This window comes from Paenibacillus algorifonticola, assembly GCF_000971975.1.
Taxonomy (GTDB): Bacteria; Bacillota; Bacilli; order Paenibacillales; family Paenibacillaceae; genus Pristimantibacillus; species Pristimantibacillus algorifonticola.
Window position 1 is genome coordinate 115,343 of record NZ_LAQO01000018.1, and the last position, 57,671, is coordinate 173,013.

Annotated in this window: 43 protein-coding genes and 3 pseudogenes (2 of these 46 running past the window's edge); 12 read left to right on the forward strand and 34 right to left on the reverse strand. The window is 50.3% G+C overall.

Going from position 1 to position 57,671, the window contains the following annotated elements; all coding sequences use genetic code 11:
- On the forward strand, nucleotides 1-29 hold the end of the coding sequence (locus WH37_RS22480; protein ID WP_074904904.1) for an RNA polymerase sigma factor. Its footprint begins 478 nt before the window's first position; 29 of the gene's 507 nt are visible here — the last part of the coding sequence; its start codon lies off the left edge, out of view; its stop codon occupies nucleotides 27-29.
- The gene (locus tag WH37_RS22485; RefSeq protein WP_046232885.1) at nucleotides 29-700 is read left to right on the forward strand and encodes a zf-HC2 domain-containing protein; all 672 of its coding nucleotides are present in this window, start codon (nucleotides 29-31) and stop codon (nucleotides 698-700) included. The genes WH37_RS22480 and WH37_RS22485 overlap by 1 nt, the downstream gene beginning before the upstream one ends.
- A 67-nt stretch (nucleotides 701-767) precedes the next feature.
- Here WH37_RS22485 and WH37_RS22490 read toward each other — a convergent pair whose 3' ends face one another.
- The 16 genes from WH37_RS22490 to WH37_RS22565 all read right to left on the reverse strand — a co-directional run bounded on the left by WH37_RS22490 (nucleotide 768) and on the right by WH37_RS22565 (nucleotide 21,800).
- A complete protein-coding gene (locus tag WH37_RS22490; protein WP_046232886.1) occupies nucleotides 768-1,748 on the reverse strand; it encodes a cell wall hydrolase in 981 nt (326 codons plus the stop codon).
- Between the two features lie 193 nt (nucleotides 1,749-1,941).
- Entirely contained in the window at nucleotides 1,942-5,295 is a 3,354-nt protein-coding gene (locus WH37_RS22495; protein ID WP_046232887.1) for an ATP-binding protein, read from the reverse strand.
- A 188-nt stretch (nucleotides 5,296-5,483) separates the two neighbouring features.
- Nucleotides 5,484-6,476: an ABC transporter substrate-binding protein gene (locus WH37_RS22500; RefSeq protein ID WP_052737151.1), complete on the reverse strand. Its 993-nt coding sequence runs from the start codon at nucleotides 6,474-6,476 to the stop codon at nucleotides 5,484-5,486.
- Nucleotides 6,473-6,694, reverse strand: coding sequence for a hypothetical protein (locus WH37_RS22505; protein ID WP_046232888.1), 222 nt, complete (start codon nucleotides 6,692-6,694; stop codon nucleotides 6,473-6,475). Before WH37_RS22505 ends, WH37_RS22500 begins: the two co-directional genes overlap by 4 nt.
- Before the next feature lie 48 nt (nucleotides 6,695-6,742).
- Nucleotides 6,743-7,477, reverse strand: coding sequence for an SDR family oxidoreductase (locus tag WH37_RS22510; protein ID WP_046232889.1), 735 nt, complete (start codon nucleotides 7,475-7,477; stop codon nucleotides 6,743-6,745).
- 26 nt (nucleotides 7,478-7,503) lie between these two features.
- Nucleotides 7,504-8,247 (reverse strand): SDR family oxidoreductase, encoded by a 744-nt coding sequence (locus WH37_RS22515; RefSeq protein ID WP_046232890.1) that lies wholly within the window; start codon nucleotides 8,245-8,247, stop codon nucleotides 7,504-7,506.
- Entirely contained in the window at nucleotides 8,244-8,549 is a 306-nt protein-coding gene (locus WH37_RS22520; protein ID WP_052737152.1) for a phosphopantetheine-binding protein, read from the reverse strand. Before WH37_RS22520 ends, WH37_RS22515 begins: the two co-directional genes overlap by 4 nt.
- Before the next feature lie 67 nt (nucleotides 8,550-8,616).
- Nucleotides 8,617-11,079, reverse strand: a complete 2,463-nt coding sequence (locus WH37_RS22525; RefSeq protein ID WP_046232891.1) for a beta-ketoacyl-[acyl-carrier-protein] synthase family protein — start codon at nucleotides 11,077-11,079, stop codon at nucleotides 8,617-8,619.
- Between the two features lie 18 nt (nucleotides 11,080-11,097).
- Nucleotides 11,098-11,988: a GNAT family N-acetyltransferase gene (locus WH37_RS22530; protein WP_046232892.1), complete on the reverse strand. Its 891-nt coding sequence runs from the start codon at nucleotides 11,986-11,988 to the stop codon at nucleotides 11,098-11,100.
- Nucleotides 11,975-13,243 carry a dicarboxylate/amino acid:cation symporter gene (locus tag WH37_RS22535; protein WP_046232893.1) on the reverse strand — a complete coding sequence of 423 codons (1,269 nt, stop codon included), beginning with the start codon at nucleotides 13,241-13,243 and terminating at the stop codon, nucleotides 11,975-11,977. Before WH37_RS22535 ends, WH37_RS22530 begins: the two co-directional genes overlap by 14 nt.
- A gap of 158 nt (nucleotides 13,244-13,401) precedes the next feature.
- A complete protein-coding gene (locus WH37_RS22540; RefSeq protein ID WP_046232894.1) occupies nucleotides 13,402-13,785 on the reverse strand; it encodes a hypothetical protein in 384 nt (127 codons plus the stop codon).
- 110 nt (nucleotides 13,786-13,895) lie between these two features.
- Nucleotides 13,896-14,273 (reverse strand): hypothetical protein, encoded by a 378-nt coding sequence (locus WH37_RS22545; RefSeq protein ID WP_046232895.1) that lies wholly within the window; start codon nucleotides 14,271-14,273, stop codon nucleotides 13,896-13,898.
- 100 nt (nucleotides 14,274-14,373) lie between these two features.
- Nucleotides 14,374-17,292, reverse strand: a complete 2,919-nt coding sequence (locus WH37_RS22550; RefSeq protein ID WP_052737153.1) for an NHLP bacteriocin export ABC transporter permease/ATPase subunit — start codon at nucleotides 17,290-17,292, stop codon at nucleotides 14,374-14,376.
- A 26-nt stretch (nucleotides 17,293-17,318) separates the two neighbouring features.
- Nucleotides 17,319-19,475, reverse strand: coding sequence for an NHLP family bacteriocin export ABC transporter peptidase/permease/ATPase subunit (locus tag WH37_RS22555; protein WP_074904902.1), 2,157 nt, complete (start codon nucleotides 19,473-19,475; stop codon nucleotides 17,319-17,321).
- Between the two features lie 141 nt (nucleotides 19,476-19,616).
- Nucleotides 19,617-20,576 (reverse strand): NHLP bacteriocin system secretion protein, encoded by a 960-nt coding sequence (locus tag WH37_RS22560; protein ID WP_046232896.1) that lies wholly within the window; start codon nucleotides 20,574-20,576, stop codon nucleotides 19,617-19,619.
- Nucleotides 20,577-20,609: 33 nt separating this feature from the next.
- Nucleotides 20,610-21,800, reverse strand: a complete 1,191-nt coding sequence (locus WH37_RS22565; RefSeq protein ID WP_052737154.1) for an ABC transporter substrate-binding protein — start codon at nucleotides 21,798-21,800, stop codon at nucleotides 20,610-20,612.
- Nucleotides 21,801-22,083: 283 nt separating this feature from the next.
- Here WH37_RS22565 and WH37_RS22570 point away from each other — a divergent pair, with 283 nt between their 5' ends.
- Nucleotides 22,084-22,803, forward strand: coding sequence for a response regulator transcription factor (locus tag WH37_RS22570; protein WP_046232897.1), 720 nt, complete (start codon nucleotides 22,084-22,086; stop codon nucleotides 22,801-22,803).
- A 293-nt stretch (nucleotides 22,804-23,096) separates the two neighbouring features.
- Here the strand turns inward: WH37_RS22570 and WH37_RS22575 are convergent, their stop codons facing one another.
- Nucleotides 23,097-27,899 (reverse strand): invasin domain 3-containing protein, encoded by a 4,803-nt coding sequence (locus WH37_RS22575; protein ID WP_082110962.1) that lies wholly within the window; start codon nucleotides 27,897-27,899, stop codon nucleotides 23,097-23,099.
- Nucleotides 27,900-28,021: 122 nt separating this feature from the next.
- A complete protein-coding gene (locus WH37_RS36070) occupies nucleotides 28,022-28,192 on the reverse strand; it encodes a hypothetical protein (RefSeq protein WP_177218029.1) in 171 nt (56 codons plus the stop codon).
- Between the two features lie 174 nt (nucleotides 28,193-28,366).
- Here WH37_RS36070 and WH37_RS22580 point away from each other — a divergent pair, with 174 nt between their 5' ends.
- Together WH37_RS22580 and WH37_RS22585 are read left to right on the forward strand one after the other, a co-directional pair.
- Nucleotides 28,367-32,845, forward strand: a complete 4,479-nt coding sequence (locus WH37_RS22580) for an AAA family ATPase (protein ID WP_046232899.1) — start codon at nucleotides 28,367-28,369, stop codon at nucleotides 32,843-32,845.
- A gap of 52 nt (nucleotides 32,846-32,897) precedes the next feature.
- On the forward strand, nucleotides 32,898-33,266 hold the full coding sequence (locus WH37_RS22585) for an alpha/beta fold hydrolase (RefSeq protein WP_052737155.1): 369 nt from the start codon (nucleotides 32,898-32,900) through the stop codon (nucleotides 33,264-33,266).
- Between the two features lie 128 nt (nucleotides 33,267-33,394).
- On the opposite strand, the pseudogene WH37_RS36635 reads toward WH37_RS22585, so the two are convergent.
- The 6 genes and pseudogenes from WH37_RS36635 to WH37_RS22615 all read right to left on the reverse strand — a co-directional run.
- Nucleotides 33,395-33,499: pseudogene (locus WH37_RS36635) on the reverse strand (ABC transporter substrate-binding protein); the annotation flags it as partial.
- 107 nt (nucleotides 33,500-33,606) lie between these two features.
- The gene (locus WH37_RS22595) at nucleotides 33,607-33,795 is read right to left on the reverse strand and encodes a hypothetical protein (RefSeq protein ID WP_046232901.1); all 189 of its coding nucleotides are present in this window, start codon (nucleotides 33,793-33,795) and stop codon (nucleotides 33,607-33,609) included.
- 298 nt (nucleotides 33,796-34,093) lie between these two features.
- Nucleotides 34,094-37,528, reverse strand: coding sequence for an S-layer homology domain-containing protein (locus WH37_RS22600; RefSeq protein WP_046232902.1), 3,435 nt, complete (start codon nucleotides 37,526-37,528; stop codon nucleotides 34,094-34,096).
- Between the two features lie 205 nt (nucleotides 37,529-37,733).
- A complete protein-coding gene (locus tag WH37_RS22605) occupies nucleotides 37,734-38,906 on the reverse strand; it encodes a Ger(x)C family spore germination protein (RefSeq protein WP_046232903.1) in 1,173 nt (390 codons plus the stop codon).
- The gene (locus tag WH37_RS22610; protein ID WP_046232904.1) at nucleotides 38,884-39,999 is read right to left on the reverse strand and encodes a GerAB/ArcD/ProY family transporter; all 1,116 of its coding nucleotides are present in this window, start codon (nucleotides 39,997-39,999) and stop codon (nucleotides 38,884-38,886) included. The genes WH37_RS22605 and WH37_RS22610 overlap by 23 nt, the downstream gene beginning before the upstream one ends.
- 18 nt (nucleotides 40,000-40,017) lie before the next feature.
- Complete coding sequence (locus WH37_RS22615; RefSeq protein ID WP_231594325.1) at nucleotides 40,018-41,487, reverse strand: spore germination protein; 1,470 nt, start codon at nucleotides 41,485-41,487, stop codon at nucleotides 40,018-40,020.
- 173 nt (nucleotides 41,488-41,660) lie between these two features.
- On the opposite strand from WH37_RS22615, the gene WH37_RS22620 reads away from it, so the two are divergent.
- Nucleotides 41,661-42,005, forward strand: coding sequence for a ribosomal protein L7/L12 (locus WH37_RS22620; protein ID WP_046232905.1), 345 nt, complete (start codon nucleotides 41,661-41,663; stop codon nucleotides 42,003-42,005).
- Between the two features lie 128 nt (nucleotides 42,006-42,133).
- On the forward strand, nucleotides 42,134-43,594 hold the full coding sequence (locus WH37_RS22625) for an MFS transporter (protein ID WP_046232906.1): 1,461 nt from the start codon (nucleotides 42,134-42,136) through the stop codon (nucleotides 43,592-43,594).
- A gap of 95 nt (nucleotides 43,595-43,689) precedes the next feature.
- Here WH37_RS22625 and WH37_RS22630 read toward each other — a convergent pair whose 3' ends face one another.
- The 8 genes and pseudogenes from WH37_RS22630 to WH37_RS36650 all read right to left on the reverse strand — a co-directional run bounded on the left by WH37_RS22630 (nucleotide 43,690) and on the right by WH37_RS36650 (nucleotide 50,132).
- Entirely contained in the window at nucleotides 43,690-44,742 is a 1,053-nt protein-coding gene (locus tag WH37_RS22630; RefSeq protein WP_046232907.1) for an NAD(P)/FAD-dependent oxidoreductase, read from the reverse strand.
- The gene (locus tag WH37_RS22635) at nucleotides 44,739-45,728 is read right to left on the reverse strand and encodes an ABC transporter substrate-binding protein (protein WP_046232908.1); all 990 of its coding nucleotides are present in this window, start codon (nucleotides 45,726-45,728) and stop codon (nucleotides 44,739-44,741) included. The genes WH37_RS22630 and WH37_RS22635 overlap by 4 nt, the downstream gene beginning before the upstream one ends.
- Before the next feature lie 123 nt (nucleotides 45,729-45,851).
- Nucleotides 45,852-47,468, reverse strand: a complete 1,617-nt coding sequence (locus tag WH37_RS22640) for a helix-turn-helix domain-containing protein (protein ID WP_046232909.1) — start codon at nucleotides 47,466-47,468, stop codon at nucleotides 45,852-45,854.
- A gap of 84 nt (nucleotides 47,469-47,552) precedes the next feature.
- A complete protein-coding gene (locus WH37_RS22645) occupies nucleotides 47,553-48,464 on the reverse strand; it encodes an NAD(P)-dependent alcohol dehydrogenase (RefSeq protein ID WP_046232952.1) in 912 nt (303 codons plus the stop codon).
- A gap of 205 nt (nucleotides 48,465-48,669) precedes the next feature.
- Nucleotides 48,670-48,918 (reverse strand): aldo/keto reductase, encoded by a 249-nt coding sequence (locus WH37_RS37495; protein ID WP_052737156.1) that lies wholly within the window; start codon nucleotides 48,916-48,918, stop codon nucleotides 48,670-48,672.
- Nucleotides 48,909-49,196 (reverse strand): aldo/keto reductase, encoded by a 288-nt coding sequence (locus WH37_RS37500; protein ID WP_046232910.1) that lies wholly within the window; start codon nucleotides 49,194-49,196, stop codon nucleotides 48,909-48,911. Before WH37_RS37500 ends, WH37_RS37495 begins: the two co-directional genes overlap by 10 nt.
- Nucleotides 49,197-49,315: 119 nt before the next feature.
- Nucleotides 49,316-49,863 (reverse strand): annotated as a pseudogene (locus tag WH37_RS37505) (MmyB family transcriptional regulator).
- Nucleotides 49,863-50,132 (reverse strand): helix-turn-helix domain-containing protein, encoded by a 270-nt coding sequence (locus WH37_RS36650; protein ID WP_231594328.1) that lies wholly within the window; start codon nucleotides 50,130-50,132, stop codon nucleotides 49,863-49,865. The pseudogene WH37_RS37505 and the gene WH37_RS36650 overlap by 1 nt, the downstream one beginning before the upstream one ends.
- Before the next feature lie 303 nt (nucleotides 50,133-50,435).
- Between WH37_RS36650 and WH37_RS22665 the strand changes: the two genes are divergently transcribed.
- The 4 genes from WH37_RS22665 to WH37_RS22680 all read left to right on the forward strand — a co-directional run bounded on the left by WH37_RS22665 (nucleotide 50,436) and on the right by WH37_RS22680 (nucleotide 53,176).
- A complete protein-coding gene (locus WH37_RS22665; RefSeq protein WP_231594329.1) occupies nucleotides 50,436-50,819 on the forward strand; it encodes a MarR family winged helix-turn-helix transcriptional regulator in 384 nt (127 codons plus the stop codon).
- Nucleotides 50,820-50,876: 57 nt separating this feature from the next.
- Complete coding sequence (locus WH37_RS22670; protein ID WP_046232912.1) at nucleotides 50,877-51,689, forward strand: NmrA family NAD(P)-binding protein; 813 nt, start codon at nucleotides 50,877-50,879, stop codon at nucleotides 51,687-51,689.
- 113 nt (nucleotides 51,690-51,802) lie between these two features.
- Nucleotides 51,803-52,384 (forward strand): Crp/Fnr family transcriptional regulator, encoded by a 582-nt coding sequence (locus WH37_RS22675; RefSeq protein ID WP_046232913.1) that lies wholly within the window; start codon nucleotides 51,803-51,805, stop codon nucleotides 52,382-52,384.
- Nucleotides 52,385-52,441: 57 nt separating this feature from the next.
- A complete protein-coding gene (locus WH37_RS22680) occupies nucleotides 52,442-53,176 on the forward strand; it encodes an SDR family oxidoreductase (RefSeq protein WP_046232914.1) in 735 nt (244 codons plus the stop codon).
- Nucleotides 53,177-53,215: 39 nt separating this feature from the next.
- On the opposite strand, the gene WH37_RS22685 is transcribed toward WH37_RS22680, so the two are convergent.
- Nucleotides 53,216-55,906, reverse strand: a complete 2,691-nt coding sequence (locus WH37_RS22685; RefSeq protein WP_331458069.1) for a winged helix-turn-helix domain-containing protein — start codon at nucleotides 55,904-55,906, stop codon at nucleotides 53,216-53,218.
- A 258-nt stretch (nucleotides 55,907-56,164) separates the two neighbouring features.
- Here WH37_RS22685 and WH37_RS22690 point away from each other — a divergent pair.
- Nucleotides 56,165-57,154: pseudogene (locus tag WH37_RS22690) on the forward strand (aldo/keto reductase family protein).
- Nucleotides 57,155-57,170: 16 nt separating this feature from the next.
- Here WH37_RS22690 and WH37_RS22695 read toward each other — a convergent pair.
- On the reverse strand, nucleotides 57,171-57,671 hold the 3' portion of the coding sequence (locus WH37_RS22695) for a helix-turn-helix transcriptional regulator (RefSeq protein ID WP_046232916.1). The gene runs 441 nt beyond the window's last position; only the last 501 of its 942 coding nucleotides appear in the window; the start codon falls outside the window, past its right edge; it ends in the stop codon at nucleotides 57,171-57,173.

Here is a 57,671-nt window from a genome sequence, read left to right on the forward strand (position 1 = left end):
AGCAAAAAATGATGAAAGGAAGCGTATAATGGGACAACAACTAAATTGCCATATTGTGCAGGATTTGCTGCCCAACTATATCGAAGGGCTGACAAGCGAAGGTACCAATGAAGCAATCCAAGAGCATCTAGCTTCTTGCAGCGATTGTAGGCAGGTACTGGACAGCATGATGACTGAGACAGAGGGCTTTCAGGCAGCCCCACAGAAACAGATCAATTTTCTAAAAAAAATCAAACGAAGACAATGGATCGTAGCTGGTATCAGCGTTTGTATCGCCGTCAGCATTTTGCTGGCAGCCTTCTATTTTTTCGGCACGAGGAAATTTCCTATAGCCAGCAGTGATGTCACCATCAGCGATGTCTATCAAATGAAGGATGGCTCCATTCATTTCCGAATTACGGCCCATGTGAATGGCTATTTAAGCAACGTCGGCTCGCTAGTCGATACAAATAGAGAAGTACACAGAATCTATGAGCGCAGGCGTTTTTTCTCTGAACAGGACAAGAAACCTGAGAAATTGCCAGAATATTGGTCTACACTGGACAGCCCCGACCCCACTCAAGAAAAAACAATCATTTACTACCAAGGCAAGGACGACAGCGACCGTCTCGTCATTTGGGAAAAAGGCATGAATATTCCTAAAGCAACCGCCGAGCAAGAAGCTGCCTATGAACGTACGAATCCAAAGCCTGATTTCTAGGTTCTTACAGCAAAAAAGTCCGTTACGGCTCAATACGCCATAACGGACTTCTCTATATGTGTCTTTCCTATTTTGCGAAGCTATGATTGCCGATCGTCGTAATGACTTCCAGACTGTCCCAGAACGCGCCTTGGGACACATTGGGGTTAAAGAAGTAGACTGCATTTTGCACATTGTTTTTGCCGTTCAGCGCTTCCTTAGCTGCGCGCAGGGAGCCTGCATTTGGCTTGCTTTTGTCAAGGAGGCCATTGTGGGCTGGCGGGAATTGTCTCCCGGAATAAATCACTTCACGAATCGTGTTCGGAAAACGGGAATCCTTCACTCTGTTCAATATGACGTTCGCCAAGGCAAGCTGCCCTTGATACGACTCATACCCTGATTCAACCATTGTAATCTTGGCAAGCAGCGTCAAGTCCGCTTCTGTGAATGGGTCAGCAGCGTGATCGAAAATCGAAGGAATAATCACTTTAAGCTTCGTACCCGCTTTAAGCTTCGCCTTGCTATCCAGCCCGTTGCGCTTAAGCAGCTCCGACTTGCTGCTGCTCGTTTCCTTGCTAATCTCGTCTAGTCCGTATTTGTCCGTTACTACAGCAGGCTTCACTGTAGCGAGCTCAATATCGCCTGACCCCGCATTCACTTGCAAATCGGCATGCAGCATTTCCGCTAGCTGGCGCAGGGATGCATACAGTCTGCCTTCAGTCAAAACAGGTGCCGCATCCATCACGTAGCGCTCATCGTTGAAATAGACAACGGGCACTCCGTCTCCGAGTACGATTTTATCATTTAAAGCCGTAATTATCGTTACTTCCTCATTGTCACTATCCCAGCTCGAATTTGCACTGAACAGTTCAGCGATGCGGGCTACTGGCACATACAATCTTCCATCAAGTATAAACGTAGAATCATTCAGCAATACTTGCTTGCTGTCGAGTTTAATCTTCGCTTCATCAGCTGCCGAAACGCTTGCCAAGGGCCCGATGCATAGCAGAAGCATTCCCAAAACCATAGCGAATATTAGCCGTTTAACCGGCCTGCTCTCTCTAATCATACGTACCTCCCAGAATATTGTGGTCGTATTTCACTTGAAGCGATGTCAGCAAACCGTCGCAGCGCCTCATCTAAAATACGCCCTAGCTGGAGCAATCTCCCAGCAATCTTTCTCTGGGCAAAATTATAACACAGCTAATTAGGGCTGTAGGATTAACATTTTCACAGAATTAATAAAAGGCTTGTTCCACCCTCTACTCAAAAACATACAGCGGAAGCGTGAAATAGAAGGTGCTTCCTACTCCCAGCGCACTCTCCACATGAATTTTCCCCTCATGATATTGGACGATTTCTTTGGCAATCGCAAGGCCGATTCCGCTCCCCTGAACCGCCTGCCGATCGTGCTTCTCCCGAAAGAAGCGGTCAAATACAAACGGGAGCGACTCCTCCTGAATGCCTGCTCCATTATCCTGAACACGTATGGTGAGCTGGCCGATGGAACCGTCATCGCCTTCCCATTCTTCAATCGCACAATGAATGCGTATTTGGCCTTCCGCCCCTGTATGCTGAATGGCATTGAACACCAGGTTGGTCAGCACTTGCGTAATTCGGTCCATATCAACAACCACATGGTATTCGGACAGTTTAGCTGAATCAAATGCCAGCTGAAAATCATAATGCAGCCCGGCGCGTACGACATCAAGCATAAATTTATCCTCGATTTTGGCAATCAGCTCCTGGAGCGTCATCATTAGGAAGATCATTTCGGATTTGCCCGACTCCAGCCGCGACAGCTCGAATAAATCGTGTATTAAACGGTTTAAGCCAAGCGCTTTGACCAAAACCATCTGCAAATATCTTTTTTTATCCGCTTCCTGCTCCACTAGTCCAGAAACTATCGCTTCCACATAGCCTTGAATCGCCGTCATCGGCGTGCGAAGCTCATGGGAAATATCGCTGAGCAGCCGCCTGCGGGAAAGCTCCAGTCGGCTTAAATCTTTATTTTTCCGCTCCAATTCCACCGTTCGCTCATGAATGCGATATTCCAGATTGGTGTTCAGCTCGGAAAGCTGCTCGTTTAACTCTGCAAGCTGCTGCGCATTCAGGCTCACTTCCTGAACGGACCTTTTTAACAGCAGCAGCGTACGGACTCGGCTCACGAGCTCATTGCGTCCAATCGGCTTCGAAATATAATCATTTGCTCCAGCACTGAAGCAGGCCTTAATCGTATGATCCCTGCTGCTTGCTGTCATAATCAATATGGGCAGCTCAATTAAATTGTACTTTTCTCTAATCAGACCGCATAGCTCATAACCGGACATGCCTGCCATCATCAAATCGGCAATAACCAAATCCACCTCATGCAGCTCATCCATGCGCGCTAACACCTCAGCGCCGCTAGTGGCTGTCTCGAATACGCATGGCAGCGGTGCCAGCTGTTGAATGACCACTTGCAAATTCACCGGTTCATCGTCCACAATGAGCACGCGATAGGGGCGCTGCACAGACAGCTCTGCACCGCTTCTATCCCCTATTGGAGCGTAGGAGGCTGCTGCCATCGATTCAGCAGCTTGTGGCTTCTTATCAGCCATGAGCGCCTGTCTGCCCACCTTCGTCTGCTCCGGCAGCGATCCAGCCGAACCATTCACCGATTGATGACGAATCGTAAAGCTGAACAAGGAGCCCTGCCCCACCTTCGACCATACCGTAATTTCCCCGCCATGCAATTCGACGAGCTGCTTCGTGATTTTAAGGCCAAGTCCTGTTCCCGTATCGTCAATCGATTCAAGCTTCTCAAACGGGTTGAAAATCATTTCAAACTTGTCTTCCGCTATGCCGATGCCAGTATCCTCTACGTGAATTTCCACATGGTCGCGGAAATGCTGCGCACTTACCGTCACATGCCCGGAAGGCGTATACTTGATCGCATTGCCTATCAAATTAAACAAAATTTGCTGCATTCGGTTTTCATCGGCAAAGATCGGCGGAAAATCCGTACCGATTTGATTGATCAGCACTAAATTTCTGCCGGTCACCAGCGGCTTGACGACGGTCAGCACAACCTGCGCAAGCTGATGCAAATCGATTTTCGCAATATGGAGGCGCATATCATTATTATTTAATAGAGCATAATCCAATATATCATTAATTAAATAGGACATGCGCTGCCCGCTCGATACAATCATGTTCAAATGCACACGCTGGCTGTCTTCCATCCGGTCATGCATGCTGTACAGCAGCGACTGCGCCAGCCCAATAATACCGTTCAGCGGCGTGCGGAGCTCATGAGAGGTGTTCGCCAAAAACTCATCCTTCACCTTATCCAGATCGAGCAGGCGGGCGGATAAGCGCTCATTCGTTTTAATGGCATTGGAAAATTTGATCGACACAATAATGGATAAACAAATAATTAAAAACAGCAGCCCATATGGAAAATAGATGCCGGTTCTAATCGTGTCATTGCTCATCAAAATATCGTTGACGACCGTTATGAAGAAGACGACGGTGCCCGTCAGCATCAAATTTGCACCTGACAGCCTGCTAATGGCAGCTTTAAATACATACTGAATGAGTACAAATCCAATCACAATCGCATATACCTGCATGACAATCGCCAGCTTCGTAAACACTTGAACCGGCGTCACAATAATAAACAAGGTAAGCAGCCCGCCCGGAATCCACAACATATTGCGCATCCGTTTTGTCACTTGGCCCGGAAAGCTGTAATAGAAAAACAGCACAAATAGCGGGGCGCTCCCGAGAAAGCCCAAATATTCAATTTTAACTAAAACATTATCGTTTAGGCTTTGAAATAAGACGGATAACGTGTATTGGGATTGGGAGCTGTTTTTCATAGCCAGCAAAACACAAATAAGGCCAAAAAATAAAGATTCCCAATTTTTACGCAAGAGGATAAATAAAACGATGTGGTAGAGCCCCATAATGAGCATGCAGCCAATTAACATACTCTCGAACACGAGCTTCTTTTTCATATACTGATCCAGGCTGTCGTATTCCCCCAAAGTTAGAGAAGCAAATAAACCTGCTTTTCGCTGGGTGTAGTTAGACACTTGAATGACAATGTCTGCCTGCGTTTGCCCTACTTCCAATCGAAGCAGTGACGGCACCATATAAGGTATCGCCTCCGTCTCGCTTCGGCCTACGATTCCACTTTCGGAAACGAGCTTCCCATTGATCCAAATGCGGTGGGCAGACGTTATTCCTTTAGCAACAAGGCCCAGCTCGGTGTCCGTCTGCGGCAATTGTACGACAAGATGATAGGTGGCGTAGCCCTTGCTTGTGTACTTTTGTCCGTCAGCTCCATGCTTGCTCCATGAGCTGGGCACTTTTATGTAGCCGGACTTGCCAGCGCTCCCCGCTGTAAAATCATCAGGCTCCAGCAGCTGATTCCAGTAAAATTCCCATTCGCCGTCCAGCGAGCTGCCATTGCCAGCAATCTGATCCCGTGCGGTGATCGACAGCTTCCCCCTGCTGGCTTCGGGCTTATCCTTATCCAGAGCAGAATTAAAAGTCATCAGTATAATGAATATAAATGAAGCTAGCGCTATCGGAACGAAATAATAGAGGAAAGGCACACGTTTCTTCATGGAAGCTTCACCGATGATTACCCCTTTTTTACAAAATAAAATTGCCGGAGCAATAGCATCCGCCTATGCATCATAACATATCATTTTTTTAAAATATAAGAATTTATAAGTTTCATACTTATAATGGGCTTATATTTCAACGCGAAACGATAGCTTTGCCGTCAGAGGACGGCGACAGTCGTTTACGCTTAATTATCAAAGTTTTCAAGCCGTTTTTGAATTTCCTTCTGCTCCATATGGAGATAAGTATTCATCCACTGGTGGAGATGATAGCGCTGCGGAGCGACGGCAATGGCGATATCATCATCGTGATCGTCCAATTGCACGAATTGCAGCTGGAGCGAATACGACGGATATTTTTTCAAATAACGGGAAATTTCAAAAGCATCATAAACGGCAGCTAGCACATCCCCTTGCCGCACACCATCAAACAGCTGAGCCGAGTTTGGATAGCCCACCTGATTTTGATTCGGAAAAAGCTCACGCGCAAAGCCCGCATAAGAGGTGCCCGCCACAATGCCAATCCGTTCTCCTCGTCCTTGAATGAGGGTAAGGGGATCAGCACCATCGCCTTTTTCAGTAATCGCTGCAAGCTGTAAACGGTTAATCAGCAGCGCTTGTTTCAAATTCAAATAGGCATCGGAAAATAACACCCGCTTCGCCCGTTCCAATGTGATGCTCAGCTTGGAAACCCCGATATCCACCTCTCCGGTAGATACTTGATTAATGACTTCATTAAAGGATGCCGCTGTACGGATAAATTCGGCTTGTACGCCAAGCTTAAGAGCGATATCGTTTGCAAGCTCAACATCGCTTCCGCGCAGCACCCCCTGATCATCCACATAAAAAAACGGATAGCGGTCCTCCTGATAAAGCGCTACCCGCAGCTTGCCTCTGCTCAAAATGTCCCGGATATCCTCCGGGTAAGCCTTTAATTGCTCCTCTGTATAAACTGGGAGCTCCGTTTTACTTGCACCATTCTCCTCCACTTCCGCTTTAGCAGCCGGAGCGGCAGAACTTACGGGAAGTGTGCCGGAAGCGGCTGGGCTTGCTGCATGAGCTTGCTTTTCTGACGCCAATTGATAGGCCTGTTGTGACATGCTTGCACATGATGCCGTAATAATGCCTATTACCAACACCAAAAACAAGCAGAAGGCCAAGCGATCGTATTTGCCGATCATTGCTGGCCATCCTCCCCTCCATGCGAAACTTGAGTTTTGCGAAAGCATACTGCGCATACGGTCATGTCATACACAGCGATACGAACATGGCAAAGCTTGCAGCGCGGAATAGAGACGGTCGCCAAGCCGCCAACAACCTCTTCCAGCTCCTCTTCCAACAGCTCATCTGCCTGCCCATTTTCCTTTTTCTGATCGTTCTCAGCCTGCTGGTACCCCATTGCCCCGCCTCTTTCAAAGGTTACCTTAAGCCGCGTCCTCACGCCCTGCTAGAGAACAGACTGAATACCGTAACCCCATGTCGTATTTTGACCGCTCATGCCATGACCGTAATCAAGAAGCAGGCCGAGCCCGTGGGCGAGCTCCTCCAATTCCGGCACCGGCGGTTTTAATGCATAAATATCAAACGGCTTGCGGTTATTTCGTCCAGAGGCCGCTTTTTTCTCCATTCGAAAATACCCAAATGTCAGCGCATTTACACTGACGCGGAACGGTGACAGCTCCTTGGCGAAGCTTTTGACAAAAGCGAGCGCTCCCTGGTTATATACCGGGGATGAAGGAAAGCCGTCGTAATGCAGCGAATCTGCCAGCATCGGCACGATGATCTGACCCCGCTGCTTGCGCGCCATCACGCTCCCTGCCGCCCGGCTGTACAAAAACAGCTCACTTAGAAGGCTATAGCTCTTCAGGGCGAACTCGGCAGGATCATGCTTCAACGCCTCCAGCTCGTCCACCCAATCCTGACCATGAATATACAGGTCAAGCCCTTGCATCTGCTCGGCACTGCCCGTTATCAGCGACTCGACTGCTTTCATTTGCACGTCTGGCGCAACGATCGTTTGAATTTGTTCCTGCCATTGCGGCGGCAAATCTGCCCTGAACTGCTCCGCCTGCTCAGGCACCATGAAGCTCGCCGTAACCCGAATGCCCCGCTGCAGCAAATACAACGCTGTCGCTGTGCCCGAAGCCGTTTCGGCATGATGCAAAAATGCGGTTTTCATCATTGTTTCCCCTCCTATTCCAATCAAGCTTAACGCAAAAAGCCGCCATCTATTTTCAACGTTTGACCTGCGTGATAACTAGCCAGAGGCCCCGCCAAATACATAACCGCATCGGCTACCTCCTCAGCTGAACCGAGCCTCCCGGCTGCCGTGTGCTTTAAAAAATCGGCCATTTTCTCTGCTGGCACGCTTTGGGCCATTTCGGTTTCAATCATGCCTGGCGCAATGGCGCTAACTTGAATGCTTTGCGAGGCATAAAGCCGGGCATACAGCTTCGTTAGGCCCATAATCGCGCCTTTGGAAGCCGCGTAGTTCGTCTGGGCTTCGCGGCCGTAAATGCCGCTGACGGACACCATATTAATAATGGCTCCCCTCCCTTGACGCAGCATATAACTGACCGCCTCCTGCGAGCAGCAGCAGGTACCGATAAAATTCGTGTCCAGCACCTCATTCCACTGCTGCTCTTCCATAAATAGCGCCATTTGATCATTCGTACGTCCTGCATTGTTGACCAACACATCCAGACGGCCATACGTTTCGAATAGGTCTTTCATCACATTAGCTACAAAACCATGATCGCTGACAGAGCCTTTGTATAAAATAATCCGTCCGCCAGCTTCCTCAGCGGTGCCCCGCAGCTGCTCCGCCGCCTCGTCATCCCGCACATAAATGCCGGCAACGACAGCTCCTTCTGCAATGAATCGCAGGGCGATGGCCCGGCCAATGCCTCGTGTTACGCCAGTAATCAAAATGACGTGATCACGAAAGGTCATAGCCCCTCGGTTCCCTTCTGCTGGCTTGCCATAATCAGCTCGGCAATGGACTGGACATTTTTCAAATGAATTTTTAATTCATCTGCCGGAATTTGCTCCACCATCACCCCGTACAATTCCTCCATGCCCACCATCACCTCGAACGCTTCTACCGAATCCAGGCCCAGCCCTTCACCGAATAAAATCAGATCGTCCGTAATTTCCTCCGCTGTTATATCCTCAAGCTTTAGCCTGTCAATTAGCAGCTTTTGTTTGATTGTCTGCTTAATGGTATCCATATCTAAAATCTGCTCTACGCCCATACGTATGCGCCTCCTAGGGTATCAACCTGTTTTTGTTTTGAAAATGGCTGCCGCGTGCAAGCGCCTGTCAATCGTTCCATGCGCTTACAACTGCCGCCGAATAGCTGCCGTTGACCGTCGAGCTTACCGCCAAAACATGCTGAAGCTGAGCCGTTTGCTGCGGCACACCCAGCTGGGCATATGCGCCGCTTGCCATTTCACTTGCGGCTACACCGCTCACAAGCTCCGCAGCCGCAGCAAGATGCAGCATTGAGCTGTAGGATTCGCCGAAGCCGGCGTATTCATTGAAGCTAAGGATTGGCGGCATCTGATCGACTGCGGCCATAGAGGATAGAGCTCGGCGCTCGCCCTCTGTTTCACCAGGCCTGCCGACCGTATTCAGCAAAATCAAGTCAAGCTGCGCCATGCCAATTCCCGCTTCATTTAATGCATCCGCTACCGCTCGGCAAAGCGTCGCTTCCTGCTGGGGACTATTTGCTGCTGTTCCAAATGCGGTGCCAAAGCCGCTTAATTCCGCATAAATGCTGGACTGCCTTTGCACGGCTTGCTCCCGATCACAAAGCACCATACAAACGCTGCCCTCCACCATGCGAAAGCGGCTTGCCTGCAGCCCTTTGGCACGGTCAATGTCTCTCGACAGCGCCGAGCATTCATCTCCCGCTCCAATGAGGCAGGAGGATAATGTACGCTCGCGGATTTTGCCTGCTGCATACAGCGCAGCGGTTAGACCCTCATTGCCTCCTGTGCTGAATGAGCTGTTGAAGCCCAGAAGCTTCAGCTTTTCCGCTGTCTGCCCGGCAATTGAATTAATAACGGTATGGGGAAAATAAATGCTGCTCGCATATTCCGGCCCTTTCACAAACACCGACTCCAAGTATTGAGAAATGCTGTCCGTACTGCCTCGGGCTGTGCCAAAAATAAAGCCGAGCTCTTCCTTCTCCACCTCGGTTATTTGTGCATCCTCCAGTGCAGCAAGTGCTGCTCCAATCGTATTTTGCGACAGCTGATTCATTCTGCGCTCATATTTGCTTTTGTCATATTCCTTCAAGGAAAAGGAGGAAACGCCGGAGGCTTTCGAGGAGGCCTGCTCTGCAAGCCAATTCACGATGCCGCCCTTATGAATTTGACCGCCGCCAACAGCACCAAGCCCAGTAATGACAACGCGCCGCTTGGCGTGCTCTGCCAGACTTTCCCTATGCGGCGTCGCTGCTTCGCTCAAGTCCGTCCGCAGCACTAATGAAACGTTGTGTCCGCCAAAGGCGGCATTATTGCTGACGATATATTTCGGACGCATCGGGCGCATGCTGTGCTGAATAATATCCGCCTCTTCGCAGCCTTCGCGCGGAGTGTCAAAATGCAGCGTCGCCGGCACATAACCCTGCTTGATCGCATAAAGCGAGGTCACAAGCTCCAGCGCAGCAGCGGTTCCCAGGCTGTGCCCAAAATACGCTTTGCTTGAGCTGACCGGAATGGTCAGCTGCTCGCCAAAGCTGCGTTTCAAACCGCTAATTTCAGCGCGGTCATTCGCCTGCGTTCCGGTGCCGTGCGCGTTCACGTATTCAATATCCTGTTTGGCAACCTGCGCAAGGCTCAGGGCCATATCCACCGCCCGCTGCATCCCTGCGCCTTCCGGATGCGGCGCCGTCATATGATGGGCATCATTGCTCAGCCCATATGCACATAGCTCCGCATAGATGGTCGCCCCGCGCTGAACGGCGGCATCGAGCCGTTCCAGCACGACAAATGCCGCGCCTTCGCCCAGATTAAGGCCAAAGCGGCTGCCGAACGGCGAGGATAGCAGCGGATTAAGCGCCCGGAGTACATTAAATCCGGCATATACACTATGCGACAGCGGATCAGAACCGCCTGCGAGCATGACATCGGCATATCCCCAGCGAATCATGTCGCTGGCATAGCCGATTGCATTACCACTAGCGGCACATGCCGTATTTAACGTCGCCACCGGTCCCTGCACGCCTAGCAGCCGCGCAGTATCATCCCCCTGCTGATAAAACGGATAATTAGCTGTATTCTCCTCATCCAGTGCCGACAAATCCCATTGCTGCTCCAGCGATAATATGCCGCCGTTGCACGTTCCAAGCGACAGCCCAATCCTTGAGGCCGGGATCTGGAGCACAGCAGCAGTAGCAGCGACATTCACTGCATTCACTGCATTCACTGCATTCACTGCATTCACTGCATTCACTACATCTGCCTGCGCAGCGGCATCTCCTTGTACTATAGCAAGGCCGCTGCTATGCAGCGCCTGCTTGGCAGCCGCAATCGCATACCGCGCACACCAATCCATTGACTGTTCTGCGGTATTTGCGAGTGCTGCGTCCCGCCACGCTTCGTCCAATTGTCCTGCAAGCGAGCTTAACAACGCATCCGTCTTAAAGCGGGTAACTGTCCCAATCCCTGTCTCTGACGCGAACATTCGCTCAAAGACGATCTGCGGCTCATTGCCGAGCGCGCACAAAACTCCTATACCCGTTACTGCTATACGATGGGCACGTTCACTGTCCTTCATGTTCATTCCCCCAAATCCCTACTTCAATGACAAATAACAAATCCGTTTCTCGCTCGTCTTCCATGAATAAGGTGCAAGCCATTGCTGCGCGAGCTTCATCATGACCGGGGTTCCTCGGTTCACCGTAAAAATGCCGTAGGGAATGCCCGCTTCCAATTGAAGGCGGATCGACCTGGCCAGCATATAGAAAGCTAAGCCTATCTGCTGATATTCCGGTGAAATGTATACCGCATCGTACAATATCGTATCCTCGGTCAGCCGGTACGTCATCGTCCAGCCCTGAATCCCCTGCTCCGACAATAGTCCAAGGCTGTTGCTAGGCTCCAAAGGCGCAAAGGTTTTGAACGGCGACAGGAAATCTGGAAAAACAGCTGCTGCCGCTTCAATAGATTGTTTAAGCTCCTGTTCCTTCTTATCCGCCCATAAAAACAGCTCTAGGCCGCTTGGCAAAGGCCGTTCCCGCAGCCAGCTTGCGCGGGAGATATCGCTATTGATATGGAAAACAACCGCTTCACATAATGGCTGTGTCCAGCCTTCTTTTTGCAGCCACGCTTCTATCGCTTCTGTGGAGGACTTTCCGGAATAATAATAAACTTCAAGGCTATGGATTTGCTTCTCAAGGCATAGGCTTCGCACTTCGCTCAGCATGGAGGAGGCGATTCCCTTCCTGCGCCATGGTTTTGCGACGAACAGGCATTGCAGCATCGCATGCCGCGCTCCTGCCCCCTCACGCAGCTCCAGCACAGCCAAACCAACCGGAGTATCTGCCACTTCCGCCCCAATCAACATAAAGCGGCTTTGCCCCTGGCCGCTCCTGATACTCTGCTCCAATTGCAAATAAAGCCACTGAAACATGAGCGGCTTGTATTTCAATCTGTCAGCAGGCGTTAATCTCTTAATCTTGTACATGAGGTTCCTTTCTGGCTGACAGAAGTGAAGCCGTTGCGCAATTAATCGAAACATTGGCTGCCGTAATAATGGGATCGATAATCGGGTTGATCGCCAGCAATAAAATGATCGTCACTTCGGCCGGAAGCTTCAGCATCCCTGCTATAATGGCAATCATGCCAATCGATACGACGCCCGGAGAACCAGCCCCTGCGATAGAAGTCAATACAGCCCCGACCAGCACCAGCAACCACTGCATAATCGTAAAATCGTATTCATACAATTGAGCGGTAAACGCAATGCCTAGCGTATAGACAAGCACCATGCTGTAACGGCACATAATCATGCCAATCGGTACAACCAGTTGAATCGCATGCGACTGCAGCTGCAGCTCTTTGCTTAAAGCATGCATACAGGATGGAACGGTAGCAATGCTGTTTCGCGTACCAAACGCTAAAATTAGCGACTCCTTTAAAGCGCCGATGACCACCCTTAAAGGCTGGCGCAATTGCAACGATAATACGACGACGGAAACGATAATTAAAACGAAACTAACGAGATAAAACATCATAATCAGCTTCAGCATCGCAGGCAAAATGTCCAAGTTCAAAGTGGCAAATTGTCCAGCCATCATGCAAAATAAAGCAAACGGCAGCGCGTACATGGACCAGGAAATCGCCTTTTGAAAAGCACGGAACAAAACGTCCGCCAGCTGCAGCACATCTTCCCCTTGTCTCGTTCGCATCATGCCGACGGCCACTCCGACGATTACGGAGAAAAATAAAATTTGCAGCGTATTGTTTTCCATCAGTGCTGTAAAAATATTGGACGGTATCATGTCGAGCAAAAACAGCAAAATGCCTTGCGATTTCTCCTCTTCCACTGGCACTCCATTTGTACTGGAGTCATTGACAATCGCACCCAGCACCTGCTTCGATTGATCGGGCAAGCCTGACCCCGGATGTCCAATTTCCCCAAATACCAGCCCGAATACGCCGGAAATGACGAGGGCAGCGGCATAGACCAAGCACATGCGTCCGATCGTTTTCATTGCGCCGCTTTTGATGAATAAGCTGCCAATGCTGGAAATAATCGCGGTCATCATAATCGGAATGACACACATTTTCAGAAAGGATAAATAAAGATCGCCGAAATCCGCTACAGAATGAGCGATGCCCGGCGCATACAGGCCAGTAGCTATACCTGACACCATGCACAGCATAATCATCCAGAAAGATTTGATCCATTTAAATGAAGAAACGGATACAACTGACACACAAGCACCCTCTTGTTAGGCATTGCGACAAAGCAGCTTCCACTGGCAATCACTCGCCAAACGCTGTCCCTCTCATCGCTTCTCTATAAATTTGGAGCGACATCACGCCTGAACGGCGGATATCACTCCAATGCAACGCTTATTTAAGTAGAATAAAATTAAGTATTTCTGATTTGGTCAGCTGTTGCATTACCGATATTTTCGCCAACACGAATGGCTGTATTCGCTGCGTTTTCGGCAATCGAGCCTACGCCATTAAAGAAATCATTAGCTCCCGATTTGCTGCCGCCAGCAACGGATTCGAGTTCTGTTTCTGTCAGCTCGTCAGCCGCACCGCGTACTTCTGGCAATACGATTGTGCTGTGGTAGCCTGTTGCATCGACGATATTGATTTTAAATTCTTGCGGAACCTCATGTCCTGTTGCTGCTTTAATGGCTGCATAAATATCGCTTACTGCAAGCGCGCGAAACTCTGCATCCGAATTCGCTTTCGTGATTACTGCATTTACCGTATCCTTAACTTGCTGTTCATTCCAACTCATGTTCTAATTCCTCCAATAATGTAGTTTTGTTTCTTACAGGTATTAGAATAACAGCCCCGCTTCAATCTGCTCTCAACTCTAATTCAATTTTAGTTCAAATGTTGCGCCCATTATTTCGTGATGATGCCGCCATTCACAGGAAATGAAGTGATTGGTCCAACCGGCATTGTTTCATTATGAAAGGATGGATCGATGATCGGAGTTATCCCCTCTGAGACTGCTGCTTTGCTGCCGCCAGCAACGGATTCAAGTTCCGTTTCTGTCAGCTCGTCTGCTGCATCGCGCACTTCTGGCAATACGATTGTGCTGTGATAGCCTGTTGCGTCTACGATATTGATTTTAAATTGTTGCGGCACCTCATGCCCGGTTGCCGCTTTGATGGCTGCATAAATATCGCTTACTGCAAGCGCGCGAAATGCCGCATCCGAATTCGCTTTCGCAATGACGGCGTGTACCGTTTCATTAAACTGCTCATGCGTCCAACTCATGATTAAATTCCTCCCATACTATCCATTTGTTATTACATCTATTAGAATAAAAGCCCAGCTTCAATCTGCCTTCAACTTTCATTCAATTTTAGTTCAATTGTTACGCCAATTGGCGGCTGGCAAGCTCGGCGAACAGGCCGCGCTGCTGCAGCAGCTCCTCATATGTGCCGGACTGAATAATCCGCCCTTTATCAAACACATAAATGTGATCAGCCTGCGTAATCGTACTTAAACGATGGGCAATGACGATTCTCGTCACCTGCAATTTGGTCAAGCTTTGGCTGACGATGCTTTGCGTCCGGTTATCCAGCGCGCTCGTAGCTTCGTCAAAAAAGAGAATTTTCGGCCGTTTGGCAATCGCTCTCGCAATCATTAAGCGCTGGCGCTGCCCACCGGAAAGCGTGCCGCCGCCTTCGGATATAACCGTATGCATCGCCATCGGCATGCTGCGGATATCCTCATCAAAGCCCGCCATCTCCGCTGCTTCCCAGGCGTCCTGAAGCGTCAAATCGGAGGTGCCAATAATATTGGTGAAAATATCGCCAGACATCAGCTTGCTGTTTTGCAAAACGACGCCAAACTGGCTCCTCAGCAGCCCCACATCAAGCGAGCGCAAATCCTGCCCATCAAAATAAACCGAGCCGCTCTGAGGCTGCTCAAAACCAAGCAATAGCCGCATAAGCGTGGACTTGCCGCAGCCAGATGCGCCGACGAAAGCGACATACTGCCCCGCTTTAATATTCATCGACAGATCATTCAGCACGAGCGGCTGATCCTCAGCGTAACGAAACTGGATATGCCGAATTTCAATCGCCCCGCTTACTTCGCCCGGATCTTCGAGCTGATCATGCATTTCGGGCAGCGTCTTTAAAATCGGTTTAGCCCGCTCATACAGCGGCACGATATGCACGACCGACAGCAGCGCGGAAGCCATCGCCAGCATCGCCATTAGAAAGCTGGAGAAGGCGGAGAAGAAAGCGATAAATTGTCCCGCCGACAACGCGGAATTGCTGGAAACGACCAAATAAAACAGCACCATGGAAGTGACCAAGGGAAAAAAGGATTGAAACACGCTGGAGTAGTTATCCAGCATTCTGACCTTGAAGGACAGTTTCTTTTGCTCCGCAAACGCCCTTGCCCATAAAAAGAAAGCGCGGTTTTCCGCCGCTGCCATGCGGAATTTGCTAATGCCGTTCAGCAGCTGGAGCACCGTACCGGAAATGCGTCCTTGAATATCCAGCAGCCTGCGCTGGTAACGAATTTGCAGCAAGCCAATGCCGACCGTAAACGACATGGAAATGAGTACAAGACCTCCGGCCACTAAAGCAAGACTAGGGCTGTAGCGGAACAACAAGGCATATTGAAAAATGGAAAATACACCCGTCAGCAGCGAGCCTAGAACCGCCCCTGATAAAAGCTGCCTGATCGTATTAATACTGCTCGCTCTCGAAGCCAAATCGCCAGCCGTATAGTTGCGGAAAAAGGACACCGGCAAATTCAGCAGCCGATCCCAAATTGCCGCCTGAACGGAGCTTTCTACCCGGCCCTCCATTCGCATGGAGGCGAGCGATCCCGCTAGGCGGAACAAGGCAATCGACAGGACGGCGGAGACGAGAATCAGCGCCATCTGGACGAGCGGCCCACGATACGATTCAGGAATAATCGTATCTACCAAAATGCCGGTAGCAACCGGCAGCATAATGCCGAGCAAGCCCGCTAACGCACCCATGAGCAGAACCATGATGAGATCCCGCCGGATCGAATGATGCGTGCCAAACTGCAAAATATCTTTTACACCGAGTGCTCGAGCTGGAAAGGTCCGATAAAACATATAAGCCATCGGCTCGATGCCTGCCGCCATTTCGGCATGAACGAGGCCTTTTTCGCCACTAAGCGGATTTTCCCACGTGTAGGAGCCCGCAGAAGCCGGAATCAGGGCAACGGGCTCGCGGGATAGTTCCATGAAAGCGACCAGCGGCCCATTATCCTCCTTCCACCATTCCCCTTTGAGCACGACCTTGCGGGAGCGGACGCCAGAAGCTTCGGCCATTTCCTGAATAGGCGAACGCTGCGACTGCTTCTTAAGCTTTCTGCCTACAGGTTTAATGACGATGCTGGCATATTCGCCGACGACGCGGCAGGCCATAAATAGCGGATCGGTTGAATGGAAAGTAACAGCTCGCTGATCCTCCGGCCCTGTAACGGCAAGCAATCGCTTGAGCGCATGATCCATTAGCGAATCGTCGTGTTCGGTTCGCCTAAGCAAGCGTTCATGCTCCTGCAGCCGTTCCTTGGTCAATAGAACAGCCAAACGGCTTGCGATTAATTGATGAAACGCATAAATACCTTGCAGCTGCTGATCATTTTGCAGCCAATAGAGCGTGCTCCGCAATTCGAGCTCGGCAGCCTGCTTCGTTTCCAGCCAGCTGGAGGAGGTCACAGGTATGTAATAGGGCTCCTCCGCCGTAATCGGATGCTCAGACACCCAGTAGACGACACCGCCACGTATTTTAACCCATACCGTTTGCAAAGATCGCCAGGTTTGATCTGGTGCCAGCTCAAGATGCTCGCTTTGCTCCAGCAGCTCAAACTCAGGAGGGGCATTACGTACACTCAGCGCCGCAGACCAGCAGCCTACCCATTGATCAATCAAAGGGGCAAGCTTCTCGTCGCTCAGCCTGTATTCCGCCCTGCGGCTCATAAACACATCCCGGTTCATTTGGAATACCTTCGTGCCCACAGATGCTGTCAGCAGCAAGCCCGCTTTCTCTACCCCTGCATAATCCTCAAAACCGAATAAGAGAGCCCCTTCCTCCAGACTGAATAAATAGCGCCGTTTGTTTCTCGTCCCTCCCTTTTCAAGCTCAAGGGTGACAGCGAAAATATCCACATAACCGGAATCGACATACCATACATCATTTTGATCGGTCATTAGAATCGGTCTATTGCCTTCCACCTCATGGCAAGTACCGTAACTTTCAAAAAATGAATGCAGGTTGAATTGTACGGCTTCAGTCACTTTTCCACCTCCTTCTACACGATTGTCTATTGATTTTGAATGAGACGGGTATAATAGCCATTTCGTTCCATGAGAGAAGTATGTGTGCCCCGTTCAATGATTTTCCCGCGCTCCAGCACAACAATTTCATCCGCATCCCGAATGGTGCTGAGTCGATGGGCCACCGTAATACAGGTCAAGCCTCTACGTCTCAGACTATCGTCTACCTTTTTCTCCGTTGCCGGATCTAGTGCGCTTGTCGCCTCATCCAAAATAAGAATTGATGGATTGCCAGCCAGCGCCCTCGCAATTTCCAGACGTTGGCGCTGCCCCCCGCTGAAATTGCCGCCATTTTCCGAAATCATATGCTCATAGCCGCCGCTGCGCTCCGCAATATGATCATGGATTACCGCATCCTTCGCGGCCCTGACAACATCGGTTTCTGGTATCGTAGAATCCCAAAATGTAATATTTTCTTTGATCGTTCCTTCCAGCAGCACAATGTCCTGATCGACAACGGCAAGTGAATTGCCCATCCGATTGCGGGAAATTTCATCGCGCTTCAAGCCGTCGAAGCGGATATCACCGTCCCATGGCTCGTAAATGCCGGCAATCAGCTTCGCAATCGTCGATTTTCCACTGCCGGAGCCTCCGACGAGAGCGACCTTCATGCCCGGCTGAATCGATAAATTAAACCGCTCAATCAGCGGGCCTTCCAGCTTGCTGTAGCCATACGTCAAATTGCTAATTTCAATTTGCCCCGATAGCTTCGCCGTATCGGCCGATTCAGAAGCCTGCTCCGGATTTTGCTGCATTTGTCTATCAATCGGATATTGCAGCACATCATCCAGCCGCTTCATGCTTCCTCCCGCTTCCTGAATAGAGCCGGCCAGTGCAACCATTTCGTTGACAGGCTGGCTGAAGCTTGCGGCAAGACTTTGGAAGGCGACCAGCGAGCCGATGGTCAGCGCCCCGTCCATGACCTGAAAGCCGCCGAGAAACAAAATCGCAACAGCGCTCAGACTCGTCAGCAAAGCAGGAACGGCCATTAGAAACTGGTTTGATACCCCGAATTGCTGGGTGGAATTGAGCAGCTTCGCCTGGTAGCCCGACCATTTGACGAAAAAATCCGCCTCAGAGCTGTTCGATTTCAGCGTCTCAATCACTTGAAGTCCATTCATGGACACGCCTTGCATCTTGCCGGCCTCCTGCAGCAGACGCAAATTTTGATCGTTGCGCTTGCGCGTAATAAACCGCATGAATACAAGATTAAGCAGCGAAGCCCCGACCGCGATGCCCGTCAATGCTACGCTGTACTGCAGCATCAGCAGCAAATAAAACACGATCATGACGCAGTTGAGCGCCGCTACAGCAAGCTGTCCGGAAAGCAGCTGGGCGACACGGTCGTTAATGGCGACCCTTGCCGCAATATCTCCACTAAACCGCTGGGAGAAAAACTCAATCGGCAGCCGCAGCACATGCCAGAAAAAACGGCTGGATGAGCTTAGAGCAAGCTTCATTTCCAGCCTGAGCAAGTAATAGCGCTGCAGCCACGTCAGAAACGCCCGAAGCAAAGCGGTCAGCCCCATTCCGATAAGCAGCGGGAACAGCCAATTTTTCAAATTGCCCAGCAGCACCTGGTCGATAAATACTTTACTGAACACCGGAATAACCAATCCCGGCAGAACGAGAAATAATCCAGCCAAAATGGCGAAGATGAGCGCTTTTTCCGACCCTTTGATTCGGCTGGACAGCGAGCTGAGCACACTCGGCGCTTTCCCTTGACGGACATACGTGGGGGATGGCTTAATCGCAATGGCAACGCCAGTAAAGGACTGGTCAAACTCCTCGAATGTGATTTCACGGGGACCTGTGACCGGATCATTCAAAAACACACGATCTTTATGGATGCCCTCCAGCACGAGGAAATGATTGAAATTCCAGTGGATGATCAGCGGCCATTCCATCGCTTTTAAATCTTCCGGATTTTTGCGATAACCTTTCGCTTCCATGCCGTATTGGCGAGCTGCCTTGAGCACATTGCTGGCCTTGCTTCCATCCCGGGAGACACCGCAGGCAATCCGCAGCTCCTCAAGCGGAATGAAGCTCTTGTAATAAGCGAGCACGATAGCCAGTGAAGCCGCTCCGCACTCTACGGCCTCCATTTGCAATACGGTTGGCGTCTTTACTCTTTTTGAGGCCACGAATCCGCTCTCCTCCGCTCAGCTTGGTGAAAAAGAGGCTGCGCTGCATGAAAAGATTGGGCTTCCGATCTAAAAGCGAACACCTCGCGTTTCTCCAGCCCAACCTTTTCATTGCACTTCGCCTTTTTCACCACGCTTTTTTTATTTAAAATATGGAATAACGGTCGCAATCGGGCGCTGTGAGCTGACGGTGATGGAACCATCGACCATCATGCCGCTGTTTAGCCGAACGGGCGGGCCTTGCTCCGTCGTCCAGCTGTAGCCGCTTGCCATCTCGGAGTTAGGGGAGAGATTGACGCGAATTTCAAGCGATACGCCCTGCGACGCCATTTGCTGTACAAGACCTTCATTGCCCAGCGTAGACATCATTCCCTGCACCGTTACTGGAAACTCGGATACCGAAACGACCTGCCCAACCAGCGAGCCAAACTCTTCGCGGTTAATGGAGCCTGGCGAAACACGTACCTCCATGCCCGGAAGCAGCTGCCTGCCCTGACTGACCGGCACATACAGCACGGCAATCAATTCATCCGTCTGCACGCCGTACGTTTCCAGCCGGATAATATCGGAGCCATCACCAATGTAATTGCCCGTCTTCACCAAAACCTCTTTCACTTTGCCCGTGTACGGACTTATCACCCTTGTGCTGTATTCATAGCCGAGCAACTGCTGATCCAACTGCTGCTTCAGGTTTTTAAGCTCCGCTACGCGGCCCGCCCTATCTTTAGGCGCTGCCCCTTCAAGGTTCGTTATGGCGAGCTTAGTCTGCTTAATCTGCTCCAGCAGCTCCGGCTGCTCCATCCGGCCGATGACCTCACCCTGCTTCACCGTGTCATTTTCAACGACGCGAATATCGGACATCGCTCCTGCGGCAGAGGCATGAACCGTTTTTAGTCCGCCTGGGCGAATGAGTACACCCGGCCCATCCGCTTTGACGGTCATCGTACCGAAAATCCCCCAATACAAGGCGGCGACAATGAGCAAGCCTACACCCGTCAGCATAAGCCAGCCACGAGGCGAGGTGACCCGAACCAAATTGTCGAGCTGCTCCGGGGAAGACAGCCGCTCAACCGCTACCTTACGAAAAACATGATTATTCATCGCTACCTCCCTATGTTGAAGCCTAACATTGCCTTACAACGAATTCGGAATGAGCACCTCATCCAGACGCTTGAAGGTTCCTGATTCCAGCTTTTTCATAACGATGCTCATTCCCTGAACGTCGCCCTGGGCATCGAAGGAATGCTGGCCCGTGACCCCTTCCCAGCTCTTCAGCTCGGATAAAGCGGCAGCTATCGCTTGCGGGCTGCGGGAGCCCGCTTTCTCGATACCGTCAGCGAGCAGCTTGAGCGAATCGTAAGCCTGTGCAGCCCATTTGCCCGGCTCTTTCCCATATTTGTCGATGTACTGCTGCCGGAAGCTTTGATTGATTTCAGATGCTCCAAGCTCATGGTAAACCGAAGCAACAATCGTTCCTTCTACCGCTTCGCCCGCTTTGGCAAATTCCGCAGAATCCAGCGCATCCCCGCCAATAACGGGAATAGCCATGCCAGCTGCGCGAATGGCTTTTACGAAGGCGATTCCTTCGCTTGCCCTCGTGGCTACCATGATGAGATCGCTATCAAGCGTCTTCCACTTATCGACAATACGCAAAATATCAGCCGTATCCTTATAGCCTGATAGACGGTCAACGACTCGAAGTTCCGACTGGGATGCCTGATCTTCAAAAGCATTCGCCAGCCCTCTTCCATACTCGTCATCCGTATAATAAATCGCTATATTCCGGTGCTTCGTTCCTCCTGCGTACATGGCAAGCGCCTGTCCAAGCTGATTATCATTAGGAATATTGCGGAAAATATAAGAGCTGTTCACATCAGTCAGCTTCGGTGATGTCGATGCCGGCGTCAGCAGCACGATGCCTGCATGCGCATAAATGCGTGACGCCGGTACCGTTACGGAAGAACCACGATGGCCGATGACCGCACTGACAGCAGGATTATCCGCAAATTGCTGCGCAATCGCCATACCTTTTGTCGTAGAGGCTTCATCATCCATTTCCATCAGCTTGATTTTCTTCCCGCCCAGAACGCCCTTCTGATTGATTTGCTCAAGCGCCAATTGAAGCCCTTCATGGAATTGATCGTTCTGCTGCTCAAATGGCCATACCGCTCCAATGACCACCTCGCCGGTCGAGCTGCTAAGCGCCCGCTCACGAGCCTGATCGGGTCCCGAGGCCGAAGCGCATCCGCTTATCGTTAGCGCGATTCCGAGCAGTGCGATTTTCCATAACAGCCCCTTCCGGCGTATTCCCCCAATAACATTCACTAGGCTATCTCCCTTCAGAACTAAACCTTACTAAACCTTTATACCTATCAAGTCCTACTGCCCCTACATTATAAAATAGCCTAAAATGTTAAACCATCAATTCAAAGTCAAGATAACCTCAATTTCATTTAAAATCTGATTTATCCAATCGACTTATTTTGGCGAACATGCGATACTTGAGGCAGGATGTTTTTGAGACTTTCGGCAGGGTATGCCGCTGCTAGAGAAGAGAAGTCTACTCGCTCGCTGCCAGCAAGCTATTCATAAGGAGAATGGATATCATATGTCTTCTAAAAATACGATTTTGATTGTGGATGATGACCAAGAAATCAATGAATTGCTGACCATGTCTCTGAAAAGGGAAGGGTTTCATACGCTGTCGGCCTACAATGGCGTCGATGCACTTAAAGCGGCGCAGGAGCATGCTCCTGATCTGGTGCTGCTGGATGTACTGCTGCCGGGCATGGACGGTTTTCAAATTTGCAGCGAAATTCGAAAAACGAGCAATGTGCCGATTTTGTTCGTCAGCTGCAAGGACGAGGATATTGATAAAGTGCTGGGGCTTGGCCTTGGAGGGGATGACTTCATTTCGAAGCCGTTTAGTCCGATTGAGCTGATCGCCAGAGTGAAGGCGCATATTCGAAGAAGCAATTTGCTGCATAAACACGAAGAGGAAACCGATAAAACGTTAAAATTTGATCAATTGCTCATTGATCCCGCCACCCACCTTGTGCTTGTGGACAACAAACCCGTTTCCCTATCGGCCAAGGAGTTCAAGCTGCTGTTTCATCTCGCTAAAAATCCAAACCGGGTATACAAAAACGAGCAGCTATTTTCGCTGCTCTGGGATGATGTCCATATGGGAGATACCCATACGGTCATGGTACATATTTATAATTTGCGAAAAAAATTGGAGAAGAATCCGGCAAAGCCGCATTATATCCGCACGATCCGCGGCGTCGGCTATAAATTTAATGACAAGCCTGCCGAATTCATAGACTAAACGGGGCTGCCGCAGCATTTACTTTTATGCCGCGAACAGAATTGATGTAGCAATAATTGGAGAGGTCTTTGGGAAAGCGGTCTTTCCACGAGGCAAGCATAGGGAGCGTGCATCAAACCTATCCCATGTATAGGATTTAATGTTGCGGCGCTCCTCCTCGTATATCGTCTAGTCGAAATCACTCCCTTCTCCGGTTATTTTTAAACGAGCGGATGCAAACCGCTGTTCGATGACGAACCCTTGACCACGCATGCATGAGATGCCCCTAATACCTACTCACGACTCCATTGCCTCTACTGAATGAGCCCTGCTTGCAGCAGCATCCGGTAAATCAGCACGGTCGTCTCAGCACGGGTCAGTAATTTTTGCGGCTGCAATTCATTTCCGTAGCCCTTCACCAAGCCCTTCAATATCGCTGTCCGCATCGCCTCCTGCGCCCAGCTGCCAATTTGCGTATGATCAACGTATAGGGATAAATCGACTTCTGCAGCACCTGCCTCCAAATCGGCTCCTGTGCCCGCAAGCTTCAGCGCTCGAACGACCATCACGATAGCTTCCTGTCTGGATACTTCCTCATTTGGCCGAAATGTTCCGTCTTTATATCCGTCCATAATGCCATAGTCTTTTACCGCAGCCACAGCACTGCTGTACCAGCTCGAATCGACAACGTCATGGAAGTCCGTGCGACTGCCAACGTTCGGCAATCCTAGCGCCCTTGCCAGCAAAGCTGCTATTTCAGCACGAGTAATGGCGGCGTCCGGCTTAAATTGCTTCCCTTCCAGACCGTTTACAATCATTCTGCTATTCATATTAGCTATTTCTGCAGCTGCCCAATGCCCCTTAATATCCGTTAATTCAGAAGCTTTGGATACGAGTACATAAGTGCTGCTCGTCAAGCTGTGGATGACGGCCGACTTTCGCCCAACCTGCTCTATAAGCATCGTCGGAACGGGGCGCAGCCCTAACGTCTCATCCCATGCGACAGCCGTTGACACTGCAAGAGATGCATTTGCAGGCATATGAATAACCCTTTCCGCAAAATGGCTGAAGCTGGCGATTTCGTTTATGCCACCAGCATCAATCGTCTCCACTTTAAAATAAATGGGGCTGCCAATCAGCTGAAAACCGCCTTTTTCTGCTGCTTTTTGCATAGTTGCTGCTAGTGGCCCCTTCTCAAGTCCAATCGTAATGCGCGCTTTCGTCGCAGCATTCCATTCGGACTGCCCATTCGCCAGATCTGCCATAGGCAGACGGTATTCGCCATATGCCGTCTTAAGCGTCACTACCGCATCTGCTTCGGCAAGAACCTTCGCTGCTTCAGCCGAAAGCTGCACTTCGACGACGTCTGCCTCAGCAGCAATGGAGATGGCGATATTCCGCTTTGCCACCGCGCCTAGTGAACCTGTCACTTTGCTCAGAGTAGCGGCATCTAGGCTGGCATGAATCGTTTTTGCTCCATCAGCGCCAAGCTTAAGTGATGCTGCTCCAGCTATATTTTGTTCATTAATTTGGATAACAACCGCTGTATCCACAGAAGCTGAAGGCGTGCTCGAAGTGCCGCCCGTATTGGGAACAGTAGAAGCAGCTGCGCGAATAATGTTCAGCCTATATTTTTTAATCGTGCCATCCTGCGCCTCAACCTGAACCTCAAACGGATTGCTTCCTGTTGCCAATGAATAATCATCAGTTGACGTGCCGCTCGTCACCTGCGTGCCGTTTACGTAAACTTTGGAATATGCATCCAACGCGGTCAGTGTCATTTTCAGACCAGCAGTCGCCTGACCTACATTGACAGTATGATCTGTAATAGCGGGGTTAAAATCGAAGCTCACCACTCCGCCAGCTCCCGTTAGCTCCCATTTCGTCAAATCCGCATTGCTGCTTAAAGGAACAATATTTTGAATATCAATCGTAGCAACGGCGTCATTGCCTGCGGCGTCCAGCGCATAGACGGAATACACTCCGTTTGCCTGCACAGCAAATTGATCCGTTATATCCATGCCATCTGTCTCAAAAAAAGAGGTAGTACGGCTTCCTTCCGCCCATTTTATCGAAGCTATGCTGTTGAATTCCCCTATAGCCGCTGCCGTCGCATGAACGGTTACCGTTCCAAACGTTGCTGTGGATGGATCAGCTTGCAGTGCAATAGTTGGAGGCTGATTATAGACGAACGATACCTCCACGGTTTGAACCAGCGCAACTCCGCTTGCCTCCTCCTTGGCAAAATAAGTGACTTCCTCCGCGGTCGTATTACTCACCGCGAATACGGCGATTCCATCTGCATCGGTCACTGCAGCAGGCTGAGCAATTATGGAGTGCCCGCCACTCGCTTGAAGCCGCACGTTTTGTCCCTCAAGCGGATGGTTATAGTCATCCATCAGCTTCACAGAAATCAAGGCACTGCTGCTCCCATCTGCCCGGACAAACGTTGCGCTCGCGGTTACGGTTGAGCTGGACGGACTTGCTTCGCCAACGACAAAGGTGATTTCTTCGGTCATCTGTATCGCCTGACCGCCAACGGTTGCGCTCACAATCGCAGCGCCTAACGTAGTAGAGGCAGTCAGCGCTGCTGTATACGTGCCGTCACCGTTATCGGTTACCGCACTAACAGTTCCTAGCGTTGAAGCAATCGTCACCGCCGCGCCGCCAGTTGTCAAAATATTCTCCTGTGCGTCGCTCAGACTTACACGTATCGTTGTCTGGCTTGCACCGTCAGCAATTAAGGAGTCGTTTGACGCCTGAACTCTACTCATTCTTACAGATGGAGCTCCCGGTACAAACGATACGCTTGCCGCAGCCGCTATCGCCTGAGCGCCAACTTTGGCGCTCACCATAGCGGTGCTCACGGTAGTAGACGCAGTCAGCAGCGCCGTATACGTGCCGTCACCATTATCCGTTACGGCGCTGACACTCCCCTTCGTCGCAGCAATCGTTACCGCTGCTCCTCCGCTCGTCAAGGCATTTCCCTGCGCATCCTTCAGCTTTACGCTTATCGTTGTCTGGCTCGCGCCATCGGCGGTCAAGGATGCATCCGCCGCCTCCACGGTGCTCGTCGCCGTCGATACGGCTCCCGGTACAAACTGCACGCTCGCTGTTGACGCGATCATCTGACCGCCAACGGCTGCGCTGACGGTCGCGCTTCCTACTGCTATCGGCGCAATAAGTGTCGCTGTATACGTGCCGTCACCGTTATCCGTTACGACGCTGACATTCCCTTTCGTCGCAGCAATCGTTACTACTGCTCCTCCGCTCGTCAAGGCGTTGCCCTGCGCATCCTTCAGCTTTACGCTTATCGTTGACTGGCTCGCGCCATCGGCGATCAAGGATGCATCCGCCGCCTCCACGGTGCTCGTCGCCGTCGATACGGCTCCCGGTACAAACTGCACGCTCGCTGTTGACGCGATCATCTGACCGCCAACGGCTGCGCTGACGGTCGCGCTTCCTACTGTAGAAGGAGCCGTTAAACTTGCCGTATAGATCCCGTTTCCGTTATCCGTTACGGCGCCTGCCGTCCCCTTCGTCGCCGCAATCGTTACCGCCGATCCACCGCTCGTCAAGGCATTTCCATACATGTCCTTCAACTGTACGCTAACCGTCGTCTGACTCGCGCCATCGGCGGTCACGGACACGGGTGACGCTCCGACTGTACTTGCAGCCGCAGAAGCCGCCCCCGGCACAAACTGTACGCTTGCTGTCGAAGCTATTGCCTGACCGCCAACGGTTGCGCTGACGGCCGCGCTGCCTGCTGTTATCGAGGCTGTCAGTACCGCCGTGTACGTTCCATTGCCATTATCCGTTACGGCGCTAATATTCCCATTAGTAGCAGCAAGCGCTACCGCCGCGCCACCGCTCGTCAAAGCATTCCCTTGAGCGTCCTTCAGCTTCACGGTTATTGTCGTCTGGCTCGTGCCATCAGCGGTCAAGGACGCAGCCACCGCCTCCACGGTGCTCGCCGCCGCTGAAGCGGCACCGACTACAAACTGCACGCTCGCTGTTGACGCTATCGACTGACCGCCAACGGTTGCACTGACAACCGCGCTTCCTACTGTAGAAGGAGCAGTTAAACTTGCCGTATAGGTCCCGTTTCCGTTATCCGTTACAGCGCTTACCGTTCCCTTCGTCGCCACGATCGTTACTGCCGCGCCACCGTTCGTTAAGGCATTTCCATACATGTCCTTCAGCTTCACGCTGACCGTTGTTTGGCTCACGCCATCGGCAGTCAAGGATGCAGCACTCGATTCAACCGTGCTTTGCGCCGCAGACGGCGCACCTGCCACAAACTGCACACTCGCTGTTGATGCTATTGCCTGGCCGCCAACGCTCGCGCTCACTGTCGCACTGCCCACCGTCGTAGGCGCAGTCAGCGTCGCCGTATACGTTCCGTTCCCATTATCCGTAACGGCGCTTATCGCCCCCTTCGTCGCCGTAATCGCAACCGTTTCCCCTCCCACTGTCATTGCCGTTCCTTGCGCATCTTTCAGCTGCACGCTCACGGTTGTCTGGCTTGTGCCATCGGCAGCAAGGCTCGACTGACCGCTAGAAACGCTGCTTAAGGCTGGCGATAGCGAATAGTCCGGGACCATGTATGTTTTAAAAGAAAAATCACGGTCGCTAGCAGTAGAATAACCCCTTGTATAAGTATCAGTAGAGCTGCCACGCCATGAAATACCCGAGCCGCCTGCATATTCCGTAGTAACAATCATTCGATACATCGTTTCCTTTGTTAAATAAATCGATGTCCCGGAAAAATCAACTGCGTTCCAGTCTGACCCCATTGCTGCTAATTGTGCAGATCCAAGCGGGGTTGACAGGTTGCCATCCTTATAGATGCTAATTATAAGAGCCCCAGGAGAACCAAAGGAACCAGAAAGATTTAAATGAATGGCATCAAGGTATCCCGTTACCGCTGGGGTAAAGGTTTGATAGCGCGGGTTTTCAGCATTCGCCCCTATATTCCCATAGACAACTAAACTCTCCTGATCCAATACAGCAGTTCCCGCTGCTTCCGCTATACGGACGGATGGCAGCTCCAGTAAAAGTACAACTGCAAGAAATACAGCCATCCATCGTTTATTCCATTTCCATACTTTCATCATAATCCCCCAATAAATAAATTCAGTCTAGCTATCAAGGTGAAACGGCTGTCGCCATCCTTTGGCGGCGCGGCGCGTTTCATTCCGAGAAATATAGAGAAAGGATAGCGTTAGGATATCCTTTCCTATATTTTAAAAAAAGTAATTCCCCCAACCACTAAAGCCACCGCCAAACAAATACCGCTAAACCACTTCGTAAACCTCCAACTGGTGCCATCACCATCCCACCATATTTTCACTAAAATGATGATTCCCAAAAGCATGGTGCTGGCAAAAGCAATGAGGGCATCTGTCATCGTATGTTCACCCTAGCCTTTCTACATATGCTGTGTAAGTACCAAATTAATGTAAAAAACGATATAACCCTATACCTCTTAAGGAGTATTTTCACTGAAATCGCACGTAAAAGGTGCACGATTTAATATAATAGAAGGAATGAACGAGCAATTTGACGCCAGAGGTGTTAGGTAATGACAGGAATGAAGCCTTTCGAAAATAAAACCGGCCAATTGGAGCCTAGCCTATCTGCCTCCGCCATGTCCCTTAGACAATATATGGGCGAATCGGAGGGGATGCCGCCTGAGATTTTTCTGCCTTTGGCGAAAGCCCTTGTGGCAAGCATGGGGCAGCTCCATCAACAGCACATGATTCATCTCGATTTGCGGCCTGAGCGAATCACTATTTTTCCAGATAAAAATAATGCTGCCGTGAATGATTACGGATTTGCCGTACAGCGTACCGATGGCCACTATATTCGTCCGGCCGGACATCTGATCTCCGAACCGTCTCTGCCCTACTGCTCACCAGAAAATACCGGACGCATGCTGCGGGCGGTCGACGAGCGAAGCGATCTTTATTCTCTGGGCGTCATTTTTTACGAAATGCTGGCGAAGCGCCTGCCCTTCGTCGCGGACAATCCGCTTGAATGGGTGTACATGCATCTGGTGCAGAGCCCTCCGCCGATAATGGATCAGCATAAGGCTTGGCCTGATGGACTGGAAGCGATCATTATGAAGCTGCTTGAAAAAAATCCGGACAAACGCTATCCCAATGCTGCCCTCCTGCTGGCGGATTTGGACAAAGTTGGCCACTCCCAGCCTGCTTTTATACTGGAGCCTGGCTTTCATGGCAGGGAGTATGAGCTTTCGATGCTCACTCAGGCCTTCTATTCCGCCTGCTTCGGCTCTACGGAATTAGTCTATATTTCGGGTGAAGCCGGTATTGGCAAAACCAGCCTTATCGATGAAGTGTTTCGCAAGCAGCTGCAAGCACGGGATTTTTTCTACATTACGGGGAAGTTTGAGCAGCTTGCGAATGAAAGCCCTTATCATCCGATTATTCAGGCGTTTCGTGGACTTATTCGCCATTTGCTTGGTGAGCACAAGAACAAGTCGGAGCAATGGAAGCTTAGGCTGCGTGAGGCTCTCGGCGCAGGCGCAGGCGTCATAACCGCCATTATCCCTGAGGCCGCCCTGCTGCTGGGCGATGTGCCTATGACGGAGGAGCTGCCTACCCATGAATCGCATAAACGGTTCATTTACGTTTTCCGCAAATTTGTGCAGGCTTTAGCTTCAAAAGAGCAGCCCATCGTGCTGTTTATTGATGATTTGCAATGGGCAAACTTATCGTCGCTGCAGCTTATCCATGCTCTAGTCTGCGATCCAGAATGCCAGTACCTGCTTTTTGTATGCGCGTATCGCCATCTGGAAACCGACCGCAGCAAGCTGCCTGGGTATGAGCCGGATGGGAGCGTCGCCGAGCAAGCGGTCGTCCGCCATCTTCATCTGGAGCCGCTCGATATCGAGCCGATTCAGCGGTTTGTCATGGAGGCACTGAACAGCCCGGCTGAGACAACATCATCTTTGACGGAGCTGCTTTATCATAAATCTGGCGGCAATCCGTTTCACTTCAAGCAAATTTTGCTTCGCATGCAGGATGACGGCAGTTTAAGGTACAACCACGACAAACGCAGCTGGCAATGGGATTGGGAGCAGATGATCGAGCGGGAACCAAGCTTTGCCATTCATGATTTGATGACGTATAGATTGAGCCGACTGTCATCCACAGCGCAGAAGCTGCTCCAGCTCGCTTCCTGTGTAGGCAGTACCTTTTCGCCGCATGTCATTGCCCGGGTCGCCCATCAGGAGATCGAGGCGGTGTCCACAGAATGGTCCGCTATTGAGGCTGAAGGAATCATCATTCCCATCCAAAAGCATCAATATCGTTTTGCCCACGACAGCATACAGAAGCTGATTTACAGCCAATTGGACGATTCCGCGAAGCAGACCCGGCATGTCCAAATCGGCCGCTTTTTGAACGGGCAGCACGAAGCTGAATCGGAAGCAGGAGCCGGAGAGCATGCGTTTGATGCGGTCAATCATTTGAATAGGGGCGCAAAGCTGGTCGCAGATCCAGCAGAACGGCTTCAGCTCGTGAAGCTTAATCTGGAGGCAGGAACAAGGGCCAAAGCCTCCTCCGCCTATGATGTCGCCTTAGGCTATTTCCACAAGGGAGTCTTGCTGCTGAATACAGACGATTGGGAGACGTCCTTTGAGCTTTGTTTTGACCTCTATGCCCAAAAAGCGGAATGTGAATATATGTGCGGCAATTACGAGATATCCGGCAGAGACATTGAGCTGCTGCTTAGCTATGCGCGCAGCCCAGCTGAACGAAGCAGCGTGTTTATGATCCGAATTATGCAATATGTCAATCAGGGCAAATATTTGGAAGGCACTGCTCTCGGCCTGCAAAGCTTGAGAGAGCATCACATTATAATTGATCCTAACCCTGGAAGCCTAATGCTTATGATTGAAGGCTTGCGAATTGAAATGCTGCTGCGTAATCGCTATGACAAGCTTGCTCAGTTGAAGGAAATGACCGATGCGGACCGCATCGCAGCGATGAATTTAATTTTTGCGATGGCGCCCTCCACCTTCTTTACGAATAAAAAAGTATATTTTCTGCTCATGTGCCGGGCAATCCAGCTGTCGCTTAAACATGGGAACACACCGGTTTCCGCCGCTGCCTATTCGGCTTACGGCATGGTTTTGGGCAATGCAATGGGCAAATTCAACAAGGGCTATGCCATTGGCAAGGTAGGCGTGGAGCTTTCCGAGCAGTACAATATCTCTTCGGTTAAAAGCAAAACCTATACGATCTACGGCGGAGTATTGTGCCAATTTGCCGGCAAGGCTGGGGAAGGCGATGTCTATGTATCCCAAGCGATGCGTCTTGGCATGGACTCCGGCGATTATGTGTTTGCCAGCTATGCGATCGGAGCCCATATAAACGCCCTGTACGCAAGAGCGCCGCTAAGCGAGTTAAACCGGAGAATAGCCGACTATATGGTCGTGCTGGATACAACGAAGGACGAATTCGTGCGGCAAAATTTTTACCTTTATCAGCAGTTTTTTCTCGCCCTGCAAGGCAGGACGGCTGCGCCGGACTCCTTTAGCGGATCTGGCTTCGATGAGGAGCAATTTTTAAAGCAAATTCGACAAGAGGAAACCGCAGCCACAACTCTATTTCAATTCAGCGCCTATAAAACGCAGCTGTGCTGCCTTCTCGGGCGCTATGAGGAGGCGATCCAATGGGCTAGCCAAGCGAAAACGCATGAAGCCTACGCCACCCATTTGCCCCATTTGCCAGAATGCCTGTTTTATGAATCGCTAGCCATCATAGCGGCCTATCCCGAGCTGCGCAAACATCCGGCTATGAGAAAAAGCTTGCTGCGCAATCTTGGGCGTTTCCGAAAATGGGCCGTATGGAGCCCGGACTTTTATCAGGCCAGATCCGATATTCTTCATGCTGAATATGCTCGCTCCTGCAATAAGCGAAGCGTGGCGGAGGAGCTTTATGACAAGGCGCTGCGCCAAGCTAGAGAGATGGGCGATATTCAGGCGATAAGCCTTGCAGCCGAGCTCGCAGCGAACTACTACATGGCCCGAGCCATGAACAAGACGGCTATATTTTATTTACAGACAGCACTAGATGGGTATGTACAGTGGGAAGTGTACGTAAAATCAGAGCAATTAGAGGAGCAGCTGCTGAGCTTGCAGCGGCAAGAGCAGGAACAAGCAGATACGGCCTCTGCACGAATGTCCTTATACACCCTGCCTGTAGAGGCGGACGGGAGCAATAAAGAACAGTCGGCTGCTCCAATCAGCTTCCGCAGCAGTGAGTCGCTATCAACAGAGAGCCTCGATCTCGCCGCTATATTGCAAACCACACAAGCGATTGCGAACCCGCTCGATATGGACGCCGTGCTTGCGGAAATCATGAGAACGATTTTGAAGCATGCCGGTGCAAGCAAGGGAGCCCTGCTTACGGACAGCCATGATGTCCTTTATGTCCAGGTTTATGCCGCCTCGGAGGAGCAGACTGTCCCGTCCCCTTTCGAGCTGAATGACAGCTCCCTGCTGCCCGAAGGCATTATCCGCTATGTGCTGCGTACACAGGAGAAGGTTCATTATGCCGGAACAGAAGAAAGCTGGCTTATCCATAATCCTTATATGGCAAGGCATCGGCCCCAGTCGGTTATATGTATCCCCGTTGCTGTTCACGGCACGATGCTCGGCGTGCTTTATCTTGAAAATAAGCTGGCAAGCGGCGTGTTCACAGCTGACCGCATCCCGGTACTGCTCGCTATGGCGTCGTACGGTTTATTAATGTGTGTCCTGCAAAGCTTGCCGGAGCAAGCCGAGCCCCAGACCAGCAAGGAAACAGACATACTTCCGATGCCCAGCATGATTGCAGAGCCACTTACGGAGCGCGAGCTAGAGGTGCTTGCCCTGCTTGCCGCAGGCTTATCCAATAAAGAGATTGCCGAGCATCTCATTATCGCCCTAAGCACGGTAAAGGTGCATGTGAAAAATATTTTTGCCAAGCTCAAGGTCAATCGGCGTACAAAAGCAGTCGCTCAAGCGAAGGAGATGAAGCTGCTCAGCTAAATTCGACGGCCATATTGCGCAAACCTAATCGGCTCACTAAATGGAGGTATTCATGAACATTATCCCTATACCCTCACATTCATTTGGATCAAGTGCATATGTCGCCACTGGCGATGGCAAGGAGGATTTCACGATTGCGGCTGCCAAGACGATGGCTGCTGAACTAACGCCGTTTCTGGACGATCTGGCCGGACTTCGCACCAAGCCTTTAGCGCTTGGAGATTTGGAGGTTTGCGTCATTTCGGGAACGAAACCGATACGATCGGAACAAAAAATAAGGACGGCTATTATAGCCGCCCATCGCGATACCGCGTCTTCCTTGCCGGGCGGCAGATTTGTCGAGGCTCCTGAGTCTGGCCATCTCGTCATGTTCACCGATCCAGCGATAATCGTTGAAGAAATTTTGAAGATGAACAGCTAAGAAGAGCTAACGGGCAGCCTTTCATACTGGATGTGGATGCCACTGTCATTGTTATTTGGATTCACGCGAAAAAGCCCTGCTCCAGTGGAATTTCTTCCATCTGGCGCAGGGCTTTCGTTTTAAAAGCATTATTGCCCGAGAAAGCTTTGCAGGAAAAACTCAAGCTGATATTCCAAGCTCAATGGATCGTTGAAATAAAATCCTTTCGCATCGACCTCAAAGACGCGATTGTTTACGAACTAACGACCTCCGAAGACTACACACCATTCCAGTACCCGGAACATTGTGTTCAGCTTCTGAAATCCCCACGCATCGTCGACGGTCGCGGGAATTACTTTTCTCAATGAGAGGTCGGTTGAAGTGTCAGCACTCGGCTCGCCAAGCGCCAGCCTAAGGTAACGATCAGCGTTTTTCTCTTACCTTGGCTGCACAGCCAATCCGCCCTGCCAGCACTCCGCAAATCCTCCACTAAATAACCGGTAAAGGTCATCCCCTCTACTTCAGGTCCATTTAAAATTTGTGCCGCCACTTGTTCAACTTCCAACTTTGAAGGCAGGCACGGATACCGGGCCCCTCAACTGCTGTCGAGGGAAGAAAACGATGAACGCGCAGTTCCATTAGCGCTGCTCCAAGCGGCTAACGACCATCGGCTTTTTTGGATAAAATGAAACTCGTCCATTTCTCTTGTTCCTCCCTTTAATAATCAACGATGCGTCCTGTTCGCTTTGATTCCTTCCCTAATGGGCATTATGGCCAAAAACAGCAAAAAAACACTTGCAAGTTACAGGTGCCTTTTGCCTAGTATTATGAAACGTTTTAAAATCGCACTAGCTTATAAATCCCGCTGCTTGCAAAAATCTATTCAGCATCACTGCCGCCTGCGCTCTAGTTGCAGAGTCTTTAGGCGCGAATGCTTGGCCATCCATTCCGGTAATAATCCCTGCTTTAGCGGTCTCGGCAACTGCGGTCTCGGCCCACGGGGAGATCAGATCCTTATCAGCAAATGCAACCTGCGCCCCGCTATCTACTGGCTCAGTTCCGTCTTTGGAGACAATCGTCAATGCTCTGGCAATCATAACCGCCATCTGTTCCCGGCTGATCCGCTCATTGGGTCCAAAGCGCTCCGAGGTTAGTCCCTGAACGAGCCCCGCTCTCACTGCTGCTTCTACTTCAGAAGCATACCATGCAGTCGAGGCTATATCAGTAAAACCTTTATACGCGGAGTCATGCTCTAAAGATATACCCATTGAGCGCACGAGCAAGGAAGCAAATTCAGCCCGTGTAATGCTGTCATTTGGTGCAAAACGCTCAGCGGAAATACCATTTACAATGAACCTCGCAGCAAGCTGCTCGACCTCTGCTTTCGCCCAGTGCCCTTGCATGTCAGCAAAAGAAGGCCCGTCCGTTCTGATTACCGCATAGATGCTTTGATGAGGTGTCCTCATGACGGCCTCCTTGCTGCCATTGTTTCTTGCGCCCAATTGGGTTGGAATATACGAAACCTGTCTAGTGACAGGGTCATAATGCACGGCAAACACCAAATCTCCCGCGACTGCCTGTTCAAACACAATGGCTTGAACCATATACATCCCGCCAAAATCGCCAATGTCCACGGTCTGCCCGTTCGCTTCAGCCGTTACTTGGAAATCAATGACGCTGCCTAGCAGACTGAACCCTTTGTCATTCCCAACCCGCATAAGCTCATTGCGCACAGTATCGCTGACTTGCTCCATCGTCGAATTGATTTTCAAATCGGATACGGAAACGCCAAGCCGCTTCGCCAGATTCTCCAAATCAAGTACGCTAGACTTAAGCTGCATGCTGGAGCCTTTTAATTCGACCTCGATTACAGCATTCGGGAAAGACTTCGCAATAGCTGCAATCGATGAAGCCGGAAGCTGCACCTGAACGGCGCTTTCCTTATTGTCGATTCTGATTAAAATAATCGGGTTCGCCGTGTCCTTTAACTGACCAGCAGCCTGATTCAAAATACTTTCCGGGACAATCAGCTTTTGATAATTCGTCCCATCCGGCTTTTTCTCGGTTGCCAGTACAGAAGGAGCAACGATGATCACAACTTTGCCTGACGAATCCGTTACAATTTGATAGTTTGGCCGTTCATTAGAAGAAGTCGAGGCTGGATTTTGTGACGGAATCGGTGTTGCCGTTGGAGTAGGGCTTGGTGTTGCACTCGGTGTTGGCGTTGGTGTCGGGCTTGGCGTAGAATCGCCTATCGCTATCGTCAGCGTCTGATCTGCTCCTCCACTGAATGTAAACGTCAGGCTCGTTGTACCGACTGGCTGCGTCATCAAATACGCTTTCAGAATCGTTACTGTGCTGCCTGTTACGGTATAATCCGTTCCTGGAGCGAGCGCTGCTGCGCCGTTAGCAATGCTGCTGAGCGTATTCCCGTTAAGCGTCAGCCCCGTTGCCACGTCCATATTTGCCACTTCTCCAGTGTATTTATCGAAGCTGGCAGCCAAGGGGCTGATGAGGCTGTCGTTTGGTAGTGGAACAATGTTCACTACTTCTATTTTTTTCACCGTTTCATTGCCCGCCCAATCCTTGGCATGTACCGTATAGCTGCCATTGCTGGCCACATCAAAGCTTCCGGCAGCCAATATGTCGGTTCCAGCACCCGCAAATGCGGTCGCACCATGATCGCCCGGCAGCCATTTCAAGCTGAACAGCGAATTGCCAATGCCATAGGTTGACGCGGTGACGTTCAGCGTTATTGGATCATTCGTCTGTGCTGTCGTTGATGGCGTTATAGAAATAACCGGTGCATCCGGCATCGTCACCTGAAAAGCCAGGTTGCTCGTTGTTCTCGCTAAATAAAAGTCATCACCTGCATAATGTGCAGTGAAGGCGTGAGTGCCCGGTTGCAGCGACGAAACAGTTAATGTTGCCGTTCCGTTCGCAGCAAGCGAAGAGGTGCCAAGCAGCAAGCCTCCATCCCTGAACTCTACGTTCCCTGTCGGAGTGTCGAAATCACCAATAACGGAAGCGGTCAAAGTAATAGGCTGGAGATAGGTAGACGATGCTACCGACGTTTGCAGCGTTACAGTAGGCTGCAAAAATATTTTTTCAGGCGTTGCTTGCGCTCCGCTGCCATTTCCCCCATCACCAAGCATATATTGTTTTCCCCACGACCATAAGCGGCCGTCTTGGTCAAGCCCATATGACACTTCAAAGCCGGCAGTTAGAGAGACGAATTGAAAAGACGTCCCATTATCCGACACGGCTACTTTATGAGGAGCGGAATTAATTGTCGTGCCGTCTCCAAGCTGCCCTGCAGCATTCATTCCCCATGTCCACATATCACCGTTTTCATCGAGCGCCAGAACATGCTTGTTGCCTCCTGAAACTTGTGCGAACTTCACCGGATTTCCGCTGTCTAGCACCGGATTTTTCTCTGGGAACCATCTGTCGCCGGAAACTTGTCCATCCCCAAGCTGCCCTTGATCGTTTCCTCCCCAGGTCCATACGTTGCCGATGTTATCAATGGCTATTATCAGAAACGTACCCGTACCGTAGCCTGCTCCGACTGCGATTGATTGAAATTCGGCTTCCGCCGCGCCATCAAACACCGATAATCGCGAGGGCATGTACTGGGAATTGAAAATTTCCCAAATATGCTGCGTCGAATCGATTGCGATACCGTTTTCTTCATTCCCCTCCAGCGTTTCAAAAACGACAGGATCTCCGTTGCCGTCAGTGAATCCCATTTTAGACGGGACATAAGGATCAGGCGTCCACGTTCTGAAGCCCCATATCCACAGCTTGCCATTGCTGTCCAATGCAAGCGAAGTGTAACGCAGGGCGGCGATTTTCTTAAAGGTGACAGCCGTACCGCCGTCCATCACTTCAACCTTGGTCCATACCATCGTACTCGCAGTTCCAGTGCCAAGCCCCAATTGACCCTTTCCATTATCTCCTGTCGACCACAGTTGTCCGCTCGTGTCCAAGGCAAGTGCGGAGTCGAAGCTCGGCTTCACTTCCTTGAACGTCACAGTTGCGCCATTATCCATGACCGTAATCTTTTTGGGAGTATGCGAGGAAACGTTTGTCCCGTCTCCAAATTGACCAGAAATGTTGCTGCCCCACGCCCAGATTTGACCGTTTGCATCCAGTGCCATCGTCGTGTTTAGTTGCGAAGCAACGGATGTGAACATCGTGCCGGCTGCATATGCCTTTGGTGGCAGCAGCATCGGATATACAAATAAAATGACAACCATCATTGCAGCAAGCCATCTTTTCACAAAAATCCCCCTCGATCATATCGTTATAGCTTATCACTCAAAATAATGATAGATTCTGACGCTTTAGGCACCATTATATTAAGCTATATTGTATTATTCTGAATAATTCTACCATAAAATCAGAGGGGGAATTATATTTTTTAGCTTATTCATTTCGATGTAAATTTCACGCTGTCCACTATATTCTCCTAGTCTTCATCGCGGCCTAGTTCCGCTTCGTTCCTCTCGTACCAAACTCCTGAATATCCACTTCCACCTCAATGGAAACGGGCATTCGGCTAAAGCGCTCCTCCCAGCCATCCTTTACCCGTTTCCATACCGCAGGCTGCTTAATGCTGAGGCGCTTGCCGAAATGGGCCACGTCCACTTTATACTGGCGCTGCGTCTTGGCGAGCGCTTTTTCCGCTATTTGCTTAATCTTGGCCGCAGTAGCCTGCTCCGCACGATTGATGAAATCAGCATCAAATGCGTCGCCAGGAAATGCCCAATCCTCACGCAGCTTGCCTGTTGTCTTAATCTTCACACGAAAAGAAATGTTGTCACCTTGGACGATAGGCTGAATGCTGGACGTTATCTTCCGTACCTCATAACCAAGCATGGCGCCGCTGTTTGGCTCAACACCCTCCACAATGCCATTGGAATGATTGCCTCCAAGCAGCCAATTCACTCCCACCGTCTCGGTTTCGCTGAGAAAGCCGATCATCCGGGCTGTAGTACCCTTAATGACAGCTCCGCCCGAGAGCTTCGCTCCTTCTGGCGAGCTGGCTGCGCTTTGCATGACAAAGCTGGACTGCCCGGTCAGATGCTCCGACATATTGCCAAGCGTTAGCGGCGGAGGGATGCGCAGTGTCTTGCGATAATTGTCCGTTAGCTCGCGCAGCTCCAGCGCCGGGGTTTTCGTACTCTTCTGCTGTTGAAAAATATCGCTCGCCTTTCCATGGGAAAGCACGACCCGGATCGAACGCCTTGTTTCGGTATTACGCAGAAAAAAGTTAATGACATTTTTCAAATCAATCGCTCGCGCCGCTTTCTCGCTAATTACTATGACTTGCAAATGCTCGTAATTAGGCGGCCTTGCTGATCGGGTAGACAGCTCTCTAATATTATCGAAGACGATCGGCCCTTTACTAGACATGTTGACGTAATCCTTCTGCACCTTGCTGCTGGTGCTCTCCGAAAACTGGTTGGGCAGTGCAAATTGATGGGTCATGGCGATGATCGGCCTTGCCCCTTTCTCTTGCTCATCCGGGAAATCGATGCCGATTCCAAGCGCAATGCCCGTTTCCTCGATTTCATTACGATCCCAGCAGCCCGCCAGCAGCAAAGGAAATACGATTATGAGCAGCAGGGCAGACCTATTGCGCGCGCTTATTTGCATGCTGGGCCCTCCTCACCGCCGCCAAAATCAAAAACATAACGGGAATGATGCCGAACATGAAAAACGAGGCATAACCGATATAGTCGCCAAGCTTAAACAGCTTGTTCAAATTGCTTGGCCAAATGGCAATCATAAAAATAAGGGGCAAAGATAAGTAGGCGAATAGCTGAAACTTTTTGCCCGTCAGCTGTCCAAACCCCAGGCTTCCCCCATAATGGTACAGTACGAAGGCTGTAAACATCGATATGACCCACAAAACGGTAAACAAAGACTCGAAGCGCTCGAAAAAACCGCCGGGAAGCTCAATGTTCATCGCTACTGACATCGTTGGCCACGTTACGGTCTGCACTTCCTCCACCGTTAAGGAGCCAATAGCAACGGCAACGACCAGCGTATAAAGCACTGCCGTCAAACCGATTCCTGCGAAGATTGCCCTGATCGCCTTATGCGGTTCAGACATGAAGGCGGTCACAAACAGCATCACTTCAAACCCGCTGAAGGACAAAATGGATGGCTTGATTCCTTTCAGCACCGGCGCAAATCCCTCCCCCAATACCGGACGCAAATTGTCCAGCTCAAAGTCCCTAAAGCTGAAAATGATAAAAACAACCATAATCAAGATAATAATCGGCAAAAAAAGCTCTATTAGCTGCGCGATCGCGTTGATCCCCGCCGTCGTCATATAGATGGCAACCCCCATAAACGTGAGCATGATAATGACGATCGGCGTTTTATCCAGCAAATACATGCGCACAACCTCCCCCATGACACGCAGCAAGTAGCCGGCAGAAAAAATATAATACAAGCACATCCCTGCTCCAATGCAGGCTCCGATCCATTTGCCCACAATTTCCTGGCTGTATTGATAATAGGTCCGGCCGGGAAAGCGCTGGCTAAGCTTTACGACAACAAAGCCGCACAGCATAGCCAGTATGCCGCTAAGCAGAACGGACAGCCATCCGTCTGGCGTTTCCACACTTTTGGCTATGCTTTGCGGCAGCACCAGAATGCCTGTGCCGATCATTGCTTTTGCAGTCATCATGGCCGCTTGCGTAGCGGTAATGGAGTCCTTGCTCCTATCATTTGTCTTCATCCTGCATTCCCCTTGTCTCTATTTCTGCCGCTTGTCGTCCTGAGGGCTGACCATTGCGGGACGCCGTTTCAACATATGGAGCGGAAAGCGGAGGAAAAGGTCCTTCCATTGTGAAGGATGCGCTGGCACAAACGGCGAGAGGTAAGGTACACCGAAGCTTTTAAGCCTGGTCATATGAACGGTAATTAAAATATAAAACAAAATGACCCCATAAAGGCCCAGCACCGCAGCCGCCATCATCATGCCAAAGCGCAAAATGCGAATCGCCAGACCCGCGCCATACTGCGGAAAAGCAAACGAGGATATCGCCGTCAGCGCCACGACGATGACCATAATCGGGCTTACAATTGCGGCCTGTACAGCGGCTTGCCCGATGACAAGTCCTCCGACGATGCCAACCGCTTGTCCAATCGGCTTCGGCAGCCGCAGCCCCGCCTCGCGCAAAATTTCAAGCGTAATTTCCATAATGAGCGCTTCTACGATAGAGGGAAACGGTACGCCCTCTCTGCCTGCCGCAATCGATATAGCCAGCTTCGTTGGAATGAGTCCATGATTATAGGAAATAAGAGCAATATACAGCGAAGGCAGGAACAAGGCGATAAAAGCTGCCCCATAGCGCAGCAGCCGGATAAGCGAGGAAGGCAGCCAGCGCTCATAATAATCCTCTGGCGAGCTCATCATCATCGCAAACGTTACTGGCACAATAAGGACAATTGGGGTTCCATCGATTAAAATGGCGACCCTTCCTTCCATTAAGGCGCCTGCCACCCGGTCCGGCCGTTCCGTATTTTGCACCTGAGGAAACGGGGACATCCTATTATCTTCAACCAGCTGCTCGATATAACCAGACTCCAGCACTTCATCAATATCAATTTGCTTCAGCCTGCTTCTGGTTTCCTCCACAAGCGCTTCGTTCGTGAGGCCTTTAATGTACAGCACAGCAACATCAGTCTGCGAGCGCCTGCCGATTTTGTACATTTCCATCGTGAAGCTCGGATCCTTAATGCGGCGGCGGAGCATCGCTGTATTGCTGCGCAACGTTTCGGTGAAGCCGTCCCGCGGCCCGCGCACGACCGCTTCCGAAACCGGCTCCTCAATCGAGCGGCGCTCCCAGCCATGAGTGTCAATGACGATCGCCGTATGTGTGCCATCAATCAACAATACGGTGTTGCCGGACAGCACCTCCATGACACAAACAGCAAGCTGATTTTGCTCCTTCACCTCGCCTGCCGAAATAATCGCCTCGGCTGCCGCCGTCCTTCTGTCATATTCGGCAGCGTTTTTCGCCAGATGCATAAGCGGCTTGAGCACTTGTTCATGAATCATCAGCTTGTCGACCAAACCATCAATGTATATAAGCGCAGCCTGAAAGGCCAGATCGCCCATACAGAACGACCGGATCACGACATCCGGGCTATGCCCGATCTGCTTTCTGATTTCCTCCACATTATGGTGAAGCTCTTTGGACAGCTGCGTGTCATCCATCATGATCGGCTAGCTCCTTTATCTGCAAATATTCGAGAATAGTCGAGGTTAGTTTTACCCAATAAGTGGATTTCGATGCAAGTGGAAGGTGCCGGGCACAGCGCTCCCTTATAAAAAAAGGAGCATTCCAAATGTTGTGCTATAATGAATAATCATACAAGAAGGAGGGATTTCAAGTGGAGACTGTGGAAATAATCGCTGTCAGCGCCTTAATCCTGTCACTCCTGCTTCTGCTGAAAGTATTCAGCCTGCAGAGGCAGCTTAATGAAATCAAATCGGAGCTTCAATGGACAATCAGCCGGGAGGGAATGGCAGGCTTACCGCGGCCAAACCTGACTACGCCTCCCTCATCACCGGGTATGCCCCATGTCAGCTCCTCTGCAAATATAGATGAACGATTGCTTATGCTGATTGCCGCAGGAAAAAGGATTCAGGCGATCAAGGAATACCGGGAAGTAAGCGATGTTGGCCTAAAGGAAGCCAAGGACTACGTCGATGATTTGGAGCGGAGGCAGTATTGATCTGCTTCATTTCCATCCTTCACTCCTCTTTTCCAATTTTGAATCTTTAGTGTCTATCCTATTTCACTACCCTCATAAAGTGGTAGAATAGAGTATTCCGTTCAAAATATAAATGAGGAGCATAACAAGTGCGGGCACATCCAATCTATTTTTTACGTATGACAGGTTTATTAGATGGTATTTCTTTATTAGTATTGCTAGGCATCGCCATGCCCTTGAAATATATTTGGGGGTTCGATAGAGCCGTAACGATAGTAGGAAGCATTCACGGGGGAATTTTCTGTTTATATGCAGCAGCTATCCTTTATGCCGCCATTCGGGTGAAGTGGAGTCTGCTTTGGTCTGCCGCAGCCGTAATCGCCGCTTTTGTGCCATTCGGCAACTTTGTGCTGGACTGGAAGCTGAAGAAGGTGCAGGCGGGCTATAGCTTACGGACGTTTAACTACTCCGTGCTCGTATACAGCATTGTGTTTTTTTCCTTTTTCGATTTATTTTCCCAGCTTCCGGTCATGAGCACGTTTGCGGCCTCCGTCGGTGCAAGCTCCTTTATCGTCGGTTTTGTCATTGGGCTGTATTCGTTATCCAATACGTTCGGCAATATATTATCGGGGATTATGACGGATCGGATCGGGCCCTTCAAAATCTTAATGGCCGGGCTGCTGTTATCCAGCACCGCTCTGCTGCTTTATCATTTCGTAGAAGAACCCTTATTATTGATCATCGTTCGAATCCTTCACGGCTTTGTCGCCGGATTAATCGTTCCCGCTGCCTTTACCTTCTCAGCCAATACGACGATCAATGAGCAGCAAGGCAAAAAGGTCGCCTTTACCGGTACCTTTGTCGGACTAGCCGCTATTATCGGCCCGGCTTTCAGCGGCATCATGGCTAGCAAAACGTCCGTGCCCTTCGTTTTCACATGCGTAGCTGTGCTGGGCTTTGCTCTTGCGATTTTGTCGGCCATTTTTCTTAGCAAATATAAAATTCCGAAAAAAGAGAAGGGCGAGGCTGCCGTTCCGTTAGCGGGCTCGATTTGGAATGCAGGAGTGATCAAAGCTTATGGCGGCGCTTTTTTCCTCATGTTCTCCCAAGGCGTCATCGCTTACTTGCTGCCTTTGCATGTGCAGTCATTAGGCTATGATTCGAGATTAAGCGGCACCTTAATGAGTACATTTGGCATCATTGCGGTACTTATCTTTGTGCTTCCGACCAACCGTATTTTTGACCGCATTGCACCGTCCATCACATTGGCGCTAGGTATTGGCCTAATGGGATTAAGCCAGCTGCTCATTAGCCAAGCGACGACGACACTAACGCTTTATAGCGTGCTTGGCCTGTACGGAGTAGGCTTCGCCTTCCTATTTCCATCGATAAACACGATGCTTATTAGAGCCACGCCAGCAGAGCTGCGCGGCAAAGCTTACGGCTACTTCTACGCCTTCTTCTCCTTAGGAGTCGTGGTCGGATCTTCCTTGCTAGGCTGGCTGCCCTTCAACACTTTTCAAGGGTTTATGTTCACAGGAGCCGTCCTGCTGCTTTTTGCAGCTTTTGTCGCGTTGAATGGAAAAAAAGATCGCGCGTTGAGTTACTAGCGGGGCGTTGTCTCTACAAAAAAAATCGTATTCTCACAAAAGGGATGTGCTCATCCAACTGTGAGAATACGATTTTTTTGTTCGTTCCATATTTCCTAATCGCGCTCTTTATTCAGGAGCGCTTTATTCCGCTCATTAAACTTCGCGTTATGTGAAGAAACATAGGCCATAGAAGGCGCCTTCGGCTCCAAATAAAGCTTGGCCCCATTCACTGCAATCGCTGCATCATTAAAAGCTCCGGCAATTAAATACAGCTTATTTGGAAAGCTTGCTGTATCTCCCGCTGCAAAAATGCCCGGCAAATTCGTCCCCATTTTCTCATCGACCGCAATACTCCATTGCCCCATATCTAGACCCCAGTCTACAATTGGTCCAAAATCGCTTAGCTGGCCATGATTGACGATGACGGCATCAACGTCTAAACGCTGCGTATCTGCCGTCAGCTCGCAATCTGCATCTGTACGTGCAATGGTGACCGCTTCAATCGCATCACCATTGCCATGCAGCTGTGCAATTGCAAATGGCTTGAATACGTGAATGGAGGACTCCTCTACGTATCTCGCATTCTTCTCATGTCCGCCAAGACGCTCGCGGCGGTGTACCACTGTAACGCTGGCGGCAATAGCCTCAAGCTCCATCGCCCAATCCACCGCTGTATCGCCGCCACCGGAGAGCAGCACGCGTTTGCCTTGAAAGCTTTGCAAATCCGTCACCGTATAATGCAAATTCGTCACCTCGAAGCGATTGGCTCCTTCCAATTCCAGCTTCGCAACTTTGGCTACGCCGTAACCTAGCGCTAAAATAAGCGTACGCGTATGATGCTGTTCCCCAGTGTCCGAAGTAACGATCATCGTCCCGTCTTCCAGCCGTTTGAGACCCGTAATTTGCTGGCCGAGCACAATTGTCGGATCAAAGGTTTGCGCTTGCTCAATGAGCTGCGCAATCAATTGCTCGCAACGGGTAGGCTTCAGCCCGCCGACATCCCAAATCATTTTTTCCGGGTAAATCAACAGCCTTCCGCCAAGCTCCTCCTTCGCCTCGATCAGCTTTGTCTTCATATCCCGCATCCCGCTATAAAAGGCTGCATACAAGCCCGCCGGCCCGCCGCCGATAATCGTTACATCATATAACTCCAGTCCCGTTGTCATCCTTTATCGTCCTCCCCAGTCAAAATGCGGACAGCATCCTCAACGGTGACGTTTATCGAAATAGGGTCATAAGCAAACCATTTGTCAGCTTGAATTTTGTATACTTTGTTATTTTTCACTGCCGGAAGATTAGCCCAGATAGCCAATTTCTGCAATTCATTATACTGGCTGTCGGCTTCTTCATCGGACACTACGACAAAAATACGATCTGCCGCATATTCCGAAATTTGCTCCAGCGATACATCCTCCGTGCTGGTGAAGTTTGGATTTTGTTCCATCGCTTGTTTAATAATCGGCGTTGGCGTCAATTCCAAGCTGTGATACAGAGCATGACCAATATCGCGTCCGCCATATACCCGAATGGATTTGCCAAAAAAGCGGATAATGGCTACCGTTTCCTCTTTAGATATATCATCCTTTATCGCCTCTCTTGCTTTAGCCGCATTGGCGTCCATTTCCTGAATAAAGGCTTCCGCCTCGGCATCCTTGTCCAAAAATGCGGCAATGGAGCGCAATTTCGTTGCGACATCGGCGGTAGTCCACGGGATAACGATGGTAGGGGCGATTTTGGAATAATCCGCATATTCAATATTGTCAAAATCCGTTGCGATAATTAAATCTGGCTCTAAAGCGGCAATGGCCTCTAAATTCGGCGGAAAATCGCCTATACTCGCCACTCCTTCCGAATATGAAGCCAGATTGGGATTTGCTTTCCCAAGCTGTCGATCCACTGTACCAACGGGCTTAATGCCGAGTGCTGCCAATTCGCCAAGATAATAGGTTGCAACTATCCGTTGCGGGTTAACAGGTATTTCCACCTCGCCATTTACGGTTGTCACCTTTCGGGTTTGCGCTTCTTCTACTGGAGCAGCAGGCTCCGCAGCTTCTGCAGGATTACTCTGATTAGCCGCCCCGCTCTGTCCACATGCCGTTACTACCAACATAATAACCAGCATGCTGGCGATGAAAATCATTTTTGTGCGCATCTCTCATGTTCCCCTCTATGCTCATGATATCGATAATCATTCTTAATTATAGGGAGGAATAAGGAGAGCCGCTATATCCGATTATTAAAAGGAGTTGGTCATATTGTTAACGAAATACGCTGCTCATTGAAATAATGGCAACACTTTTGTTAGTTGATCGGCGATATGAACGGGATCATAGTGCAGCCACTCGCGGTAATCCAAATAGATAACCGATCTCTCATTTTTCAGCTCAAACTGCCGCCAATGCTCATTCATTCGCAGCAAATCATTTTGCTTGCTCACATTGGGGACCAAAATAATAAAATTGATATCGCCAGCAAAATCGGCCATTTGCCGCATCGAAATTTCCATGCTGTGAAAGTTAGGATCTTGAGCCAAATGCTGCTGAATAACAGGATGCGGCAGCAGGCCAAGAAATTCATAAAAAATGCATCCGGCATCCCTTATACCATATAAATAGCAGCGGTTATTTTCGATTTTGAACAGGCTGACCGTCGTACCTGGAGCAACGATGTCCTGCAGCTTCTGGCGAAGCCGCTTTGCCTGCTGATCCAATGCTTCGATATAACGAATCGCTTCGGCTTCCTTTGCAACTAGGCGTGCAATCCGTTTCAAATGCTCCCGCCAGCTCAACGTTAACCAAGGGATATGAACAACTGGCGCCAGCCAGCGGAATCTCTCCTGCACGCTTTCCATGCTGCTCGTCACAATGAGCTGCGGCTTGCTTATCTCCAGCCATTTTTTCTGACTTTCGATGGAGGCCAGCATAGGAAGCTCCGTCACCTCAGAGCGAATGTCAGACGGGATAACCACATGGCTGCTGCTGCTGAAGCGGGCGATGCAGGGCACAACCCCGAGGGCAATGAAATGGTAGGTATACGGATTCTCAAGGGAAGCGATACGCTCTGGTACAAAAGCTTGCTTATACATCGTGGGGCTCATCCCTTGTACCTTGCGAAACCGCTTGCTCATATACCAGGCATCACGAAAGCCGGAACGATGCGCCAATTCATCAAGCTTGCTTTTATGCCCGTGCTCTTGCAGCAGCAGCTCGGATACACGATGCACGCGAAGCCGTTCCAAAAAATCAGAAGGGCTGAGTCCCAACACTTTTTTGCATAATACGGAGAAGTAGGTGCTGGCAATTCCAGCTTTTTCAGCTAATTGCTCTCTCGTCAGCGCTTCGGTGTAGTGCGACTCCATATAACGCAAAGCAGCCAAAACCGACTGCTCGGTTGTCCAGCGCTGATCAAGGCCTGCTTGATGATCTTTTACCCACCAAAGCATCATCTGCTGAATGAGCATATGTGCCGTTAAGCTGCGCTGTGGCACTTCAGGATGCGTGATTGTAATCGAAAACAGCTGCTCTGCCAGTGCGATAAGCTCGCTTGCATTGGAGGCATGTTTGCACATATGCAAATAAACAGCCCCTGCCTCCACTAAGCTGCCATCCTGCGCCGGCATCCTAATAGAAAGGGGCATAAACTCTATAAAAAAGACACGGCATTCTCCATTTTCAGTTTCGGTTTGCAAAATGCAGTCCCCCGGACTGCCTAAAATAGCCGTGCCCGGGGTCAGCTCCATTCGACCGCGCTCCATGCTCACAGCTCCAGCCCCTGCCATGCCAATCAGCATCCAATGAAAATGGGTTTGAAATAAGTGCTCGGGCTGACTCGGACCACAAGCCAGCTGTTGAATGGATTTAAACGCATATAGCACATCTTGCTCGGTTTCCATAGCCTTCCCCTTCCTTTTTAACCAATGTACAAGGAATAGGGATGTAAAACAACTGCCTTGCCGCGCTTAGTTCGCTTTCTCCGCCTACTGTACGGTAATGACCACATTGCCTTTTTTATGCCCTTGATCCACGTAGCGATGCGCCTCGGCGATTTTCTCCAGCGGGTAGCTCTTGTCGATCACGCCTTTGAGCTCGCCGTCCTCAATGAGATCCTTCAGAAACAGCAAATCCTCCACAAGCACCTTCGCCACTCCCTGGCCTTCAACCGATATAAATTTGCCGTTCGGCGTCAGCGCTTTTCTGGCATGCGCCTTCGAGGTTTTGCCCACCGCATCAAGGATGATATCGTAACGTTTGCCTGTTTCCGCAAAATCCTGCAACGCATAATCAATGACGTGATCTGCGCCGAGTGCCCGCACCCATTCTACATTAGAGGTGCTGCATACGCCCGTAACGTCTGCTCCAAAATGCTTGGCAAGCTGGACTGCCGAGGTTCCTACCGCGCCGGAAGCTCCGTAAATCAGCATCTTTTGACCGCTCTGCAATTGCCCCTTTCGAAAAAAATGCAGCGCCGTCGTTCCGCCAAACAGAACAGCAGCAGCTTCCTCATAAGAAATATTGGCCGGCTTAAGCGTCACCATGCCATTTTCCGAGAGACAGACATATTCGGCGTAGGCGCCAAAACGCATACCCGTGAACGCATAAACGGCATCGCCTATGTTGAATTTTTTGACGTCTTTGCCGACTGCTTCAACCTCTCCTGTTAGCTCCACGCCTAAAATCGGCTGTCTTGGTCTAGTTATTCCGAGGAAGAGCCGCATGGGGAGCCGATATAAAAACGGACTTTTAAAGCCGCGAACTCTGCAATCCCCTGATGTAACAGAGGTCGCGTACACCTTGATTAAAATTTCATTGTCCTGCGGAGCCGGTTTATTCACTTCTTTGAGCTGTAAAACCTCCGGTGCTCCATACTTTGTGCAAAATACAGCTTTCATCGTTTTCGTAGCGTTCAACGGTTTCATATAGACATCCTCCCGCGCATTCTTTTGCCATAAGTATAGGTGCAGCGAAGCATGACGAGTAGCTACTTAAGTATGGTTTTGAAAATAGCGCTGGGCGACACGAATCCCTTATCGGCAAAAGAAAAAAAGCCCTCGAACGGAATCGAGGGCTTGCTAACGTCATGCGGCTGAACCAGTCTTACGAATGACCGGGAAAACGGCCGCCAGCGGCGATGCCTTTTGGCGAAATGCGCTCGATTTCCGCTAGCTCGGCCGCCGACAAGGAAACGTGAAGGGCGCCTTGGTTCTCCTTCACGCGATCCAGCCGCTTCGTGCCCGGTATCGGCACGATATGCTCCCCCTGCGCTAGAAGCCATGCCAGCGCAAGCTGGGAAGGCGCACAGCCTTTTTCCGCAGCCAGCTTCTCAATCAGTGCGACTACCTCCAAATTTTTGGCGAAATTGTCACCCTGAAAGCGTGGATAGTGGTGGCGATAATCGCCTCATCACGCCGCCCTTTGAGCGCCCGGCCTACCAGCTTCTCATTTCCGCCGAAGCGCTGCTGCTCGAACTGTCCGTAAATATCCGCTGTGTCAAAAAGAGTCACCCCAAGGTCAAGCGCTCCCAAAATCGTATTTACGGATTCCTCATTATCCGGCATCATCATCGTGCCAAGGCCTAGGGCGGATACTTCAAGCCCTTCGTTTCCTAGTTTTCTTGTTTGCATAATCGGTCGATAACCTCTTTTCTTCGTCCTAATGAACAACATGAATGGCTTGACATGCTCTCATTTTAATCGGTCTGATTTGAGGCAGCCACAGTAGGATTATGCTAGTAAGATTATTACTAGGGTGACGTAAGGGGAGCTGGCATAATCGGCGCGTAAATACACATGAATAGCCCCGGCTGATCAGCGATAGTCTTAACCGACAGGATATCATAGGTTATCGCGGCTTTAGCGCCCGGCGTCTGGATCGAAACACGGTTTGCTTTTTTAAGCTGAATATGGTGCTCCTTCCACATGCCATCGAACTCTTTGCTTTCCTCGCCCAGCCGCTCTATTAGCTGCTTAAACCACGGGTCGCCCTGATGCTTGTCATAATAGGTTCGAAACACCGCCACGGAGTAGCGTGCGAACTCCTCCCAATTGGCCATGGACGTCGTAAGCTTTCATCTGTGAACATCAAACGAAGCATGATTCGCTCCGAGGCTGGCCATGACGCAAAATCCGCAATGATTTCACTCGCTGCCTCATTCCATGCCAGCACCTGCGTTTTCTCATTGCTAATAAAGGACGGATACGACAGCTGTCCAATAATATCCTGCCACTGCGGATTAAGCGTCGTATGCAGCGAGGAAACGGCATCCGGTACATGGGGATTCCACAGCTCCATCAAATATTTTTCTTCATCCGAGGTAGCAGCAGCGCTCTCCCTATGTTTTCTATGATCTCCTTGGACGCTGTAACGTCCCGGCCTTGCTCCAGCCACGTATAATAAGTGGTGCTGACACCAGCCAGCATCGCCACTTCCTCCCGCCGAAGCCCCTGCGTTCTGCGCCGATTATGTGAATCGCTAAAGCCTACCTGCTCAGGCTGAATCCGGTCGCGCCGCGATTTCAAATAATGGCCGAGTGTTTTCGCTTTGCTCGTTTCATTAGGCATCGTTTACCTCTTCTCTAAACTATCGTTACTGCCATTTTACCTCAATACGGTTATGCAACCAACTGGCCTGAAACTAGCCTTAAATACAAAAAACGCTTCAACATTGTCGCCACTTGCGCTCTCGCTGCCAAGTCTTGCGGTGCAAATAAAGCCTTTTTCCCTTTTTATTTGACATTTACAATTCGCTATAGTAATTTAAATATAGTTAAGCACTTAACTATATTTATAAAAGGTGATCCTATGAAAAACTTGCAACAATATGTACTCGATTTGCCGCTTCATACTTTGGTGTTTTTTTCATTAGTGGAAACAACGGCAAAGCTAGTCGAGGTGTCGGAAAAATATTGGCAATCCAAAGGACTTAATGGGGCCAGAATGCGCCTTTTAGTTGAAATCATGAAAGAAGGAGGCATCATTCTTCCCTCCATGCTTGCAGCAAAAATTGGCGTCACCAAATCGAATATTAGCCTGCTGCTTATTCCATTGGAGAGTGATGGGTACATTCGCAGGGAGCCCCATCCCAAGGATGGCCGAAAATCCGTCATATCTATAACCAATGAAGGGCAGAGCCTGCTGTTACAATACCTGCCCGAGAACCGACAAGGAATTGCCGAAAAAATGCAAGCGCTGGAGGAGCATGAATTACATCAGCTTTTAGCTTTATTAACGAAATTGAAAAGGGGCTAAAGCTCTTTTTGCCCATTTAGTTAAGGACTTAACTTTCCATGTGAGAGGGTGGTATTTTTGTCAATCGTCATAACAGGAGCAAGCGGCAAGCTGGGGACTCTCATCCTAAATCAACTGCTTCACAAAGTTCCAGCGAACAGGCTCATTGCTTGCGTTCGAACACGCGAAACGGCTAGGCCATTAGAGGAGCTGGGGATTACGGTACGTTATTGCGATTACGACCACCCCGATTCTCTTGAATCCGCCTTCACAGGCGCCTCCAAGCTGCTATTTATTTCGAGCTCCCATCATGATGATACGATTCGTATGCGCCAGCATGCCCATGTGATTGAAGCAGCCAAAAAATCAAAGGTCGAGCATTTGCTCTATACCAGCTTTGCTTTTCCCGAAAAAGGCTCGATCCCGCTCACCCATCTGCATGTAGCTACCGAGCATGCGATTCGAGCCACGGGCATTCCCTATACTTTTTTACGGAATGCTTTATATGTCGATTTTATTAGTACTCTTGATTTAAATGCAGCTATAGAAAAAGGAGAATTGCGTGTGCCCCCCGGAGATTGGCTATTTAATTCCATTCCCCGGCAAGATATTGCTCTAGCCGCTGCAGCCGTTCTTGCTGAACCCGGCCACCTGAATAAAACATACGAGCTTACGGCATCGGATCCATGGACGTTCAGCGATTTGACTGCTGCACTGTCCGACCTTGCTGGGAGGCCTATTTCCTTGCAGCAAGATGCCACCATCCAAAACTGGATATACGGCTTCCTCAGCAAAATCGATCCTTCATCCACCTCCAATGATTTGGAGCAGCTAATGGGTCGACCGCCCACCTCATTAAAAGAAAGTATAAAACCATTTATCTCTTTATAGCTTTATGGATTTATAGATTTATAGCTTGCTGCCGCCCAGCATGTCCGGAAGGACGCGCAATTCATTATGATCGCTGTATACAATCATTCCATTCAGTAAGGAGTCATTTCTTTATGACACATAGGTGGGAATCTATATTTACCTGGCTGCAACAAATTTCGCCTATTCCTGAAGAGGAATGGCAAGCCTTCAAGCGGTTAACCGTGCACAAAACCTTTGCAAAAAACAGCCATTTTATTCGAGAAGGTGAACGGGCAGATTGCATTGGCTTATGCGTCAGCGGATTGTTCCGTTTATACTATACAACGCCTGACGGAGTGGAGTTCAATAAAAGCTTTTGCGCCAAAAATGATTTTATCGCGGCTTACAGCTCTTTGCTGGAGAGCGTCCCCGCTTATTTTTCCATACAGGCGTTGATGGACAGCGAATTAATGATTATTCCGTATAAGGATTTTCAATCGTTGTATGACCGTCATATTTGCTGGGAACGGCTGGGGCGAGCTTTAATCGAGCAGTTATATGTAAAAAAAGAAAGGCGAGAGCGAGAGCTGCTTTTTCTGTCCGCTGAAGCAAGATACCGCATTTTTCTTGAAAAATATGCGCCTGAAGCCAAACATATTCCGCAGTATCATGTCGCCTCCTATCTGGGAATTACCCCTGTCGCCTTAAGCCGAATCCGCCGAAAATTAACCTAGGTTAATGAAAAAACCTCCTCCTTTCTCTACAGTTGAGGAAAGAAAGGGGAGATTTTTTTGAAACGATCAGGTCACACCATTTTAATTACCGGCGGTGCCTCAGGCATTGGTCTCGCTTTAGCCGAGCAATTCATCCATCATAATAATCACGTCATCGTCGCCGGACGGGATGAGCGCAAATTACTAGAAATGAAATCAAAATATGCGAGCATCACAACCTATGCATGTCATATTGAGGTCGAAGAACAGCTGAATGCGCTTGTGGCGCAGCTGTACGATAACCATCCCGAGCTGGACGTTCTTATTAACAATGCCGGAATACAATATAACTATTCCTTTATGGAGGCGCAGCCTGTTTCTAAGCAAATAAAGGAGGAAATCACGATCAACTTGACCGCGCCTATTGTTCTTGCCTCCAAGCTGCTGCCGCTGCTTGCCCGCCAGCATGAAGCCGCAATCGTTAACGTTTCATCCGGTTTAGGCCTCGTTCCAAAAAAGTCCGCTCCCGTTTATTGCGCGACGAAGGCGGGGCTTCATCTATTTTCTAAATCCCTCCGCTATCAGCTGGAAAATACGAATGTAAAAGTATTCGAAATTATCCCGCCTATCGTGGATACCGCTATGACGAAAGGCAGAGGGAACAATAAAATATCGCCAAATGAGCTGGCCTCGCAATTTATGGACTTTTTTCAAAAAAATCGTTTGGAGGTGCCGATTGGCAAGGTAAAATGGCTAAAAACTATTCAGCGCTGGTTCCCATCGCTTGCCGAGCGCATATTGAAAAATAGCTAGCTGCTTTAGCGGCATCAAACTAAACGATATTATTTTTTATTAAAATAGTCCTAGCTCGCGGGCGCGGGCTACCGCCTCGGTGCGCCGCTTGACCTGCAACTTGTCGAATATGTTTCGGTTATGGCCTTTGACTGAGCTAAGGGCGAGAAATAGCCGTTCGCTAATCTGACGGTTCGAGAGCCCTTGCTCAATCAACTGCAGCACCTCCAGCTCTCTTCCGGTTAATGGTTCAATAAGCGGCTCGGAGGCTTGGATCGGCCGCGGTTTCGTTCGGTCTTTGCCTTCTTGACCTAAATTGCCTTCCTGACTTTGCTTGCCTATTTGCTCCTCGGCTTCACATGCAGCCAGCACCTGATCCCGATAGCTCGATCCTGCTCCTCGTGCAACGATTTCCCGCAGCAGCTTGCGTATCGGCAGCCCTTCATCGGCAAAAACTCGAACGTAGCCGCCGGGCTCAGCAAACACCAGTGCTTCGGTTAACATGGCCGCGGCTTTGGCCCTATCGCCATGCTCGTGCCAGGCAACGGCTTGTGCCACACTTACCTCCAGCCGATCATACGGCTGCCCCTTCGCTTCCACATACTCCCGCCGCAGTTCCAAAATCGCAAGCGCAGCAGCTGAATTTCCTTGGGCCAATTCACACTTCGCCCCGCTGATCGCAAGCTCATTTTTTGCCGCTAGCCGAGCTGCCGCTGCGGAATTGCCCTGACGAAGCAGCACCTGCACTTGGACGGCCGCGATTGACGGCATTTGCAAAACATGCTGATGCTGGCGTGCCGTATGATCCGCCTTTGCCAGCCGTGCAGCCGCACCGCTGACGTCTCCTTTCGCCAGCAGCAAGCGTGCAAGAAACACCTCGACCTCGACAGCACGGTCTGTATGTTCCAGCTGCTGCGAGAGTGGAAGGGCTATTTTAGCATACTGCTCAGCGGCATTCAGATCATTCCTTTGGTAATAAATACGGGCTAAGCCCAAATAAGCAACGCCAGCCGCAGGCAGCGGCGGCTCCCCTGCCAGCTTAAGCGCGTGACGATAAGTCCCGGCCGCTGTATCAAGCAGGTTTTCCGCTTCTTGTATGCTTGCAAGGCCTATCGCCGCCATAAACGAAATGATGACATGCCCGATCCGCTCGCTGTTCGCCAACGCTTCGGCATAAGCCCTGCCTGCAGCGCCATAGTCTCCCTGAAGCTGATGCGCATATCCGAGCGTCCAGGTCGTAGCCGTGCGAACAGGGTGATTATCTGGATGCAAATAATCCAGCGCACGCCGCGACTGAGCCAAAATCATGTCTGGCTGGTGCTTGCTCACCGCTAGCGTGGCGCGGATCGACGCTGTATGACCGATCAAATCCCGGGTGTTCACATCCTGGAAGGCGTCCGCTTGTAAAAGCTGTTCAGCAGCTAGCAGCTTCTGTTCAACACCGCTGATTTGTCCTGTCATCAGCATCGCCGAGGCATGCAGCACTAATAGTGAAGGACGTGCCCCAAGCTCCCTCTCCGGCAGCGAATTTAGCCATTTCAGTGCGGGAATGACCATCCCTCGAAAAATAAGGGACATGCCCTCTCCCTCCAGCAGTTTGGCGGCACCTTCAATGTCCTGTGCAGCTGCTGCATGGTGAAAGGCTTCCAGCACAAAGCCATGCTGCTCATACCACTTGCTCGCACGCTGATGCAATTCGTTTACACCCTCTCCTGCCGCTTCCACGGAAAGGTTCACTTGCTGCTTTTGAGCAAGCCGCTGCCGCAGGAAATTCCCAAAAAGATGATGGTAGCGGTACCAGCGCCGCTCATTGTCCAGCGGGACAATAAACAAGTTAGCGCGTTCCAAATATTCTAAAGTTGTTTGCCCATTGGCTTCGGGATTGGCTTCGGAATTTGCTCCAGGATTTGTCTCCTTCTCCCCGTTTCCTAAGCGAAGAACGGCATCGCAAAGCGGACCGCAAAAACGGTCAAGCATGGAAGTGCTCAGCAAAAAAGCCTGAATGCCAGCGGGCTGCTTCTGCAGCACTTCTTCGACCAAATAATCCAGCACAAATGAGTGGCTGCCTGTAAATGAGCGAATAAAGCTGCCCGCATCAGCATGCCCCTGCATGGACAGCCCAGCGAGCTGCATCCCTGCAATCCAGCCCTCTGTTCGATCCTCCAGCATTGCGACATGTTCTGTCGTCAGGCTCAGACCCATAACCTGTTCAAAAAACTCAGTTGCCTCCGATATCGTAAAACGCAAATCTGCGGCTCGCACCTCGGTTAATTGGTCCCGAACGCGAAGCCGGGCCAAAGGCAGATGCTGAAGCTCACGAGCAACGATGACAAGATGCATTTGTGGCGGCAAATGTTCAATAAGAAGAGTAACAGCCTGGTGAATCGATTTATTTTCTATTTCGTGAAAATCATCAAATACGATGATGAATGGGTGAGTAATCGAGGCGATTTCATTGAGCAGCACTCTTACCAATGCTTCAATTGGAGGAGGCTGAGGGGCTTGGAGCAGCTTTCGCATGCCGTCGCTAAAATTCGGCGCGGCCGCCATCAAAGCGGCGTGCAAATAAATCATAAAAGCGACCGGATCATCGTCACCTTCATCCAGCGACAGCCAGCATGCCGTTCGGCCGCAGCTCCTGATCCATCCGCTAGCCAGCGTTGTTTTGCCAAAGCCGGCGGAGGCAGCGATGACCGTCAGCTTGCGGTGCAAGCCTTCATTCAACCGCTCTATTAGACGGGGGCGAAGCACGACATTCGACCGCAGCGCAGGTATATATAATTTTGTAGCTATTATTGGGTTTATCATAGCTCAATTATAATAATCGCATTCCTGCATCGTCAATCCATTAGTTGATGGATATTTGCTGTATCCTTCCCGTAAGCTGCTCCTGCATGAACGCGAAGTTCCTGTTATATTTTTTTCGAATCAAAACGAAGGGAAAGTCATATTTCACCTATTTATTCACGTTTGCTACGATTGCAACATGATGTAAAGGAGGCATAAAAAATGAACTATCGAAAATTAGGCGCCAGCGGCCTAGTCGTAAGTGAAATGGCTTTAGGAAACTGGATTACTCATGGAGCGCAAGTAGATAATGAGACGGCTAGAGCCTGTGTTCACGCTGCATGGGATGCGGGGATTACTACGTTTGACACAGCGGATGTTTATTCGGAGACGAGGGCGGAAGCGGTGCTCGGGCAAGCTCTGAAAGGCATTCGTCGAGAAAGCATCGAGCTTTGCACCAAGGTATACCATCCGACAGGAACGGGCCCTAACGACAGAGGCCTGTCCCGTAAACATATGATGGAGGCTTGCCACGCTTCTCTTAAACGCTTGCAAACGGATTAAATCGATGTCTATTACGCCCATCGCTTTGATCCGGAAGTATCGCTCGAAGAAACATTTCTCGCTTTTTCGGACTTGGTGCGCCAAGGCAAAGTTATATATGTGGGAATTAGCGAGTGGACTGCCGACCAGATTAGCAAAGGCGCTGCACTTGCAAGGGAGCTGCGCGTTCCATTGGTGGCTAGTCAACCCCAATATTCGATGTTGTGGCGTGTCATTGAAGCGGAAGTCGTTCAAGCCTGCGAGCGGGAAGGCATTGGACAGGTCGTCTGGTCCCCTCTTGCCCAAGGCATTCTTACCGGGAAATATTCACCGGGACAGCCCTTGCCGCAAGGGTCGCGTGCAGCGACAACGGCGGGTGCTCCCTTTTTCGATAAATTAGCGGGTCAATGGCTGCGCGCCGAAGTATTACAGGCGGTTTCCAAGCTCTCCACTACTGCACAAGAAGCCGGACTGACATTGCCGCAGCTTGCCATCGCTTGGGTGCTGCAAAATCCGCAAGTTTCCGCCGCGATTATTGGAGCATCGAATCCAGGGCAAATAAAAGAAAACGTCAAGGCCGTCGGCATTCGACTTGCCCCTGGATTGCTCAAGCAAATCGACACGATACTAGAGGGGCTAATTGAGCGCGATCCGGCAAAAACCGGTTAACAATTGAAAGCTCACTTTAATCATATTTGGCCAACAGCTCAGATAAGTTCCTTTTAATACAATCCAAAAGCTCTGGGGGACTTTCTATCGTCACTTCATGTCCCAAGCCAATGAAAAACTTTGCAAAAAACAACATGTCACTCTTCGAGATATTGCCTTCAAGCCAGCCGGTTCCATCCTTCCGAATATGAAGCTTGGGTACCGGCCACGGCTCCGCCTCGCACATCTGAGCCCCTTCTTTCGTTAGTTCAGCATAAAGTGCCACAACCTCCTGCTCCGGTACGCCCTTCGTTTGTCTATTTTCAAGGTGAACATGCCTAAGATCGAGCGGTTCTACTGTTGAATGAGTCACCGCAAACATTCGATCACAGCGAAACACACGAAATTCATCGCTCTGGAAGCAATAGGCGGGACAATACCATAGACCGTTCCTAGTATAGATACCAATCGGCTGTATCTCGCGGCTTGATCGTTTTTCCAAAGCTTCGTAATCAATGAGTAACACCTTTTGCTGAAT

Coding starts and splice junctions, on each gene's coding strand:
- WH37_RS22485 (WP_046232885.1), top strand. CDS start 29: ATGGGACAACAACTAAATTGCCATATTGTGCAGGATTTGCTGCCCAAC.
- WH37_RS22490 (WP_046232886.1), bottom strand. CDS start 1,748: ATGATTAGAGAGAGCAGGCCGGTTAAACGGCTAATATTCGCTATGGTT.
- WH37_RS22495 (WP_046232887.1), bottom strand. CDS start 5,295: ATGAAGAAACGTGTGCCTTTCCTCTATTATTTCGTTCCGATAGCGCTA.
- WH37_RS22500 (WP_052737151.1), bottom strand. CDS start 6,476: ATGATCGGCAAATACGATCGCTTGGCCTTCTGCTTGTTTTTGGTGTTG.
- WH37_RS22505 (WP_046232888.1), bottom strand. CDS start 6,694: ATGGGGTACCAGCAGGCTGAGAACGATCAGAAAAAGGAAAATGGGCAG.
- WH37_RS22510 (WP_046232889.1), bottom strand. CDS start 7,477: ATGATGAAAACCGCATTTTTGCATCATGCCGAAACGGCTTCGGGCACA.
- WH37_RS22515 (WP_046232890.1), bottom strand. CDS start 8,247: ATGACCTTTCGTGATCACGTCATTTTGATTACTGGCGTAACACGAGGC.
- WH37_RS22520 (WP_052737152.1), bottom strand. CDS start 8,549: ATGGGCGTAGAGCAGATTTTAGATATGGATACCATTAAGCAGACAATC.
- WH37_RS22525 (WP_046232891.1), bottom strand. CDS start 11,079: ATGAAGGACAGTGAACGTGCCCATCGTATAGCAGTAACGGGTATAGGA.
- WH37_RS22530 (WP_046232892.1), bottom strand. CDS start 11,988: ATGTACAAGATTAAGAGATTAACGCCTGCTGACAGATTGAAATACAAG.
- WH37_RS22540 (WP_046232894.1), bottom strand. CDS start 13,785: ATGAGTTGGAATGAACAGCAAGTTAAGGATACGGTAAATGCAGTAATC.
- WH37_RS22545 (WP_046232895.1), bottom strand. CDS start 14,273: ATGAGTTGGACGCATGAGCAGTTTAATGAAACGGTACACGCCGTCATT.
- WH37_RS22560 (WP_046232896.1), bottom strand. CDS start 20,576: ATGAATAATCATGTTTTTCGTAAGGTAGCGGTTGAGCGGCTGTCTTCC.
- WH37_RS22570 (WP_046232897.1), top strand. CDS start 22,084: ATGTCTTCTAAAAATACGATTTTGATTGTGGATGATGACCAAGAAATC.
- WH37_RS22575 (WP_082110962.1), bottom strand. CDS start 27,899: ATGATGAAAGTATGGAAATGGAATAAACGATGGATGGCTGTATTTCTT.
- WH37_RS36070 (WP_177218029.1), bottom strand. CDS start 28,192: ATGACAGATGCCCTCATTGCTTTTGCCAGCACCATGCTTTTGGGAATC.
- WH37_RS22580 (WP_046232899.1), top strand. CDS start 28,367: ATGACAGGAATGAAGCCTTTCGAAAATAAAACCGGCCAATTGGAGCCT.
- WH37_RS22585 (WP_052737155.1), top strand. CDS start 32,898: ATGAACATTATCCCTATACCCTCACATTCATTTGGATCAAGTGCATAT.
- WH37_RS22605 (WP_046232903.1), bottom strand. CDS start 38,906: ATGCAAATAAGCGCGCGCAATAGGTCTGCCCTGCTGCTCATAATCGTA.
- WH37_RS22610 (WP_046232904.1), bottom strand. CDS start 39,999: ATGAAGACAAATGATAGGAGCAAGGACTCCATTACCGCTACGCAAGCG.
- WH37_RS22615 (WP_231594325.1), bottom strand. CDS start 41,487: ATGATGGATGACACGCAGCTGTCCAAAGAGCTTCACCATAATGTGGAG.
- WH37_RS22630 (WP_046232907.1), bottom strand. CDS start 44,742: ATGACAACGGGACTGGAGTTATATGATGTAACGATTATCGGCGGCGGG.
- WH37_RS22635 (WP_046232908.1), bottom strand. CDS start 45,728: ATGCGCACAAAAATGATTTTCATCGCCAGCATGCTGGTTATTATGTTG.
- WH37_RS22640 (WP_046232909.1), bottom strand. CDS start 47,468: ATGGAAACCGAGCAAGATGTGCTATATGCGTTTAAATCCATTCAACAG.
- WH37_RS22645 (WP_046232952.1), bottom strand. CDS start 48,464: ATGAAAGCTGTATTTTGCACAAAGTATGGAGCACCGGAGGTTTTACAG.
- WH37_RS37500 (WP_046232910.1), bottom strand. CDS start 49,196: ATGCAAACAAGAAAACTAGGAAACGAAGGGCTTGAAGTATCCGCCCTA.
- WH37_RS36650 (WP_231594328.1), bottom strand. CDS start 50,132: ATGCCTAATGAAACGAGCAAAGCGAAAACACTCGGCCATTATTTGAAA.
- WH37_RS22675 (WP_046232913.1), top strand. CDS start 51,803: ATGACACATAGGTGGGAATCTATATTTACCTGGCTGCAACAAATTTCG.